Origin of the sequence: Streptomyces sp. C10-9-1, from assembly GCF_024497955.1 — a bacterium.
Taxonomy (GTDB): domain Bacteria; phylum Actinomycetota; class Actinomycetes; order Streptomycetales; family Streptomycetaceae; genus Streptomyces; species Streptomyces sanyensis.
Window position 1 is genome coordinate 113,980 of record NZ_JANHKP010000007.1, and the last position, 55,059, is coordinate 169,038.

Annotated in this window: 56 protein-coding genes (2 of these 56 cut by a window edge); 31 read left to right on the forward strand and 25 right to left on the reverse strand. The window is 74.6% G+C overall.

Annotation, left to right across the window (positions count from 1 at the left end; genetic code table 11):
- A protein-coding gene (locus NPS70_RS11735) for an esterase-like activity of phytase family protein (RefSeq protein ID WP_256524105.1) crosses the window boundary here: on the reverse strand, window positions 1-93 show its 5' end (the start). The gene continues 891 nt to the left of window position 1, outside the view; 93 of the gene's 984 nt are visible here — the first part of the coding sequence; its start codon is at window positions 91-93; the stop codon falls past the left edge of the window.
- A gap of 221 nt (window positions 94-314) precedes the next feature.
- Between NPS70_RS11735 and NPS70_RS11740 the strand changes: the two genes are divergently transcribed.
- The gene (locus NPS70_RS11740; protein ID WP_374211986.1) at window positions 315-998 is read left to right on the forward strand and encodes a GDSL-type esterase/lipase family protein; all 684 of its coding nucleotides are present in this window, start codon (window positions 315-317) and stop codon (window positions 996-998) included.
- A 61-nt stretch (window positions 999-1,059) separates the two neighbouring features.
- Here NPS70_RS11740 and NPS70_RS11745 read toward each other — a convergent pair whose 3' ends face one another.
- Window positions 1,060-1,476 carry a thioesterase family protein gene (locus tag NPS70_RS11745; protein ID WP_256524106.1) on the reverse strand — a complete coding sequence of 139 codons (417 nt, stop codon included), beginning with the start codon at window positions 1,474-1,476 and terminating at the stop codon, window positions 1,060-1,062.
- Between the two features lie 139 nt (window positions 1,477-1,615).
- Here NPS70_RS11745 and NPS70_RS11750 point away from each other — a divergent pair, with 139 nt between their 5' ends.
- From NPS70_RS11750 to NPS70_RS11760, 3 genes are all read left to right on the forward strand, one after another.
- The gene (locus tag NPS70_RS11750; RefSeq protein ID WP_256524107.1) at window positions 1,616-2,050 is read left to right on the forward strand and encodes a CBS domain-containing protein; all 435 of its coding nucleotides are present in this window, start codon (window positions 1,616-1,618) and stop codon (window positions 2,048-2,050) included.
- A gap of 121 nt (window positions 2,051-2,171) precedes the next feature.
- On the forward strand, window positions 2,172-3,170 hold the full coding sequence (locus NPS70_RS11755) for an aldo/keto reductase (RefSeq protein WP_256524108.1): 999 nt from the start codon (window positions 2,172-2,174) through the stop codon (window positions 3,168-3,170).
- Between the two features lie 452 nt (window positions 3,171-3,622).
- Window positions 3,623-3,931, forward strand: coding sequence for an alpha-amylase (locus tag NPS70_RS11760; RefSeq protein ID WP_256524109.1), 309 nt, complete (start codon window positions 3,623-3,625; stop codon window positions 3,929-3,931).
- Between the two features lie 89 nt (window positions 3,932-4,020).
- On the opposite strand, the gene NPS70_RS11765 is transcribed toward NPS70_RS11760, so the two are convergent.
- Complete coding sequence (locus NPS70_RS11765; RefSeq protein WP_256524110.1) at window positions 4,021-4,989, reverse strand: hypothetical protein; 969 nt, start codon at window positions 4,987-4,989, stop codon at window positions 4,021-4,023.
- Between the two features lie 592 nt (window positions 4,990-5,581).
- Here NPS70_RS11765 and NPS70_RS11770 point away from each other — a divergent pair.
- Together NPS70_RS11770 and NPS70_RS11775 are read left to right on the forward strand one after the other, a co-directional pair.
- A complete protein-coding gene (locus NPS70_RS11770; RefSeq protein WP_256524111.1) occupies window positions 5,582-6,436 on the forward strand; it encodes a hypothetical protein in 855 nt (284 codons plus the stop codon).
- Entirely contained in the window at window positions 6,415-6,624 is a 210-nt protein-coding gene (locus NPS70_RS11775; RefSeq protein WP_256524112.1) for a hypothetical protein, read from the forward strand. The genes NPS70_RS11770 and NPS70_RS11775 overlap by 22 nt, the downstream gene beginning before the upstream one ends.
- A 233-nt stretch (window positions 6,625-6,857) precedes the next feature.
- Here NPS70_RS11775 and thpR read toward each other — a convergent pair whose 3' ends face one another.
- Together thpR and NPS70_RS11785 are read right to left on the reverse strand one after the other, a co-directional pair.
- Window positions 6,858-7,427 carry an RNA 2',3'-cyclic phosphodiesterase gene (gene thpR, locus NPS70_RS11780; protein WP_256524113.1) on the reverse strand — a complete coding sequence of 190 codons (570 nt, stop codon included), beginning with the start codon at window positions 7,425-7,427 and terminating at the stop codon, window positions 6,858-6,860.
- Between the two features lie 175 nt (window positions 7,428-7,602).
- Window positions 7,603-8,271, reverse strand: a complete 669-nt coding sequence (locus NPS70_RS11785; protein ID WP_256524114.1) for a DUF4097 family beta strand repeat-containing protein — start codon at window positions 8,269-8,271, stop codon at window positions 7,603-7,605.
- Window positions 8,272-8,516: 245 nt separating this feature from the next.
- On the opposite strand from NPS70_RS11785, the gene NPS70_RS11790 reads away from it, so the two are divergent.
- Window positions 8,517-9,350 (forward strand): helix-turn-helix domain-containing protein, encoded by an 834-nt coding sequence (locus tag NPS70_RS11790; protein WP_256524115.1) that lies wholly within the window; start codon window positions 8,517-8,519, stop codon window positions 9,348-9,350.
- A gap of 75 nt (window positions 9,351-9,425) precedes the next feature.
- Here NPS70_RS11790 and NPS70_RS11795 read toward each other — a convergent pair whose 3' ends face one another.
- Together NPS70_RS11795 and NPS70_RS11800 are read right to left on the reverse strand one after the other, a co-directional pair.
- The gene (locus NPS70_RS11795) at window positions 9,426-10,769 is read right to left on the reverse strand and encodes an MFS transporter (protein ID WP_256524116.1); all 1,344 of its coding nucleotides are present in this window, start codon (window positions 10,767-10,769) and stop codon (window positions 9,426-9,428) included.
- A gap of 196 nt (window positions 10,770-10,965) precedes the next feature.
- On the reverse strand, window positions 10,966-11,409 hold the full coding sequence (locus NPS70_RS11800; RefSeq protein ID WP_256524117.1) for a MarR family winged helix-turn-helix transcriptional regulator: 444 nt from the start codon (window positions 11,407-11,409) through the stop codon (window positions 10,966-10,968).
- A gap of 131 nt (window positions 11,410-11,540) precedes the next feature.
- Between NPS70_RS11800 and NPS70_RS11805 the strand changes: the two genes are divergently transcribed.
- A complete protein-coding gene (locus NPS70_RS11805; RefSeq protein ID WP_256524118.1) occupies window positions 11,541-11,861 on the forward strand; it encodes a hypothetical protein in 321 nt (106 codons plus the stop codon).
- Here NPS70_RS11805 and NPS70_RS11810 read toward each other — a convergent pair.
- A complete protein-coding gene (locus tag NPS70_RS11810) occupies window positions 11,831-13,285 on the reverse strand; it encodes an NCS2 family permease (protein ID WP_256524119.1) in 1,455 nt (484 codons plus the stop codon). The two genes, NPS70_RS11805 and NPS70_RS11810, sit on opposite strands and share 31 nt — an antisense overlap.
- A gap of 238 nt (window positions 13,286-13,523) precedes the next feature.
- On the opposite strand from NPS70_RS11810, the gene NPS70_RS11815 reads away from it, so the two are divergent.
- Both NPS70_RS11815 and NPS70_RS11820 read left to right on the forward strand, forming a co-directional pair.
- Window positions 13,524-13,823 carry a DUF2530 domain-containing protein gene (locus NPS70_RS11815; protein WP_256524120.1) on the forward strand — a complete coding sequence of 100 codons (300 nt, stop codon included), beginning with the start codon at window positions 13,524-13,526 and terminating at the stop codon, window positions 13,821-13,823.
- A 159-nt stretch (window positions 13,824-13,982) separates the two neighbouring features.
- A complete protein-coding gene (locus NPS70_RS11820; RefSeq protein ID WP_256524121.1) occupies window positions 13,983-16,499 on the forward strand; it encodes a cation-translocating P-type ATPase in 2,517 nt (838 codons plus the stop codon).
- A gap of 139 nt (window positions 16,500-16,638) precedes the next feature.
- On the opposite strand, the gene NPS70_RS11825 is transcribed toward NPS70_RS11820, so the two are convergent.
- The 3 genes from NPS70_RS11825 to NPS70_RS11835 form a co-directional block, all read right to left on the reverse strand.
- Window positions 16,639-17,856, reverse strand: coding sequence for an FG-GAP-like repeat-containing protein (locus NPS70_RS11825; RefSeq protein WP_256524122.1), 1,218 nt, complete (start codon window positions 17,854-17,856; stop codon window positions 16,639-16,641).
- Between the two features lie 157 nt (window positions 17,857-18,013).
- A complete protein-coding gene (locus NPS70_RS11830; protein ID WP_256524123.1) occupies window positions 18,014-18,610 on the reverse strand; it encodes a dihydrofolate reductase family protein in 597 nt (198 codons plus the stop codon).
- A 163-nt stretch (window positions 18,611-18,773) separates the two neighbouring features.
- Window positions 18,774-19,226, reverse strand: a complete 453-nt coding sequence (locus tag NPS70_RS11835; RefSeq protein WP_256524124.1) for an ATP-binding protein — start codon at window positions 19,224-19,226, stop codon at window positions 18,774-18,776.
- On the opposite strand from NPS70_RS11835, the gene NPS70_RS11840 reads away from it, so the two are divergent.
- Complete coding sequence (locus NPS70_RS11840) at window positions 19,225-19,677, forward strand: hypothetical protein (protein ID WP_256524125.1); 453 nt, start codon at window positions 19,225-19,227, stop codon at window positions 19,675-19,677. The two genes, NPS70_RS11835 and NPS70_RS11840, sit on opposite strands and share 2 nt — an antisense overlap.
- A 374-nt stretch (window positions 19,678-20,051) precedes the next feature.
- Here NPS70_RS11840 and NPS70_RS11845 read toward each other — a convergent pair whose 3' ends face one another.
- On the reverse strand, window positions 20,052-20,660 hold the full coding sequence (locus NPS70_RS11845; protein ID WP_256524126.1) for a TetR/AcrR family transcriptional regulator: 609 nt from the start codon (window positions 20,658-20,660) through the stop codon (window positions 20,052-20,054).
- A 126-nt stretch (window positions 20,661-20,786) separates the two neighbouring features.
- Between NPS70_RS11845 and NPS70_RS11850 the strand changes: the two genes are divergently transcribed.
- Together NPS70_RS11850 and NPS70_RS11855 are read left to right on the forward strand one after the other, a co-directional pair.
- On the forward strand, window positions 20,787-21,893 hold the full coding sequence (locus NPS70_RS11850) for a hypothetical protein (RefSeq protein ID WP_256524127.1): 1,107 nt from the start codon (window positions 20,787-20,789) through the stop codon (window positions 21,891-21,893).
- Window positions 21,886-22,143: a hypothetical protein gene (locus NPS70_RS11855; protein WP_256524128.1), complete on the forward strand. Its 258-nt coding sequence runs from the start codon at window positions 21,886-21,888 to the stop codon at window positions 22,141-22,143. The genes NPS70_RS11850 and NPS70_RS11855 overlap by 8 nt, the downstream gene beginning before the upstream one ends.
- Window positions 22,144-22,373: 230 nt before the next feature.
- Here NPS70_RS11855 and NPS70_RS11860 read toward each other — a convergent pair whose 3' ends face one another.
- Entirely contained in the window at window positions 22,374-22,610 is a 237-nt protein-coding gene (locus tag NPS70_RS11860; RefSeq protein ID WP_256524129.1) for a transposase, read from the reverse strand.
- Between the two features lie 24 nt (window positions 22,611-22,634).
- Between NPS70_RS11860 and NPS70_RS11865 the strand changes: the two genes are divergently transcribed.
- The 4 genes from NPS70_RS11865 to NPS70_RS11880 all read left to right on the forward strand — a co-directional run bounded on the left by NPS70_RS11865 (window position 22,635) and on the right by NPS70_RS11880 (window position 24,698).
- Entirely contained in the window at window positions 22,635-22,787 is a 153-nt protein-coding gene (locus NPS70_RS11865; protein ID WP_256524130.1) for a hypothetical protein, read from the forward strand.
- Between the two features lie 286 nt (window positions 22,788-23,073).
- On the forward strand, window positions 23,074-23,976 hold the full coding sequence (locus tag NPS70_RS11870; RefSeq protein ID WP_256524131.1) for a hypothetical protein: 903 nt from the start codon (window positions 23,074-23,076) through the stop codon (window positions 23,974-23,976).
- A 51-nt stretch (window positions 23,977-24,027) separates the two neighbouring features.
- Entirely contained in the window at window positions 24,028-24,309 is a 282-nt protein-coding gene (locus NPS70_RS11875) for a hypothetical protein (RefSeq protein ID WP_256524132.1), read from the forward strand.
- Window positions 24,306-24,698 carry a DNA-binding protein gene (locus tag NPS70_RS11880; protein ID WP_256524133.1) on the forward strand — a complete coding sequence of 131 codons (393 nt, stop codon included), beginning with the start codon at window positions 24,306-24,308 and terminating at the stop codon, window positions 24,696-24,698. The genes NPS70_RS11875 and NPS70_RS11880 overlap by 4 nt, the downstream gene beginning before the upstream one ends.
- Before the next feature lie 70 nt (window positions 24,699-24,768).
- On the opposite strand, the gene NPS70_RS11885 is transcribed toward NPS70_RS11880, so the two are convergent.
- The 4 genes from NPS70_RS11885 to NPS70_RS11900 form a co-directional block, all read right to left on the reverse strand.
- Window positions 24,769-25,008: a hypothetical protein gene (locus NPS70_RS11885; RefSeq protein WP_256524134.1), complete on the reverse strand. Its 240-nt coding sequence runs from the start codon at window positions 25,006-25,008 to the stop codon at window positions 24,769-24,771.
- A gap of 1,066 nt (window positions 25,009-26,074) precedes the next feature.
- On the reverse strand, window positions 26,075-26,623 hold the full coding sequence (locus tag NPS70_RS11890; RefSeq protein WP_256524135.1) for a hypothetical protein: 549 nt from the start codon (window positions 26,621-26,623) through the stop codon (window positions 26,075-26,077).
- A 118-nt stretch (window positions 26,624-26,741) separates the two neighbouring features.
- Complete coding sequence (locus tag NPS70_RS11895) at window positions 26,742-29,918, reverse strand: sacsin N-terminal ATP-binding-like domain-containing protein (protein ID WP_256524136.1); 3,177 nt, start codon at window positions 29,916-29,918, stop codon at window positions 26,742-26,744.
- A gap of 331 nt (window positions 29,919-30,249) precedes the next feature.
- Window positions 30,250-31,194, reverse strand: coding sequence for a DUF3027 domain-containing protein (locus tag NPS70_RS11900; protein ID WP_256524137.1), 945 nt, complete (start codon window positions 31,192-31,194; stop codon window positions 30,250-30,252).
- A 381-nt stretch (window positions 31,195-31,575) separates the two neighbouring features.
- On the opposite strand from NPS70_RS11900, the gene NPS70_RS11905 reads away from it, so the two are divergent.
- From NPS70_RS11905 to NPS70_RS11920, 4 genes are all read left to right on the forward strand, one after another.
- A complete protein-coding gene (locus NPS70_RS11905; RefSeq protein WP_308315004.1) occupies window positions 31,576-32,928 on the forward strand; it encodes an MFS transporter in 1,353 nt (450 codons plus the stop codon).
- 163 nt (window positions 32,929-33,091) lie between these two features.
- Complete coding sequence (locus NPS70_RS11910) at window positions 33,092-33,568, forward strand: DUF2771 domain-containing protein (protein ID WP_256524139.1); 477 nt, start codon at window positions 33,092-33,094, stop codon at window positions 33,566-33,568.
- A gap of 15 nt (window positions 33,569-33,583) precedes the next feature.
- A complete protein-coding gene (locus NPS70_RS11915; protein ID WP_256524140.1) occupies window positions 33,584-34,261 on the forward strand; it encodes a futalosine hydrolase in 678 nt (225 codons plus the stop codon).
- Window positions 34,258-35,097 carry a 1,4-dihydroxy-6-naphthoate synthase gene (locus NPS70_RS11920; RefSeq protein ID WP_256524141.1) on the forward strand — a complete coding sequence of 280 codons (840 nt, stop codon included), beginning with the start codon at window positions 34,258-34,260 and terminating at the stop codon, window positions 35,095-35,097. Before NPS70_RS11915 ends, NPS70_RS11920 begins: the two co-directional genes overlap by 4 nt.
- Window positions 35,098-35,181: 84 nt before the next feature.
- Here NPS70_RS11920 and NPS70_RS28520 read toward each other — a convergent pair whose 3' ends face one another.
- Window positions 35,182-35,565 carry a cold-shock protein gene (locus tag NPS70_RS28520; protein ID WP_308315005.1) on the reverse strand — a complete coding sequence of 128 codons (384 nt, stop codon included), beginning with the start codon at window positions 35,563-35,565 and terminating at the stop codon, window positions 35,182-35,184.
- A 176-nt stretch (window positions 35,566-35,741) separates the two neighbouring features.
- On the opposite strand from NPS70_RS28520, the gene NPS70_RS11930 reads away from it, so the two are divergent.
- On the forward strand, window positions 35,742-35,993 hold the full coding sequence (locus tag NPS70_RS11930) for a hypothetical protein (RefSeq protein ID WP_256524142.1): 252 nt from the start codon (window positions 35,742-35,744) through the stop codon (window positions 35,991-35,993).
- Window positions 35,994-36,054: 61 nt separating this feature from the next.
- On the opposite strand, the gene NPS70_RS11935 is transcribed toward NPS70_RS11930, so the two are convergent.
- Both NPS70_RS11935 and NPS70_RS11940 read right to left on the reverse strand, forming a co-directional pair.
- On the reverse strand, window positions 36,055-36,690 hold the full coding sequence (locus NPS70_RS11935; protein ID WP_256524143.1) for an HAD family hydrolase: 636 nt from the start codon (window positions 36,688-36,690) through the stop codon (window positions 36,055-36,057).
- Window positions 36,691-36,768: 78 nt separating this feature from the next.
- A complete protein-coding gene (locus NPS70_RS11940; RefSeq protein WP_256524144.1) occupies window positions 36,769-37,890 on the reverse strand; it encodes a hypothetical protein in 1,122 nt (373 codons plus the stop codon).
- A gap of 136 nt (window positions 37,891-38,026) precedes the next feature.
- On the opposite strand from NPS70_RS11940, the gene NPS70_RS11945 reads away from it, so the two are divergent.
- Entirely contained in the window at window positions 38,027-40,534 is a 2,508-nt protein-coding gene (locus tag NPS70_RS11945; protein WP_374211987.1) for a helicase-associated domain-containing protein, read from the forward strand.
- A 93-nt stretch (window positions 40,535-40,627) separates the two neighbouring features.
- Here NPS70_RS11945 and NPS70_RS11950 read toward each other — a convergent pair whose 3' ends face one another.
- Window positions 40,628-41,815, reverse strand: coding sequence for a hypothetical protein (locus tag NPS70_RS11950; protein ID WP_256524145.1), 1,188 nt, complete (start codon window positions 41,813-41,815; stop codon window positions 40,628-40,630).
- 432 nt (window positions 41,816-42,247) lie between these two features.
- Between NPS70_RS11950 and NPS70_RS11955 the strand changes: the two genes are divergently transcribed.
- The gene (locus NPS70_RS11955) at window positions 42,248-42,796 is read left to right on the forward strand and encodes a hypothetical protein (protein WP_256524146.1); all 549 of its coding nucleotides are present in this window, start codon (window positions 42,248-42,250) and stop codon (window positions 42,794-42,796) included.
- Window positions 42,793-43,434, forward strand: coding sequence for a hypothetical protein (locus NPS70_RS11960; RefSeq protein ID WP_256524147.1), 642 nt, complete (start codon window positions 42,793-42,795; stop codon window positions 43,432-43,434). The genes NPS70_RS11955 and NPS70_RS11960 overlap by 4 nt, the downstream gene beginning before the upstream one ends.
- A gap of 104 nt (window positions 43,435-43,538) precedes the next feature.
- Here NPS70_RS11960 and NPS70_RS11965 read toward each other — a convergent pair whose 3' ends face one another.
- Complete coding sequence (locus NPS70_RS11965; protein WP_256524148.1) at window positions 43,539-44,264, reverse strand: hypothetical protein; 726 nt, start codon at window positions 44,262-44,264, stop codon at window positions 43,539-43,541.
- The gene (locus NPS70_RS11970; protein WP_256524149.1) at window positions 44,261-44,770 is read right to left on the reverse strand and encodes a sigma-70 family RNA polymerase sigma factor; all 510 of its coding nucleotides are present in this window, start codon (window positions 44,768-44,770) and stop codon (window positions 44,261-44,263) included. The genes NPS70_RS11965 and NPS70_RS11970 overlap by 4 nt, the downstream gene beginning before the upstream one ends.
- 203 nt (window positions 44,771-44,973) lie before the next feature.
- On the opposite strand from NPS70_RS11970, the gene NPS70_RS11975 reads away from it, so the two are divergent.
- Window positions 44,974-46,629, forward strand: coding sequence for a DNA repair helicase XPB (locus tag NPS70_RS11975; RefSeq protein WP_256524150.1), 1,656 nt, complete (start codon window positions 44,974-44,976; stop codon window positions 46,627-46,629).
- A 34-nt stretch (window positions 46,630-46,663) separates the two neighbouring features.
- On the opposite strand, the gene NPS70_RS11980 is transcribed toward NPS70_RS11975, so the two are convergent.
- Window positions 46,664-46,864, reverse strand: coding sequence for a hypothetical protein (locus NPS70_RS11980; RefSeq protein ID WP_256524151.1), 201 nt, complete (start codon window positions 46,862-46,864; stop codon window positions 46,664-46,666).
- Window positions 46,865-47,239: 375 nt separating this feature from the next.
- Here NPS70_RS11980 and NPS70_RS11985 point away from each other — a divergent pair, with 375 nt between their 5' ends.
- The 3 genes from NPS70_RS11985 (at window position 47,240) to NPS70_RS11995 (ending at window position 51,340) form a co-directional block, all read left to right on the forward strand.
- The gene (locus tag NPS70_RS11985; protein ID WP_256524152.1) at window positions 47,240-49,336 is read left to right on the forward strand and encodes a UvrD-helicase domain-containing protein; all 2,097 of its coding nucleotides are present in this window, start codon (window positions 47,240-47,242) and stop codon (window positions 49,334-49,336) included.
- Between the two features lie 289 nt (window positions 49,337-49,625).
- On the forward strand, window positions 49,626-50,735 hold the full coding sequence (locus NPS70_RS11990) for a saccharopine dehydrogenase (protein WP_256524153.1): 1,110 nt from the start codon (window positions 49,626-49,628) through the stop codon (window positions 50,733-50,735).
- Window positions 50,732-51,340, forward strand: coding sequence for a TetR/AcrR family transcriptional regulator (locus tag NPS70_RS11995; RefSeq protein ID WP_256524154.1), 609 nt, complete (start codon window positions 50,732-50,734; stop codon window positions 51,338-51,340). Before NPS70_RS11990 ends, NPS70_RS11995 begins: the two co-directional genes overlap by 4 nt.
- Window positions 51,341-51,533: 193 nt before the next feature.
- Here NPS70_RS11995 and NPS70_RS12000 read toward each other — a convergent pair whose 3' ends face one another.
- Entirely contained in the window at window positions 51,534-52,232 is a 699-nt protein-coding gene (locus NPS70_RS12000) for a copper homeostasis protein CutC (protein ID WP_256524155.1), read from the reverse strand.
- 231 nt (window positions 52,233-52,463) lie between these two features.
- On the opposite strand from NPS70_RS12000, the gene NPS70_RS12005 reads away from it, so the two are divergent.
- Together NPS70_RS12005 and NPS70_RS12010 are read left to right on the forward strand one after the other, a co-directional pair.
- The gene (locus tag NPS70_RS12005) at window positions 52,464-54,737 is read left to right on the forward strand and encodes a cation-translocating P-type ATPase (protein ID WP_256524156.1); all 2,274 of its coding nucleotides are present in this window, start codon (window positions 52,464-52,466) and stop codon (window positions 54,735-54,737) included.
- Between the two features lie 83 nt (window positions 54,738-54,820).
- On the forward strand, window positions 54,821-55,059 hold the beginning of the coding sequence (locus tag NPS70_RS12010; RefSeq protein ID WP_256524157.1) for a hypothetical protein. It continues 460 nt past the right edge of the window; the window shows 239 of its 699 coding nt (coding positions 1-239); the start codon lies at window positions 54,821-54,823; its stop codon lies off the right edge, out of view.

Here is a 55,059-nt window from a genome sequence, read left to right on the forward strand (position 1 = left end):
GAACCCCGGGTCCTCGGCGGCGGCCACGGGCACGGCGGCGGTCAGCACGAGCAGCGCGGCGGCGGCACCGGTGGCGAGCGGAAGCGAACGCATGACCCAAGACTGCCACCTCGGTGAGGGAGCGCGGCGCCCCCGGCCGGGGCACAGGGGTGCGCGGGGGCCCGCGCGCGGCGCGGAACCCCCGCGTGCCGCCCGGGCGCCGGGGGCGACCGGGCACGGGCCGGCGCTTCCGGGACGGGAGGCCGGGAGCCGTGGTCAGCCTCACACCGCTGGTCACTGCCGGGTTACCGGCGGGTTCGGCGATGATGTCGGCCATGCGCTTCCTGTTCGTCGGCGATTCCATGACCATCGGGAGCGCCGGCGACTACAGCTGGCGCTACCGGATGTGGCAGCACCTGGCCGCGCTCGACGAGCCGCACGAGATCGTCGGCCCGAGGGACACCCTCTTCGACACGGCCGAGAACGCCCCCGTCTCCACCCGCTACGCCGACCCCTCGTTCCCGGCCGAGGCCCGCCGGCACCTGGCGGGGTGGGGCGAGGGCTGGCTGCACATGGCCCCCGTCATCCAGGACGTGGTCGCCGCGCACCGCCCCGATGTGCTGCTGGTCTCGCTCGGCCTGATCGACCTCGGCTTCTACACCGACGCCGGGCAGACGGACGGCAACGTACGGGAGTTCGTGGCCCGGGCCCGGGCCGCCAACCCGGCGGTGCGCATGGTGCTCCTGCCAGTGATCCCCAACGTCCGCGCCGAGACCGACGCCCCGTTCGCGGCCGAGTGCGAGCGCTTCAACGCCCTGCTCGCGCGGGCCGTCGCCGACCTGGACTCCCCCGCCTCCCCGCTGCTGCTCGCCTCGCGCCCCGCCGGGTACGACCTGCGCACCGACACCTACGACGGCACCCACCCGGGCCCCAGCGGCGAGATCAAGCTCGCGGGCGCCTTCGCCGACGCCATGCACCGGGCGTGGGGGCTGGGCAGCGCCTACGAGGTGGCCGCCTGAGGCGGCCAGCCCCGCGGTGGCGCGAGGGGCCCCGGGAAGGGGACGCCCCGGGCCGTACGGGTCAGCCCGACAGCAGCTCCGGGTGGTCGGCGAGCCCCGCGAGGTGAGCCGCGGGGTCGGCGATCAGCCGGCGGCTCGCCAGATCGAGCATCCCCGCCACACCGGTGATCTCCGCGGCCACGGTGCCGTCCTCGGTGAGGACCTGCTGCTCGACCCGGAAGGTCTTGCCCTCGCCGTAGACGAAACGGCAGGTCACCCGGACCCGGTCGCCGCCGCGCAGCTCGCGGGCGTACTTCACGGTGACCTCCAGCGCCACCGGGCCGACGCCGCTGGCGAGCAGCTTCTCCTGCGGCAGTCCGGCGGCCCGCAGCAGCTCCCAGCGGGCGTGCTCCGCGTACTGGAGGTAGACGGCCTGGTTGAGGTGGCCCTGGGTGTCCAGCTCGTAGCCGCGCACCGTCACATCGACGAAGAAGGTCATGACCGGGCAACCGCACGCGCCCCTTCCCCATTCCCGTCCGCGGCTCCCCGGCCGCCGCGGACCGGAGGGTTCGAACCGCCGCTGCGGGGCACCCGGTACACCGTCCGGAACCGACCGCGATCCCGAGAGGGGCCGAACCATGGCACAGGAGCTGCGGGCCGAGGACATCATGACCCAGGCCGCCACCTGCGTGGGCGCGCACCAGTCACTGCACGAGGCCGCCCGGATGATGCGGGACCTCGGGGTGGGCGCGCTGCCGATCTGCGGCGACAACAACCGGCTGACCGGCATGGTGACCGACCGGGACATCGTCGTCACCTGCTGCGCCGAGGGCGTGGACCCGGCGACCGTCCAGGCCGGGACCCTGGCGGGCGAGCTGCACTGGACGGACACCGGGGCGAGCGCCTCCGAGGTCCTGCGGATCATGGAGGAGCACCACGTCAAGCGCCTGCCGGTGATCGACGTGAACGGCGGGCACCGGCTGGTCGGCATGATCACCGAGGCGAACCTGGCCAGGAACCTCAGCGACGCCCAGATCGCGGAGTTCGCGGCGGCCGTCTACGCGCAGGCGTAGGGGCCGCCGGGCGCGCGTCCGCCGGGGTCCGGGGCCGTCCGGCCCCCTGCGTCGCCCCGGCGGACGGGAACCCCGTGCCGCCCTTGCCCGGAGCGTGCTCGAAGGCGTTGGCTTGGGACCCATGGAGTACACACAGCTAGGACGCACCGGACTCAAGGTCAGCCGCCTCGTCCTCGGCACGATGAACTTCGGGCCCCAGACCGACGAGGCCGACAGCCACGCGATCATGGACGCGGCGCTGGACGCGGGCGTGAACTTCGTGGACACCGCCAACGTGTACGGATGGGGCGAGAGCAAGGGCCGCACGGAGGAGATCATCGGCTCCTGGTTCGCGGGCGACACCCGGCGGCGGGACAAGGTGGTCCTCGCCACCAAGGTCTACGGCTCGATGGACCGCTCCGGCGGGACCTGGCCCAACCACGACAAGCTCTCCGCGGTCAACATCCGCCGCGCGGTCGGGGCCAGCCTCCGGCGGCTGAACACGGACTACATCGACCTCTACCAGTTCCACCACGTCGACCGGGACACCCCGTTCGAGGAGATCTGGCAGGCGGTGGACGTGCTGATCCGCCAGGGCAAGGTCCTCTACGCGGGCTCCAGCAACTTCCCCGGCTACAAGATCGCCCAGGCGAACGAGGCCGCCGCCCGGCGCGGGATGGTCGGGCTGGTCAGCGAGCAGTGCCTGTACAACCTGGTCGAGCGGCGGGCGGAGATGGAGGTGGTTCCCGCCGCCCGCGACTACGGCCTGGGCGTGATCCCCTGGTCGCCGCTGCACGGCGGGCTGCTCGGCGGGGTGATCCGCAGGGAGCGCGAGGGCGGTGCCGGGCCCCGCTCCGGTGGCGGGCGGGCGGCGGAGGCGCTGGCCGACACCGCCCTGCGCGGACGGATCGAGGCCTACGAGGACCTCCTCGGCAAGCACGGCCTGGAGCCGGGCCAGGTGGCCCTCGCGTGGCTGCTGACCCGTCCGGGCGTCACGGGCCCGATCATCGGCCCGCGGACCGGGGAGCAGCTGGACTCGGCCCTGCGCGCGGTCGAACTCGACCTGGGCGAGGAGCTGCTGGCGTCCCTGGACGAGATCTTCCCCGGCCCGGGCCCCTCGCCGGAGGCCTTCGCCTGGTAGGCGCCGGACCCTCGCCGGAGGCCGGCGCCCGGTAGGCGCCGGGCCCCGCACCGGCCGCCTCCCCCGTCCCGGTGCCGGGCGGCGGCCGCCGCCGTCCGGTCGCCGGGTCGGCCGCAAGAGCCCCGCTTCCCCTGCAAGTCCCTTGCAGGGGGGCGCTTTCCGGACCGATCCGGAAGCTCCGCGAGGACGCGTCCGGGCCGGTCGGCGCGGCCCTTCGTATACGGCCTCCGCGCCCGGCGCGGGCCCTGCCGCCTCCCTCTTCCGCCTCCGGCCCGCTCCGGCGCGCCCGCGGCACACGCACGCCGGGCGGACTCCCGAAACACCCCGGCAATTGCGCAAGTTGCCGCAAAATCTTTCAGCGCGGCGCCGGGCATCCCTAGGCTTCCGGTCACGGAGCGACGCCGGAAACCCCGCGTCCCCGCCGCCCCGGCCACCGACCCAAGGGAACCCCGATGAGACTCTCCGCACGCTCCGCGGTCCGCTTCGCCCTCCCCGCCCTCCTCGCCGGCACGGCGGCGCTCACGGGCGCCCCGGGGGCCGCCGCCGACCCCGCCCCCGGATGCGTCACCCACTCCTCGGGCTGGCGGTACACCTTCGTCACCAACAGCTGCGCCGACCCCCAGCGGGTCACCGTCGCCTATCTCGACGGCACGGCGGTGCCCTGCCGTACGGCCGCCCCGGGCGGCGTCGTCACCTTCCCCGGGTACGGGACGCGGGGGAACCGGGTGCTCTCGGTCGACCTCTGCCCCGCGGGCGACTGAGCCGGGAGCGGCCCGGCACCACCGGGGCGGGGGCACGGGGCGCCCACGGGCGGCGGTGCCGCAGGGCCAGGCGGTCGCGAACAGGCGCCTCAGTAGCGGCAGTCGTCGCAGGAGCAGGGCGGCTCGTACAGTTCCCGTCGGCGGCGCTCGTCGCCGAGGCGGGCGAGCCGGTGCTCCGGGAGGTGGTCCTGCACCTGCCACCACTCCAGGGTGAATGCGCAGTCCTCCTCCCCCTGGACGAGGAACGGCCCGTTCTCGCGCAGCGGTTCGCAGAAGTACCAGCGCTCCGCGCGGGCGAGCACCGCCTCCGGGGCGGGCTCGGCGGGGCCGCCGTCCTCCCCGAGGGCGCGGACGCGGTGGACGTCCGCCGCGGTGATGTCGCGCACCGGGGCCAGGACGAGCGGCCAGCACGCGGGATCGTCCGAGTCGTCGACGCCCTCCGGCACTCGGGCGGGCTCCCCTGTGAGCACGCGCACCGCCCACTCGCGCAGCCCCGTCGCCGCGGAGACCTCCCCCACGGGCAGACCGCTGCGGACCGCGTGCACGGCCAGGCCCTCCGTCTCCGTGAGGGCACCACGGCCGTTCTCGACCGACCTCGCGGCCGCGCCCGCCCGGCGCAGCCAGTACCCCGGGGCGCAGCCGTCCGGCACCGGGTCGCCGAGGTGGTCGGCGCACCGGCTCCCGGGGCCGAGGGGCGCCTTGTTGGTGCAGAGGGAGTGCCCGCACAGTTCGGCCACCCGCTGGGTGCCCAGTTCGGCGTCGAAGAGGGTGCACGCGCGGAACACCCGCCGGGGGTCGCCGCCCTGCGCGGTGAAGAACCGTATGCGCTCGCCGGGTCGGGCGCGCTCGACCCGGAAGGTCCTGACCTCCCAGGCGGAGAGGACGTGCCCGGCCATGGCCACGGCCAGGGCGGGGAAGGGGCGGAAGGGCTGCGCGGCGGAGTCGTCGACGGTCGGTATCCGGGTGAACGGGCGGCGGGTGTCGTGGTCGTCGAGGTGCCGGAGTGCGAGCGCCAGGAGTGCGGCGGCGTCGACGTCCGTGCCGTCTGCTTCGGGCATGGGGCGCTCCGTTCGGGGGTCGGTGGCCGGGCGGGGCCGCTGGCTCCGGGCGCGGGGCGGGACGGCCTGGCGGGACGGTCCGGGCGAGCGGGACACTACCGGCGGACCGGCGGTGACGGGAACGTCTTTTCACCGCCGGAGGGGCCGCACGGTGTTCCGGATCACACCGCGGGCGAATCCCCTCGGCCGGAGCGGGCGCATGACGGGCAATCAAGAATGCCGGACCCAAGGGATCACACGCGAAATCCGCCGGAATTTCCCCGGGAAAGGACTCCCGGTGACGGGGAACGGGTCTTCTTGAGCCCTGCGACCCCGCGTGGTACTTCTTTCCTCGCGCCGCATCGGCGCCTCAAGGCCATTGACCACGGCCTTGACGCAGGGGGCGGGAAGAGCAGACTCGGAACGCGACGCCGACCCCTGCCATCGCACCATGAGGGGAATGACGTTGTCGTCTGTTTTCTTGCGGCGATCGGGGGGCTCCGGAATCCTTGCGGGGATATCCGCGCTCAGCGCAGCCGCGGTTCTGGCCACTGCCGTCCCGGCCCACGCCGGCACCGGGAGCGGTGGAGCCCCGGCGGAGCGCGCGGCCGCGGTGGTGGAGCACGCGACCGGTGTCGCCGACCTCGTGCCCGGTACGGCGCCCGCGCCGGACGCGGCCGCGAAGGCCGTCACCGGCACCGCCGCCGGGCAGGTCACCGTCACGGCCCCCGCGGAGGCGGGGGGACTGGTGGAGCTGAGCGCGGCGGACGGCAGCCGTGTGCGTCTGGGCCTGCCCGAGGCCGAGGGCGTGGCAGGGGTCGCGACCGGCTCCGGCACCGTCGTCTATCCGGGCGCGGGCGGCGAGGACGTGGATCTGGCCGTGCAGCCGACGGCCGACGGCGGAGCCCGCGCCCTGGTCACGCTGAAGGACCGCTCGGCGGCCCGCGTCCACCGATTCGACCTCGATCTGCCGGAGGGCGCACGGCTCGCCCCGGACGGGACCGGCGGGTACCTGATCGTCCGGGAGGAGGGGCCCGGCGCCACGGCGGTGCTCGGTGCGATCGACGCCCCCTGGGCGAAGGACGCCCGCGGCAGGGCCGTTCGGACCGCCTACCGGCTGGAGGGCGACCGCCTCGTCCAGACCGTGTCCCCCGACGCGGGGACCGTGTTCCCGGTCGTCGCCGACCCGAAGGTCTCGCTCGGCTGGAGCATCTATCTGCGGTTCGGCAAGACGGAGGTGAAGAAGCTCGCCGGCACGTCGGTCTACCATTTCGCCGCCGTGGCAACGGTGATGGCGTGCGCCAAGATTCCGAATGCCGTCGCCGCTGCCGGTTGCGGGGCGGCACTCACCGCGCAGATGGCGTCGCTGCGGTCCCAGATGCAGGATGCGGCCAAGGCGAATCAGTGCGTGGAATGGAAGGTCAGCTACGTGGGCGTGATCACGGGATGGAAGCGGTACAAGTGCTGAACGTGGCGAAGGACCTGGGAATTCTGAGCGGTGTCTATCTCTCCGCAACCCTGCTGGTGTGGATCGTGGCGGGTGCGCCCGCGGCCCTGTGGATGCTGATGCTTCTGCCCGCCCTCGTCGCGGGGCGGCTGCTGCTGCACCACCGCGGGGCGCTGGCCGCGGCGGCGCGGGAGCGGCGGGGGCGCTGAGGCCGACGGGCCGGAGGGGTGCGGGTCGCGCAGGCGCGGCCCGCACTCCGTGCGTCGGGACCGCGTGTACGCGGGACTGGGGTGCGCCGCACCGCGGGGGCTGCGGGGCGGCGACGGTGCGGCGGGGCCGGCCGGGCTCAGCCCAGGGCGCCGGCCACGGCGACGATCGCGAACAGCAGCACCAGCGCGGCGGCCATGATCCGGTTGCGGGTCTTCGGGTTCACGCTTCGAGGTTAACCCGGGTCCGGCAGGGTCCAGGACCCGACCGTCTCGTAGCGCGGCTGCTCGCCCCGCACCCCCCGCACCGGAAGGTTGCTGCGGACCAGGCACAGCCGGTCGACCTGCCAGGACAGGCTCTCGAAGCTGCGGAGGGCCTCCGCGTAGGGGCGCAGGTCGGTGTCCTCGCGCGCCCGGGCGACGGTCAGGTGGGGCGTGTAGGGGCGGTGGGCGTCGACGGTGATCCCGGTGCGGCGGGCCGCCGCCAGGGAGCGCTCTGCGAGCAGCCGCATCGTCCCGGCGTCCCCGTCCGTGCCGACCCAGAGCGCCCGGCGCCCGAAGTGCCCGCCACCGCGCAGCCGCAGCGGGAACGCGGGGGTGCGGTGGGCCGCCCTGCCGAGGCGTTCGCGGAGTTCGGGCAGGAGGCCGTCGTCGACCTCGCCCATGAAGGCGAGGGTGAAGTGCCATCCGGCGCGCCCGGTCCAGCGCAGCCCCGTCGCACCGGGCAGGTCCCGCAGGCCGCCGAGCGCCTCGGCGAGTTCTTCTGCGGCCCGCGGCGGCGGCAGCACGGCGGCGAAGAGTCTCATGCGCACATGATGCCGGTGCCCACCCTCCTGGGGGCCCGGCGCGCGCCGGGCCGCGACCGGACACGGCGGGGCCGCCGGGCGGCCGGGGCGGTGACGGGGGCCCGTTCGGCGCGGGTGGGGCGTGGGGGGTGCGCGGGGAGCGAGGGGAGGCGCGGGAGGGGGCGGTGTCCCGGGGTCAGAGGCTGCGGGCGGTGATGTCGCCCTGCTGGGTGGTCGCGTGGATCGTCAGGTCGGGCGTTCCCTGCGCGTTCCCGAGGGCGTTGCGGATCCGGCCGGAGGAGGTGCCGGCGTCGAGGGCGGCCGAGGTCCCCCGGGCGGCGCCGACGCTGATGTCGCCCTGGGCGGTGCGGAGGGTGACCGTGCCCCGCTCGGCCTCGTCGACCGTCAGGTTCCCCCGGGACGCGCTGATCTCGGCGGGTCCGGTGAGGCGGCCGACCACGATGTCGCCGTCCTGGACCGTGAGGCGGGCGCCGCCGGCCTCGTCGAGCCGCACCTCCCCCTGCGCGCCGTGGAAGGCGACGGTGCCCAGCCGCCCGGTGCCGTGCAGCACGGTGGCGGCCGTGGTGGCCTCGACGTGGGAGCCGGCGGGCAGCCGGACGGCCACCTCGACCGCGCCGGAGTGCCCGAGGGGCCGCTTGCGCGCCTCCGGGGCCGTGATGCGCAGGACGCCGTCGCGGTAGGCGACCCGGACCTCCCGGGCGGCACGGACGTCGCGGCTCCTGGCGGCGTCGGCGGGCAGGACCTCGACGGTGGTGTCGGTGCGGTCGCCGGCGACGAGCCGGATGGTCCCGGCGGGGATGTCGAGGACGGCGGAGATGGGGGCGGGGGTGTCGAACGTCTGCATCGAGCTCTCCTCCACAAGGTTTCCAATGAAAGAAACGCTACGTTGCGTTCACAGATGCATCAACACTCTCATTGCGATGCAGCAAGATAACAGCAGCTCAAGGCCGTCTAATCATTGCAATGAATCTGCCCGATAACGCAACGACCGTCCGATCAATCATTGCAATGGACTGGAGGTGAACGCTAGGCTGGGCGACGGCGGGCCGCACGGTCCCGCCGGGGGACGAGGGCCGTGAGGAGGCCGCGGTGCCGGGAGGCAGGCTCACCCAGCAGGAGCGTCAGCAGATCGCGTCGGGGCTGGCCGACGGCCTCGCCTACGCGGAGATCGCCCGGCGCCTCGGGCGCCCGACCTCGACCGTCACGCGCGAGGTCATGCGCAACGGCGGCCCCACCGCCTACCGCGCCGACCTCGCCCAGCGGGCCACGGGGCAGCGCGCCCGGCGCCGCCGGGCCGCTCCCCGGGGGCCGAGGGCGCCGGTGCGCGCCCACGGGCGCGACGACGGGGCGGTCCGCGCGTTCGAGGAGAGCTTCACCACGGCGATGATGCAGTCCGGGATGCCCGCGATGATGGCCCGGGTCATGGCCGCCCTGGGTCTCACCGACAGCGGCAGCCTCACGGCCGCCGAACTCGTCCGGCACCTCGACGTCAGCCCGGCGTCCGTGTCCAAGGCGATCGCGTTCCTGGAGGGCCAGGGGATGGTCCGGCGGCAGCGCGACGAGCGCCGCCGCGAGCGCTACGCGATCGACGACGACATCATGTACGAGTCGATGATGGCCAGCGCCCGGGCCGTCACCCGGATCGCCCGGACGGCGGAGGAGGGCGTCGGCGTCCTCGGCTCCGGCACCCCGGCCGGTGTCCGGTTCGGGAACATCGCCCGCTTCCTGGACTTCGTCGCCGAGAGCACCGCTCGCGCCGCGGAGCAGGGGCGCGAGATCCTGCACAGCGGCCTCCCGGCCGCCGCGCACGGCACGCCCGCCCCCGAGGGCTCCGCGGCCCCACGGCCCGCGGAGCGCCCCGAGAGCCGACAGCCGGACTCCGCGGGGCGAACGGACGCGCCCGGCGCCGGACCGGGCCGCTGACCTCCCCCCCGACCGGGCCGCTGGCCTCCCCCGGGACCTCCCCGGGCTCGCGGCCGGGCACCTCCCGGCCGCCGCCTACGCCGCCGCGGCCAGCCGCTCCCGCGGCACGAAGCGCACCCGCGGGTGGCCGTGGTGCCACCCCACCGACAGGCGCAGGCCGCCGGCCCGCGCGAGCATCACACCGACGCCCGCCGCGGCCAGCATGGCGACCGCTCCGCCCGCGGCGAAGCCGACCCGGGGGCCGTAGGTGTCGGTCACCCAGCCGACGACCGGGGCGCCGACGGGCGTGCCGCCGGTGAAGACCATCATGAACAGGCTCATCACGCGCCCCCGCATCAGCGGGTCGGTGGCCATCTGGACGCTGGAGTTCGCGGTGACGTTCACGGTCAGGCCGAACATGCCGATCGGGACCATCAGCGCCGCGAAGATCCAGAACGTGGGCGCGAAGGCCGTGACGACCTCCAGCAGCCCGAAGAGCACGGCCGCGCCGACCAGCACCCGCAGCCGGGAGGTGCCGCGCCGTGCGGCGAGCAGCGCGCCGATCAGCGAGCCGACGGCCATCAGCGTGTTGAGCAGCCCGTAGGTGCTCGCGCCGGACTCGAAGACCTCGTCGACGAAGGCGGCGAGCCAGATCGGGAAGTTGAAGCCGAAGGTCCCGATGAAGCCGACGAGCACGATCGGCCAGACCAGCTCGGGACGCCCGGCCACGTAGCGCAGGCCCTCGCGCAGCTGGCCCTTGCCGCGCGGGGCGCGTTCGACCTTGTGGAGTTCGGCGGGGCGCATCATGAGCAGGCCCGCGATCGGCGCCAGGAAGGACAGCCCGTTGAAGAGGAAGGCGTAGCCGCTGCCGACGGCAGTGATCATCACGCCCGCGACGGCCGGGCCCACCAGCCGGGCGGACTGGAAGTTCGCGGAGTTCAGGGAGACGGCGTTGCGCAGCTGCCCGGGGCCGACCATCTCGGCGACGAAGGACTGCCGGGCGGGGTTGTCGACCACGGTCACCAGCCCCAGCAGGAAGGCGGTGAGGTAGACGTGCCAGACCTGCACCTGGCCGCTGAGCGTCAGCAGGGCGAGGGCGAGGCCGGTCAGGCCCATGGCGCCCTGGGTGCCGAGCAGCAGCCTCCGCTTGGGCAGGCGGTCCGCGAGGACGCCGCCGTAGAGGCCGAAGAGCAGCATCGGCAGGAACTGGAGGGCGATGGTGATGCCGACCGCGGAGGCGGATCCGGTCAGGGTGAGCACCAGCCAGTCCTGGGCGATGCGCTGCATCCAGGTGCCGGTGTTGGAGACGACCTGCCCGATCGCGAAGAGCCGGTAGTTCCGGATCCTCAGCGAGCTGAACATCGTCTGCTTCTGCGGGGGTGCGGTGGTGTCGTGGGTGTGCGGTGCGGGGGCGGAGTCTGCTCCGGGTCCCGTACTCAAAGGGGCTCGCCTCCTCTGTATCGGTGTACGCGCGCTCCGGACGCCTTCGCTGTTCGCTCGCTCCGGGCCTCGCTTGTGCAGTCGTGCGGTCGTGCGGTCGTGCCGGGCGTGCCGCCCGGTTTCGGATGATGGGCGCCGCGGCGGAGGTTGGCCGCTACAGCCGTCCGGCGTACCGGCCGGCCCGCCGCGGCGGGCGCTACATCCGCGCGAGCTTGTCCAGGACGGGGGCGGCCGCGCGCAGCCTGGCCCACTCGTCCTCGTCCAGGCCCTCGGCGAGGGCGGTCAGCCAGGCGTTCCGCTTGCGGCGGCTCTCGTCGAGCATGGCCTCGGCCTGCTCGGTCTGGCTGACGACCTTCTGCCGTCGGTCGTCGGGGTGCGGCGCCAGCCTGACCAGCCCCTTGGCCTCCAGCAGGGCGACGATGCGGGTCATCGACGGCGGCTGGACGTGCTCCTTGCGGGCCAGTTCGCCGGGGGTCGCGGAGCCGCAGCGCGCGAGGGTGCCGAGCACGGACATCTCCGTCGGGCTGAGCGACTCGTCGACGCGCTGGTGCTTCAGGCGTCGGCCCAGCCGCATCACGGCCGAGCGCAGGGCGTTCACGGCGTCGACGTCCTCGTCATGGCCGTGGGACAGATCAGGCATGTTTTTTAGCGTAACTCATTACCCATGCTAAAGACCAGGGGTATACCCACCGGGGGAGGCATCACCCGAAGGAGTGAGTTCAGGCCGGAAACCGACCCAGCGGCGACCGCTTCCCGGTGACCCTGGCACGCATGGGATCGACAGTGCTCAGCCTGCGGATAGACGGTGAGCTGCTCGACCGGCTCCGGCAGCATGCCGCACGACGGCAGATGACCGTCCAGGACTACGTGGTGCGCACGCTCGTCCGCGACGACTTCGACGAACGGTTCAAGACCTCGGTCGACGAGACGGAGAGGTTCTACGGCCCGCCCACCGCCTCCCAGGGGCACCGGCCCGCCGCTCCCCTTCCCGACGAGGAGGGCACGGGCGCGGCCGGGGCGGGCCCGGCGGCCCGCCCCGACCGGCCGCGGGGGGAGCCGGGTCAGGTCAGGCCGAGCGCGGGCATCGCGTAGTAGAAGACGAACACCGCCGACACCGCGTACATCGCGACCGGGACCTCGCGGCCGCGCCCCGCGACCAGGCGCAGCACGGTGAAGGCGATGAAGCCGATGCCGATGCCGTTGGTGATCGAGTACGTGAACGGCATCATCACCATGGCCAGGAAGGCGGGGACGGCGATGGTGTAGTCGCTCCAGTCGATGTCCCGCACGGAGCCGGCCAGGATCAGGAAGCCCACCGCCAGCAGGGCCGGCGTGGCCGCCTGCGAGGGGACCATGGTGGCCAGCGGTGTCAGGAAGAGCGCCACCGAGAACAGCAGGCCCGTCACCACGGACGCGAGGCCCGTACGGGCGCCCTCGCCGACGCCGGCCGTGGACTCCACGAAGCAGGTGTTGGCGGAGGCGGAGCCCGCACCGCCCGCGGCGACCGCGATGCCGTCCACGACCAGGACCCGGTTGATGCCGGGGAGGTTGCCGTCGCGGTCCATCAGCCCGGCCTCGTCGCCCACGCCGAGGATGGTGCCCATCGCGTCGAAGAAGCAGGACAGCAGCACGGTGAAGACGAAGAGGCAGCCGGTCAGCAGGCCGACCTTCCCGAAGCCCCCGAACAGGCTGAACTCCCAGAAGAGGCCGAAGTCGGGCACCGCCACCGGGTTGCCGGGCCACTCGGGCGTGGTCAGGCCCCAGCTCGGGACGTCGGCGACCGCGTGGACGGCCATCGCGAGGGCCGTCATCACCACGATGGAGATCAGGATCGCCCCGGGGACCTTGCGCACGAGCAGCGCCAGCGTCAGCAGGGTGCCGAGCACGAACACCAGGACCGGCCAGCCGGTGAGGTGCCCGCCGGTGCCCAGCCCGAGGGGCACGGTGGTCCCGGCGGCGTCCGGGACGCGCGAGACGAAGCCCGAGTCGACCAGGCCGATCAGCATGATGAACAGGCCGATGCCGATCGCGATGCCCTTGCGCAGCCCGAGGGGGACGGCGTTCATCACGCGCTCGCGCAGCCCGGTGGCCACCAGCAGGATGACCACGAAGCCCGCCAGGACCACCATGCCCATGGCGTCGGCCCAGGACATCCGGGGGGCGAGCTGGAGCGCGACGACGGTGTTCACGCCGAGGCCCGCGGCGAGGGCGATCGGGACGTTGCCGATCACACCCATCAGAAGCGTGGAGAAGGCGGCGGTGACCACCGTGGCGGTGACCAGCTGGCCTCCGTCGAGCTGGTGCCCGTACATGTCCTCGGCGCTGCCGAGGATGATCGGGTTGAGCACCAGGATGTAGGCCATCGCGAAGAAGGTGGCGAACCCTCCGCGGACCTCCCGGGCGACCGTGGAGCCGCGCTCCGAGATCGCGAAGTAGCGGTCCAGCCCGTTCGCGGGCCGGGGAGCCGGCGGCGGCAGGTCGGGGGTGTCGACCGTGGCGGTGGCCGAGGAGGGCATGCGGAACCTCAGTCGGGCGAGGGGACGGGGGAGGCACAAAAAACCGGCTGGGTCTGGAGCTTCCTCCGACGGGAACCAGTCAGCCGTAATCGGTTTCAGTATGAATATATGAGGGGAAGATCGCTATCTCCGCGCGTAGAGCCTTGGGGCGCAAGGGGTCCGACGGCCGGGCGCGGAAGCAGGTCCCCCCGCCCGGACCCCCGTCGGCCCCGGCCCCCGGCCGACCTACACTGGCCCCATGGCGAAGTGGACCCCGAGGCACGAGGCACCCGAACCCCTTGAGGGTCCGATCGTCGCCACCATCACGGGCGGCACGATCCTGTGGTTCGCGCTGTTCCTCGTGCAGGTCCCGTTCTACGGCTGGTTCGACGACCGCGACCTGACCTGGTGGGTGTGGACCTGCCTGGCCGGCGGCGGCCTCGGCCTCATCGGCATCTGGTACGTCCGCGGACGGGACGCCGCCATCAAGCGCGCGCGGGCGGCCGAGGACGGCGGCCCTCCGGCCCGGGAGCCGGACCCCTCCTCCCCCGCCTCCTGACCCCTCCGGAACCACCGCCCCGCGCCCCCGAGGCCCGGCACCCGGCACCCGGCACCCGGCACCCGCCCGTGGTCCCCGCGGACGATTCGCCTACGCCCCCGGTCGGATCTTCGGCACCCTCGGGGGGTGAGGCGGCTGCCCGCCCCGTACCGTCGGAACATGACCCAGCGGGCGGACATCGACTCCGACGGCCCCGAGCCGAACGGCCACATCCCCGGCGGCAGCCCCGCCGTCGGCGCAGGCGCCGAACTCGACCCCGTACACCCCCCGCAGCCCCCTCCCGCCCCCGGAACGGGCACGGCACCGGCCGCGGCACCGGCCGCCGCGGCGAAGGCGCCCGCGCGCGGGCTCACCGCCGCCGAAGTGGCCGAGCGCGTCGCCCGGGGCGAGGTCAACGACGTCCCCCTGCGCAGCTCCCGGTCCACCGCGGACATCGTCCGCGGCAACGTCTTCACCCGCTTCAACGCCATCATCGGCGTGCTGTGGGGGATCATGCTGTTCGTCGCGCCGATCCAGGACAGCCTCTTCGGCTTCGTGATCGTCGCCAACACCGGCATCGGCATCGTCCAGGAGCTGCGCGCCAAGCGCACCCTCGACTCCCTCGCGGTGATCGGCGAGGCGAAGCCGCACGTCCGGCGCGACGGCGTCAGCGCCCCCGTGTCCACCTCCGAGATCGTCCTCGGCGACCTGGTCGAACTGGCCCCGGGCGACAAGGTGGTGGTCGACGGCCTGGTCGCGGAGGCCGACAGCCTGGAGGTCGACGAGTCGCTGCTGACCGGCGAGGCCGATCCCGTCGTCAAGCACCCCGGGGACACCGTCATGTCCGGGTCCTTCGTCGTCGCGGGCGGCGGCGCCTTCACCGCGACCAAGGTGGGCCGAGAGGCCTACGCCGCCCAACTCGCCGAGGAGGCGTCCCGCTTCACCCTGGTCCACTCCGAACTGCGCTCCGGCATCTCCACCATCCTCAAGTACGTGACCTGGATGATGGTCCCGACCGCACTCGGGCTGATCATCAGCCAGCTGGTCGTCAAGGACAACGACCTGCGGAACTCCATCGCCCGGACCGTCGGCGGCATCGTGCCGATGATCCCCGAGGGCCTGGTGCTGCTCACCTCCGTCGCCTTCGCCATCGGCGTGATCCGGCTCGGCCGCAAGCAGTGCCTGGTGCAGGAACTGCCCGCGATCGAGGGGCTGGCACGCGTCGACGTCGTCTGCCTCGACAAGACCGGCACCCTCACCGAAGGGGGCATGGACGTCACCGGGCTGCGCCCGCTCGGCGGCGCCGACGAGGCGTACGTCCGGAAGGTGCTGGGGGCACTCGGGGCGAGCGACCCCCACCCCAACGCCTCCCTCCAGGCGATCATCGAGGCGTATCCGGACGACGAGGAGTGGCGCTGCACCCAGTCGCTGCCGTTCTCCTCCGCGCGCAAGTACAGCGGAGCCGCCCTCAGCGAGGGCGACGGGACGGACTCGACCTGGCTGCTCGGCGCCCCCGACGTGCTGCTCGACGCCCACGACCCCGCCCTCGCGGAGGTCGACGCCCTCAACCGCGAGGGCCTGCGGGTCCTGCTGCTGGCACAGGCCTCCGGCGACCTCGACGGTCCGTCCCCGGCCCGGGGGGCGAAGCCCGCCGCCCTGATCGTGCTGGAGCAGCGGCTGCGGCCCGACGCCGCGGACACCCTGCGCTACTTCGCCGACCAGAACGTCTCGGCCAAGGTGATCTCGGGCGACAACGCGGTCGCCGTCGGCGCGGTCGCCGCCAAGCTGGGCCTGCCCGGGGCCTCGGCCACGGTAGACGCCCGGGAGCTGCCGAAGGACCCCGAGGCGATGGGCGAGCGCCTGGACGAGGGCGCGGTCTTCGGACGGGTCACCCCGCAGCAGAAGCGGGACATGGTCGGCGCGCTCCAGTCGCGCGGCCACACCGTCGCGATGACCGGCGACGGCGTCAACGACGTGCTGGCGCTCAAGGACGCGGACATCGGCGTCTCCATGGGCTCCGGCTCCGAGGCGACCCGTGCGGTGGCGCAGATCGTCCTGCTCAACAACAGCTTCGCCACCCTGCCGTCGGTGGTGGCCGAGGGCCGCCGGGTGATCGGCAACATCACCCGGGTGGCGACGCTCTTCCTGACGAAGACCGTCTACTCGGTGCTGCTGGCGATCCTCGTCGTCTGCTGGCAGGTGGAGTACCCCTTCCTGCCGCGGCACCTGACGCTGCTGTCCACGCTCACCATCGGCGTACCGGCCTTCTTCCTGGCCCTCGCACCCAACAAGGAGCGCGCCCGGCCCCACTTCGTGCGCCGGGTGATGCGCTATGCGATCCCCTCCGGGCTGATCGCGGCCACGGCCACCTTTTCCACCTACCTGCTGGCCCGCTCCCACTACAGCGGCACGGGGGCGCTGGACGCGGAGACCAGCGCGGCCACGCTGTGCCTCTTCCTGGTCTCGCTGTGGGTGCTGGCGATCATCGCCCGCCCCTACACCTGGTGGCGGATCGCCCTGGTGGCGACGATGGGCGGGGGCTTCCTGCTGGTCCTCGTCGTCCCCTGGCTCCAGCACTTCTTCGCGCTGAAGCTGGTCGGCACCGTGATGCCCTGGGCCGCCGTCGGCATCGCCGCGGCCTCCGGCCTGCTGCTGGAGTTCGTCTGGCGCTGGGTGGGCCGCCGCTTCCCCGCGTGAGCCCGGGTGGGGCCGGGTGGGGCGCGTGAGCCGTGAGCCGCGTCAGCCGCGTGAGCGGGCGGCCGCGAGGGCGACCCGACGGAAAGGGGCCTCCGCCGACGGCGGAGGCCCCTTCACCCGGTCCCACGACCCGAGCGGGTCAGAAGGCGCCGTTCAGCTGGTTCCAGTAGTCGCCGACGACCACACCGGCGGCCACACCACCCGTCCCGCGGCCCGTGTAGACCAGCTGGCAGCCGACGCCGCGGCACTCCTGGGAGACCCAGTTGGACCTGGTGGTGGCCATCAGGTCGGGGACGCCGTCGGCGTTCTCGTCGACGGCGACCAGGTCCTTCATGCTGTTCCAGCCGCCGGAGCCGATGAGCTTGCGGGCGCTGACCCCGCCGGTACGGCCGGGGTAGAGCCAGAGCCTGCCGGTGGCGGCCTCCCGGGCGTAGAGGTCGGGGTGGCCGTCGCCGTTGGTGTCGCCCATGGCGAGCAGGGCGTTCATGCTGTTCCAGCCACCGGCGCCGATCAGCTTCCGGCTCCCCAGACCACCGGACGCGGTGCCCGGGTACAGGTACAGCTTGCCCGTCGACTTCTGCACCGCGATCAGGTCGGAGCGCCCGTCGCCGGTCAGGTCTCCGAAAGCGGTGATGTGGGTCATGCTGTTCCAGCCGCTGACCCCGATCAGCTTCCGGGAGGTGAAGCCGCCGTTGCCCGAACCCGGGTACATCCACAGCCTGCCCGTCGACGCCTCCCGCGCGAGGACGTCCTCCCGCCCGTCCCGGCTGAAGTCACCGTGGCGCGTCAGGGCGCTCATCCCGTTCCAGCCGCCGCTGCCCACCAGCCGACCCGACTGGTCACCGGGCAGGAACCACAGACGGCCCGCGGTGTCCCGGACGAGGACGTCGGACCGGCGGTCGCCGTTCATGTCCGAGAAGCCGATGCCCTTGCTCGCGGGATACGACGTCCACTGGGGGTAGGCGTTGCCCGTGCACTCGCGCGCGGTGGAGACGAACCTGATCGAGCTGATGGTGCCCCTGCTCTGGTTCCAATGCTCACCCGTCGGGGCCGGGTATTGAGTATCGACGAACTCGGTCGTCCCGAAGTGTGGGTCATTGTGCAGGCAGGCGAACTTGGATGTGTGGTTCAGAAATGCCCAGAAGCGGTTGTCCCACGCCCCGAGGGTCGCCATGTCGGTCTTGGTCTTGAACATGGCGCCTCTGCCGAACCAGTCCTCCCAGCCGCAGAAGTAGCCCTTGGGGCAGTCGCTGATATCCGCCTGCGCGGGCGCGGCCCCCGCGCCGAGCACGGCGAGGGACGCGAGCCCCAGGGTGGTGGCGAATGCCGCCACCCGCCGGAGCAGAGTCGAACGCATAGCTGTCTTTCCCCTCCCTGAAGCGGCACGGAGAAGGCTCGACGCACCGCACGACGAAGATATCTCGCCATCATGATCATGCCACCGACGGCCCCGCCGTCCGCACCGGGCCCGCCGACCCGCCCACGGGGGGGTGCCTCCGCCCGGCCCGGGGCGCTCAGCCGTCGGCGCGCGTGTAGGTGAGGAACACCGCGCCGCTCCCGAGAACCGTGTGGTCCGCGAGGGTCCAGGTACGCGGGTCGAAGGCCGCCTTGCGGGAGAACAGCGGGATCCCGTCGCCGATGGTCAGCGGGCCGACCTTGAGGATCAACGTGTCGATCTCGGCGTACAGGGAGCCCGCGAGTTCACCGCCGCCGAGAAGCCAGATGTCCTTGCCCTCCTGCCGCTTGAGTGCGCGCACGGTCTCCACCGGGTCGCCGGCGACCAGCTCGACGGCCGGATCGGGGCACTCGGTCAGGGTCCGCGAGAACACCAGATGACGCAGATGGGGGTAGGCGTTGGCGATCCCGGCCGCCAGGCCGATCTCGTAGGTGCGCCGCCCTTCGAGCACGGTGTCGAAGTGCGTGCCCTCCGCCGTGACGGACAGCGCCTGCCGCGCCTGGACCGGCAGCGTCTCCGGGTACTCGGCCACGAGGTGGCGCAGGTAGTCCTCGGGCACGGGCCAGAAGCCGTCCGGGCCGGTGGGGTCCGCACCGTCCGGGCCCGCGATGAACCCGTCGAGAGTGGTGGCGATGTAGTGGACAAGCCTGCGCATGCCGGGCACCTTCCGTCGTCGGCTGTCGTGGCGCCCGGTCCGGGGCCGCAGAGCGGCGTGCCGGGTCGCGGACCACCGGGCGATCATGGCACCCGATCGCCGGCACGCCCACCGGGTTTCCGTCCCGGAGCCCGCCGCCCGGAGGGAACGTCCCCGGCACCCTCTACCCCCGTGCCCCGTACTCCAGTTCCGCCCAGACGGTCTTGCCCACCGGCACCCGGCGCTCCACCCCCCAGCGCTCCGCCAGGGCGTCCACGAGGACCAGCCCGCGCCCCGACTCCTCGTCTGTGCAGGGCACGCGGACCGAGGTCGGGGGCCGGGCCTCGGCGGCGTCCGCCACCTCGACGCGCAGCACACCGCGGCCGCCCCCGTCCGCCTCCCTCAGCTCCAGCCGCAGCCCGAAGTCCCGCCCGCGCACCCGCCCGTGGCGGACGGCGTTCCCCGCGAGTTCCGCCACCACCAGGGCCGCCGCGCACGCCAGCTCCGAGGCGGGCGGATGCCCCCACTCGCCCAGGTGCCGCACCGCGACCCGCCGGGCCAGGCGCGCCCCTCGCGGCGTCGCCCCGAACTGCGCCCGGAAACAGACGTACGGGGACCGCGCCGTTCTCTGGAGCATGGGCGAGATCCGCGCAACCGACGTCGTCACCGCTGCCTGTGATGCGCTCGTTTCCGGCCTCGACAGTCCTGCCCTACGGATCCTGGCCGCGTGCACGCGCACGGAGGCGGACCACGACGTCCCCGACCTCCTTCCCCCGGCACTCGACGAACTGGGCCTCACCTTCCACCCAGCGGGCAGCGTTGCCGGACACGAAGCCGCGGCGCGAGCACTTGCCGCCCGGATGCTGGCCGGCGAACTGACGCCACGCGAGCTGGCCTTCAGAATCCATCAGCGCTTCGGGCGCGAGCTGCCTCTGGCCGAGCAACTCGCCAACCTGGACGACGACTACGACGTCCTCGAATACGGCGACAGAACACAGGCGCAGTTCGACGCTGATGTCACGACCGAAGCTCTTCGACTCACGCAGCACCCTCGTGTTCCAACCGAACCCACGGGTCTACCGACCTGAAGCAGACCGGTGCACCCGTGGGTTCAGGCTGAAGGACCTTCGGTTTCCGTGAACCCACGGGGATCTGGGCCCTGTCCTCCCGAAGCTACGGCGACATGACAAGTAGCTCTCTGTAATCACAGTGACGCCCGGTCGGGGATGGCAGGGCGGGGTCCGGGGACGTCGCCGACCTGGACCGCAGGTCCGCGACATGCCCCATGAACCCCATGCACGGTGGCCACCCGATTCAAGGACGACGTCACGGTGAGGAGCGGGGTCTGGGACGTGGGCCGGTTCCTCGCGGCGGTCGCCTTGGCCATCCTCACCGGCCCCCTACTCCCGGATCACTCAAACCGCTTCGCCCTTCGGGAGGAGCACGGCTACCGGGGCTGTCGCTAGGAGCTGTGCGGCTTCGCCTGGAGGTAGCGGGTCAGGATGAGGCGGAGGGTGGGCAGCTGGTCGGCCGGATCGAAGCCGGGGCTGGTGGCCGCGCTGGTGTAGACCGAGGCGATCAGGGCCGTGATCCATGTTGCGGTGCTGTCCGGGTCCAGCTCGGGGTCGATCAGGCCGTCGTCGGCGGCTCGTGTCAGCAGCGCGGCGATCGCCGCGTGTTCGTCGGCGTTGCCGCGGCTCAGCAGCGCTTCGAGTTCGGGGTCGCGGTAGGCCTGGACCATCGCTTCCATCACCAGTGCGGGCACCACCGGCTCGGTTGCCGGGGCGGCGAGGTGGTCCACGAGATCCATCAGCGCCTGCCACGGGTCGTCGGCACCCCGGGCCTTGACCAGGCGTTCGGCCTTGTCGTCGCCCTCCTCGTCGAACACTGCGAGGAAGATCGCCCGCTTGTTGGGGAAGTAGTGGAACAGGTTGCCCGCACTGATCCCGGCGGCCTTGCAGATCTCGGCGGTGGTGGTGCGCTCGTAGCCCTTGGCCGCGAACAGGCCGGTCGCGGCGTCCAGGATGTGCCGTCGGCGCGCCTGGTGCTTGGCCGGGTCGACCGTTCTCATCGCACCCTTCCTGGCTGAGTCCTCGTGGAGCGCTTCCACTTTAGCGGTCCCGTGGAGCAATAATAAACCGAGCGCTCGGTCTAGTATTGGCGAGCCAGCCGCTGCCCCGACAACGAAGGACCGCCCATGGCCTCAGCCCGCACCGCCCGTTGTCCGATACCTCCGCTGCGGCGCAGGTTCGGACCGATCCTCGGACTGCTGCTGCTTTCCCCTATATGCGCCGAATACCTCATCGGCTACCTGGAAGTCATGGGGCGCCCGTTGGACTTGCTCACCGGGCTGCTGATCCTGGCTCCGCTCTATGGAACTGCTGCCGTGGTGATCCGCGAGGTGACTCGTCGGACCGGGCGCGGATGGCCGTCGATCCTGTTGCTGAGCGGTGCGTTCGGCGTGATCCAGGCCGGGCTGGTCGATCAGAGTCTGTTCAACCCCGACTTCGTCGACGAACCATCCTGGGACCTGGAGCGGCTGCCCACGGTGATCCCCGTCTTGGGGATCAGCCTCAACCACGTACTGGACTTCGTTGCGGGTCACGTGATCTGGAGCTTCGCCGCGCCGATCGCGGTGATCGAGTCCTGCGCGCCACGCGTGGCCGGCCGGCCGTGGCTGGGCAGGGCCGGAATGGTGGTGATGGCGGTGCTCTACGGGCTGGCGGTGCTGGTGATCTTCCGAGAGCACACCAAGGACTTCATGGCCTCGCCCGCACAACTCGCCGTCGCCGCGGCAGCAGCCATCGCCTTGGCGGCGGCGGCCTTCCTGGTGCCGCGTCGTCCCTCCCTGCGGCGTTCCGGATGGGTGCCAGCCCCGTGGCTGGCCGGGAGCATCGCCGTGGCGCTGATGACGGTGCACCACGTGCTGCCCGGGAGCCGGCCGGGGACCGCTCTCGATCTGCTGACACTCGTTCTGCTCGGCGGGCTGGTGGCATGGTGGTCCGGGCGGGCGCGGTGGGGGCGCGGGCACGCACTGGCGGTCGGCGGCGCCGCACTGGTGGCCAACGCGGGGCTGTCCTTCATGGTCGAGCCGCTCGGAGGGGTCTCCCTCACCTCCAAGTACGCAGCCAACGCGGTTCTTGTGGTGGGTGTGCTGGCGCTGCTGTTCTGGGCGCGACGGCGACTGCTGGACGTCGCCCCCGCGCAGGTCGGTCCCGAGCTGGGGGAAGGCGCGGCGGAAGGCGGACCCGAATCTGGCGGTGCCCGACACCCAGAGCGTGCACGCGGCGACTGGGGTGCCTGAACAGTCGACGGGGTGTGATGCGGCAGAAGAAGTACCGGGCCGCAAGCGCGGCCTGGCCGTTGACGTGCTGCGCCTGGCGATCGCGGTGGTGGCGCTCGCCGCCGGCATCGCGCTGCTGGACAAGGTCGCCGCCGACACCGACACCCGTTCGGAGTCGCAGGCGTACCGGGCGATGACCGCGGTGATACTGCGCCGGCTGACCGGAGCCACCGCAGCGACCTGGCGCAGCACATGGCCGGCGGGGAGCTGACTCCCGGGGCAGTAATGGCGCGGCTGGAGGAGCCGGAACACACGAGCGGCGCGAGGCCGCAACCCGCCATCCCGGGCACCTTTACGGCCGCCCGCCTCCGTCGAGGGCCGCAGCGTCCGGCGCCGAGAGGGGCGCCAGCGAGCCGGGCGTGGTTCGGGGGCCGGGCACCACGCCTTTCCGCATGAGCGTGAGCTGGGATCTCGTGTCCGGCTCGAACCTTCCGTAAGGGTTCACGTGCGTCCAGAACAGCGGGGACAGCCCCGCCGGTCCGCGTCAGTGAGGCGGGCCTGCCACTTCTCCTCAAACAGAATGTCCTGGAGCAGAAGCGTGTTGACGTGCACCGACGCCGACTGGAGCAAGTGCAGTGCCAGCATGGAGACTTCCTGGCTCTCCTTGTCCGAGCCGGTCAGGTCGCCGTCCTTGCCGTAGAACACGTCGTGGTTGGCGCTATTCCAGTTCTCCACCACCTGCAAGCCATCGTTGATCTCCCCTTGAGGATGTCGATCAGGTCGATGGTGCCCCAGCGGCGTTCGATCTCCGCCTTCATGGACCCCGACCGCCCCAACCTCACCTTCCACACCGCACCCTGGACCACCTTCCTCACCCACCTCAAGCGCGGCCGGGGCGCGGTCGACCGGGGCTGAGCGGACCGCGGTCCGGTGGGGCGGGGAGCCGGGGGACGAGGAGTCGCCGGGGGCGGCCGGGGGGCGGTCCGCCGGGGTCCGGTCGGGCGCGAACTCCCTTCAAGAACCGGGGAAAAGAACCCTCCCGCCCTCCCTCCCCTCCCGGCCTCACCCGGACGGGTGAACGGCTTGCGGGGCCGGTGAGCGGGCGGCTACGTTCGCGGCAAAGACCCAGACACAGGACGGCCCCCGCCGGGACTGGCATCCCGAACGAGGGCCTGACCTCTCAGGAAGAAGACGCTTCCCGATGGCTGAACCGAAGTCTAACGCGCCCCTGCGCGCCCGCACCGGAACACCCGCCTCCGGCGTGATCCACGTCCGGACCCGGCTCACGTCCGACTTCGCCGTGATCGCCAACTCGCTTGCCCAGCGCCGGGGAAGCGCCGTCACGGTCGGCGTCGCGGCGTACATCCTCTCCCTCCCCGACGGCGCCCCCGTCCGCATCGACGCCCTCTGCGCGCACTTCACCGAGGGCGAGATCCTGATCTCGCGCGCCCTGCGCGAGCTGGAGGCGGACGGCTACCTGGAGCGCCGCCGCGAGCGCGGGCCGGGCGGCGTGATCCGCACCCGGACCTTCTTCCACGACGTGCCGGCCGGCAGGGCGGCGGCCGAGGCGGGGGCCGAGGCCCCGCGGCCGGTGGGCGCGCCCGCTCCCGTGCCGGAGGCGCCCGCCGCGCGGCCGGACGCCCCGTCCCCGTCCGCCGCCCGCCCGGAGGCGGGCCGCCCCGCCCCTCCGCCCCCGGCACCGGACCCGGCACCGGATCCGAGAGCCGCCGCGCTGCTCGCCTCGCTGCGCCTGGCGGACCGGCGGCTGGTGCTCTCGCGCCACGAGGTCGACCGGCTGGCGCCGGAGGTCGGCCGGTGGCTCGCGCTCGGCTTCGGCCCCGAGGAGATCACCGGGCACCTGACCGCCCGGCTGCCCGATCCGCTGCGGGCCCGCCCGGCCCGGATCCTCGCCTACCGCCTGCGGGAGCTGCCCCCGGCCCTGCCGGAGCAGCCCCTCGCCACGCCCCCGGCACGACCTGCCGTCCTGCCCTGGCAGACCTGCGACGGCTGCGAACGCGCCTTCCGCGCCCCGCTGCCCGGCCGCTGCCGCGACTGCCCTCCCCCCGGGGCGGCACGGGGCGCGGCACTGGCGGCGGCGTGCTGAGCGGTCCACCACGCCTCGCTGATTAACAAAAGGATTGTTAAATTGATGCTCATGGTGGCAGACGACCCCGCTCCCGGCGAGGGAGCCGTTCGACCGATCTCGGTGTCCCTCCACGAGGGGACCATCGCCGCCCTCAAGGCGCGCACGGGGAAACGCGGCATGTCCGCCTACATCGAGGCACTCGTCCAGCGGCAGTTGGAGCGGGACAGGCTGCGGGAACTCATCGACACCGCGGAGCGCGAGCACGGAGAGGTCGACCCGGCCGCCGTGGAGGCACGCAGAGCGCTGCTGCGCGGCGAGGCCGGCCCCACGGGCGCGGCGGGCGCCGCGTGAGCGGGACCCTGCTGCTGGACTGCGAGGGACTGTCCAGGGTGGTCGTCCGTGATCGCGGACTGACGGAATGGCTCGCCGCCGCGGAGGCCGAGGACCTCCGCGTGGTCGTCAGCGCCGTCACGCTGGTCGAGGCACGCGACCCCGAGGTCCCCCAGGCGCGACTCGACTTCGCGGTCTCCCGTGTGAACGTGGTCCCGGCAAGCGAGGTGATCGCGCGGGAGGCGAGCAGACTGCTGGCAGCGGCCGGTCTGCACGGCCACCGGTACGCGCTCGACGCCGTGGTCGCCGCCACCGCACTCGCTTCGCCCCGCCCCGTCACCGTCCTCACCTCGGACCCGGACGATCTCGGACGGCTGTGCGGCGGAGCGGCCCGGGTCGTCGGCCTCTGACCCGGGCGCCAGCCCTCCCGCCGCGTGGGACCGGCCCGTGCGGCGGGAGGGGTGGCCGGGGGCGGTTTCGCTAGCTGCCCGAGGGGTCGATGACGTTGCCGTTGGAGCAGTTGTTGACGTGGTCGGAGACGTAGTCGCCCAGGACGGGGACGACGGCGACCTCCTGGAGGCAGACGGCGGCGGCGGTGAAGTCCCAGTTGTTCGCCCCGTTGACGCCTCCGCCGAAGCTGCTGTCGTCGTCGGCGTGGGCGGGGGTGGTGAGGGCCGCGGCGGCCAGGGCGAGGGTCACGGTCGAGATGATCTTTCGCATGGTCGGGAGAACGACCTCCCGCTCCCCGGGTCACGCCCCCTCGCCCACCCGTGCGAGGGACACCCGGCCGCCCTGCTGCCGCGCCGCGGTCTGTACCGATGCCGACGGCCCGGCCGCCCGGCCTGCCCGCTCACCAGGCTTGCGGCAGGTCATGCCCCCTCTACACTCCTCACCCAACTGCGGCCGCGCACCCGAGCGACAGGAGTGCGACGCTCGTGATGTTCATGCCGTTCGCGGCGCGGAAGAGTGCGCTTCTCCCGTCGCCGCGTGTCCGGACCCACGCGGATCCGCCGTCCTTGGGTTGAGCCCCACCGGTGGACGAGTGGTGCAACATCCCTCGATCAGCTTGACGGGGAGAGTCGGGGAGGAACTGTCCCTGGGGGCCTGGAGGCCCGGCACTCATCCAACCCACGCAGCGGATAGGACGAGCAGGTACGGCTGATCAGTTGACACCACATCACTCTTTGCCGGTGCCGGTGCGGGAGTCGTGCAGGGCCCGACGAGCGGGAAATCAGAGGTTCGGAAAATCCTCACGTGCTACGATGCGCCCCCCTTGAACGAGTGAGTCCTCTGAACGACCATCCAACGGATGGTCGACCAGCACGGATTCCGGAACGCCGCTCTCGCATATTCGATCCGCGACTGCTTTCTTGTGAGGATGAGTCACGATTGACGCTGGATCTCTTGTTCTCGGGTTCTGCGGCCTGCTGCTGGCACTGGACCTCAAGGGAAGTGGCGCCAGCCTCTTCTCGAAACTCGTCACGAGAACTCTCTACGGGCATGCAGACGATTCGATGCGACGGCTCTTCAGATGTGTGGGGTTCGGCCTCACGACGCTCTCCGTAGCGGGAGCAACAGCCATGCTTGTCGTGTCGTGATCAGCCAAGACGAGTGGCATCGACGAGCTTCTGTCATCCCGAATTGCGAGTTCGCACCCGGGATCTGTAACACTGCACGCCTGTCGAGAATGCCGCAGTTGCATGGAGGTTTCCGGCACAGGATCAAGGGCTGCCCCGCAGGAACCCTGGCGCCGAGTACGGAACAGCCTGGGGAACTGGTGAGGCGCTCAGCCGGTGCTTCGTGAGGGGTGCAGGGACCGGGCGAAGTCGGCGAGTGCACGGAAGTCGTCCTCCCGGAGGCCGATCCGCGGGTTGACGTGGTGGAGGAGCCCGGGGGCTTGGTGGTGGGCGCTCACGTAAGCCTGATCCGGCTCGCTCTGCTCGTCGTCCACCCAGGCGAAAGGACGGCCGCCCGCGTAGTCCACCAGCGGCCCGGTCTTCCAGTGGACTCCATCAGGGCGTTCCTGGAACAGAACGTCGCCGAAGTCCACGAAGGGGAGTTCCGGAAGGCCCAGGACCGGTGCGATCCACCGGTTGGCCTCGTCCATCCATGTGGTGGCCCAGCACAGCTCGAAGCCGAGCCGGAGCAGGATTGGTCCGTGCTCCGGGTTGAGCCAGACACGTAGTGGTCGTCGGGACGAGAGGCTCCTGTCGTCCTCGTGGGCGCCGTTCCGGGGGACCCTGAGCGTGGTGTAACCCTCGGGACGCCTCTGCGGCTTGGCCGCGTACGGGTTGAGCGGTCCGTCCACGTCGAGGAACAGCAGCGGTCGGTTCACGGTTCTCCCGGGCCTTGCTCACGGTGGACTGCCCCCGATCAGCGGAACTGCGGCGTCGCCTCGGCGGGTGGCCGCCGCGCGGAGCGGCCGCGTGCGGACGGCCGCCCCGCCGCGGGCCCTACGCGTCGAACCAGCGGTCGCGCTCCAGCTCCGCCGTGCGGGAGGGGTCCTCCAGCAGGGCGGCGACCTCGAAGCGGCGCGGCCACTGGCCGGTCGCCCAGGCCAGGCCCGCCGCCACGCCCTCGAAGGTGGCCGCGTGGAGCACGCCGTCGGGGGCCCGGTACCAGTCCAGTTCCACGCCCGCGACCAGCAGCTCCTCGTGCTCCACATAGGTCTCGGGGGTGTCCGGGCCGAGCAGGGTGCGGACCGGGTCCGGGACCTCGTGCACCTCGCCGTCGCCCGCCACCCCGGCGGTGACCGTCTCGCTCAGCCGGCGGACCTGGAAGAGTTCCGCCAGGTCGGCCGCGCGCGAGGGGGCCACCGGCAGCAGGGGCAGGCCCGAGGCGAACGGGAGCAGGTCGGGGCTGTCGGCGACGACCGCGTCGACGGCGTCCACGACGGCGGACTCACCGTCCAGGACCGCGCGGAGTTCGTCCGGAAGGGTGACCTGCTCCGGGTCGAGGTCGGCCATCGCCGTGTAGAGGCCGTGGAGCTGGGCGGGGCGGACGGGGCGGTCCGGGTCGGCCAGCCGGGACAGCAGTTCGGCGGCCCCGCCCGGCTCCTGGAGCAGGGCGGCGACGGAGGTCCGCACGCCGAGGGCGTGGAGCACCTGGGCGTCCTCGAAGCCGGTGGTGTCCGCCGGGGCGTAGAGCCCGTCCAGCAGCGGATCCGCGCCCGAGGCCCGCAGCCCCGCCGGGCGGCGGCCGTCGAGCACCGGGTGGTCACGCAGCCACCAGGCCGTGTAGGGGCGGACGGTCTCGGTGGTGCCGTCGGGCATCAGGACGCGGACCGGCTGGGTGAGCGCGTCCCGCAGCGGGGGCCGGGCCAGCAGGGCGAGCGCCTGCGGCCATCGGTCGTCGTCCACGAGGTCGAGGTCGCGCACGGCGACCAGTTCGGTGGCCACCGGGGGGACCGGGCTGTCGGGGAGCCGGTCGAGCACGTCCTCGCACCACACGTCGACGGCGTCCAGCAGGCCGACGTCGTCCGGTTCGGCGAAGTCGCCCTCCCGGGGCTCCAGTTCGTCGGGGTCGAGGACGACGTCGGTGGCGCGGACGAGGGCGAAGTCGGCCAGCACCCCGCAGGCGGCCAGCGGCGCCTCGCCCCAGCGGTCCGCCAGTTCCCGGTCGCACAGGGCGAGTTCGCCCTGGCGCATCACCGAGGCGAACGCGCTTGAGGGCAGCACCAGTTCACCGGCCGGGGCGGGTTCGCCGTCCTCGTCCGGCAGGGCCAGCGCCCCGAGCCAGGGCTCGTCGCCCGGCTCCAGCTCGGCGTCCCGCACCAGGGCGAGCACGGTCTCCGCCAGTTCCTCGGCGTCGAGGGTGTCGGCGTCCTCGTCCCAGATCTCGCCCTCGTCGAGGGAGGCCGCGACCGCGGCCCGGACCTGGGGGGTCGTCAGCACCGCGCGGGGGGTGGCGGGCAGTGCGCCGAGCTTCTCCAGCAGCGGGTGCGCCGCGTCCGGGTGGACCACCTTCAGGCCGAGGCGGGCCAGGTGGGGCGGGGTGTCGGCGAGCGGCAGCAGGGTCTGGCGGGGTCCGATGGTGGTGCGGCCGTCGGCGAGCGGGACCGGCAGGCCGGTGAGCCGGTCGGGGTCCACGCCCGCGAGGCTGTCGTAGAGCCTGCGCCACCACTCGGGGGCGCGTTCCAGCCCGGCGAGCCGGTCGATCGCCTCGGTCAGGGGGACCCGCGCCACGCCCAGGGTGCGCAGCTCCACCCGGCGCTCCAGGCCCGCGGGCAGCAGGCTCGGCAGCACCTCGGCGAGGACCCGCACGGTCTCGCCGCCCGCCCCTTCCAGCACCTCGGCCTCGATGGGCCGCAGCGCGGGGGGCGCCTCGCGGTCCGGGAGGCCGGACGCGTCGCCGGTGAGCGCGGCGTCCTCACGGGGCTCCGCCGCGGCGTCCTCACGGGGCAGGGCGGGCTCCAGGAAGGCGGTGCGCGGGAGCCGGTCCAGGATCGCGGCGCGCAGGGCGCCGTCCAGGGTGCCCTTGCCGAGCGGGCCGGGCACCAGGTCGATGGTGGCGGTGGTCACGGGCTGCCAGGCGCCCAGGAGTTCGGCGTACGCCTCGGCCGCGCGCTCGACCAGGAAGTCGGTCAGCGGGCCGGGGGCGGGGTGCCGCCGGGTCGGGTCCAGCGGCAGGGAGGCGATCAGCAGCGCGGGCACGCCCAGGGGCTCGTCGGTGGGGGTCGGCGCGTGGACCACGGGCGCGGTCTCCGGGCGGGCGGGGGCGCCCTCGGCGCCGGCCGGGACGGCCCAGGTGACGGACCAGTGCGGGCGCAGCCGCTCCTCGGTGGGGCGGTCCGCCAGCAGGGCGGGGTCGGTCGCTCCGGAGCGGCTCACCACCCGCCAGCGGCGCTCGCCGCGGGTGCTGTCGTCGAGGCGGACGTAGGGGCCGTCGGTGGAGCGGGACACCCGGCGGACGCCCTCCGGTGTCTCCACGAGGAGCTCGGCGAGTCCGGGGAGGGTCAGCAGCAGGGCGTCGTCGATGCCGGCGAGCAGCCGTTCGACCAGGTCCACGGCGGCGCCGTCGCGCAGCGGCAGCACCACGACGGTGTCGTAGCCCTCGGGGGCGGTGCCCTCGGCGGGCAGCGGCAGACGCAGCAGCGGCACATGGCCGTCGCGGCGCCGCAGCTCGTCGCCGAGCCCGGGGCTGGCCTGCGCCGCCCGGGAGACCATCTCGCGCGCCTCGGGCAGGGACCAGCGGACGCCGCCGTGGCGCCCGAGGACGGCGGGCTCGTCGCTGACGGCGAGGACGGCGGCGAAGCCGACGCCGAAGCGGCCGACGGACGCCTCCTGGCCCTCGCGTTTGGCGGAGGCGCGCAGGGTGCTCAGCGACTCCACCCCGGCGGCGTCGAGCGGGGCGCCGGTGTTGGCGGCGGCCAGCACGGTGGGCTCGCCGTCGGTGCCGGGGCGCAGGGTCAGCCGCAGTCGGCCGGGGACTCCCGCGCGGGCGGCGGCGTCGGCGGCGTTCTGGGCGAGTTCGACGACGAGGCGGTCGCGGTAGCCGCCGAGCGCGAGGTCCTCCTCGGCGTTGGCGTCCTCCCGGAAGCGTGCGGGGCCCGCGCCCCAGGCGTCGAGCACCCCGCGCCGCAGGCGCGCCGTGGCGAACGGGTCGGCCCCCTCGGTGGTGTGGACGCTCACGCTGCGACTCCGCTCTGTGGGGTGGGGCGCTGCCCCGGGGCTGTGCCTGTGGCGAAGGTACCGCGTCCGGCGGCCGCCCCGCCCGGCCGCCCACCCGTTCCGGTCCCCGTCGGCGCGGTCGGTGTCGGGACGGTCACCGAGGGGGTGGGCGGGCGCGGAGGGGCGGCCGGCGGCGGGGCGGCCGCCGCGGGGGACGCGGGCAGGGGCCCGGGCCGGGCCGCCGGGGCGTCGCCACACGTGGCCGCCCGCCATGTGTGGCTGCCCGCCACACGTGGTCGCCCGCTACACGTGGCCGTCACGACGCGAGGCCGCCGCCACGCGTGGGCCGCCGCTACGAGTGGCCGAGGTCCTCCGACTCGGCGTCGGTCTCGGTGGAGACCGACCCGCTGTCGCGGTCCGGGCGCAGCGGGAAGGCGTCCGCGGTCACCGAGTCGAGCACCGGCGGCGCCGGGACCGGCGGCTTCGGCATGACCGCCGCCTCCGAGTGGCCGCCGCAGCCGTAGGAGAAGGACACCACGCGTCCGTCCGCCGGGGAGAACTCGTTGGCGCAGATGCCGAAGGCCTGACCCAGCGACCCGGCGACCGGGACCAGGAAGCCGCAGGTCTGGCAGGAGGCCGGGGCCGCCTGCGCCATGGGCGTCTTCGGGCCGAAGGACTCGTCCCAGCGGTCGGCCGCGGTGTGCAGCCCGTAGCGGGACAGCACGCGGGCCCGGCGCATCCCGAGCTCCTCGGCGAGGGACGCGACCTGGCCGCGCCCGTTCTTGTCCTCCGCAGCGGCCTGCGGGGCGCGGTCGGTGAGCTCGGCGTCCTCGGCGTCGACGCGCTCGGCGAGGTCGTGCGAGGGCGCCGGCGCGGCGAGCGCGGAGTTCGGCGGCGGCTCGTCCTCGGCGGTGTAGCCGGGCTCCAGGCGCAGGTCCTCGGCGTCCGTGGGGAGCAGGTCGCCGGGGCCCATGTCACCGGGGCGCAGGCGTTCGCTCCAGGGGACCCACTCGGGGGCGAGGAGGGCGTCCGGTCCGGGCAGCAGGACGGTTTCGTCGAGCGTCACGAAGCGGGCGCGGGAGGCGCGGGCCACCGTGACGGCCCAGCGCCAGCCCCGGTAGCCGGGCTCCTTGCACTCGAAGAAGTGGGTGACGACCCGGTCCCCTTCGGAGACGAGGCCCACGTGCTCGCCGACCACTCCCGGGGCCGCGGCCTCCTCGGCCGCCTCCCGGGCGAGGTCTACCGCCTCGGCGCACAGGCGGTCGGGGGTACGGCTTCGCGTCGTCGCAGCACTCACAGGTCTCGCTTCTCTCCTACGCCGTCTCACGGGTGCGCGTGCCGGGCGGGAGGTACGGGGCATGGGCGGAGCGGACCTTCGGGCCGCATCGACGTCCACGCCCGGACCGCTCAGTTTCCGGGCACACCTGACGTCATCCATTCTGCGGGATGCCGAAGAGGCGCGCGGCCGAGAACAACCGCCGGTGGCGCGCTACGCACGCTACCCCCTTCACCGCTCCCCGCCCACATGCGCGTCCCGAGAAGGCACGGATCGACTTCCGCGGCGGGCGGTTCCGCGGGGCGCCGGAGAGCCCGCCGGAACGCCCTCCGCGGCCAACACGCCGCATGCGAGAGCGGTGATCGCGGTTCGCGAGGAGGGAGGTTGGGGCACTATGACGAGGTGGCAGCCGAAGGGTCGTCCGACACTGCCGGGCCGCTCGGGCGAGCGGGCCGGGCGGTGGGCCGCGCCCTGCACCGGCCCTTCACCGGCGCGGGGCGGCGGATCCGCAGGATCACCCACGCCCACGGCGCCGGGGAGTCGGGCCTCGGCAAACTGATCGAGCTGCACGCCGTGAACGGCGCGGGCGACGTCATGATCACCGTGGCGCTCGCCTCGACGGTCTTCTTCTCGGTCCCCACGGACGAGGCGCGCGGGCGCGTCGCCCTGTACCTGGCCATCACCATGGCGCCCTTCACCCTGCTCGCCCCGGTGATCGGCCCCCTGCTGGACCACATCCCGCACGGCCGCAGGGCGGCGATGGCGGGGGCGATGCTCGCCCGGGCGCTGCTGGCGCTGCTGATGTCCGGCGCGGTCGCCTCCGGGGGGCTGGAGCTGTACCCGGCGGCGCTGGGCGTGCTGGTGTCGTCGAAGGCGTACGGCGTGGTGCGCAGCGCGGTCGTGCCACGTCTGCTGCCACCGAAGTTCTCCCTGGTCAAGGCCAACTCGCGGGTCACTCTGTCGGGGCTGCTGGCGACCGGGATCGCCGCGCCGGTCGGGGTGGGGCTCCAGCGGATCGGGCCGGAGTGGCCGCTGTACGGGGCGTGCGCCCTGTTCGTCCTCGGCACCTTCTGGGCCTTCACCATGCCGCCGAAGGTCGACTCGGCGAAGGGCGAGCGCAAGGCCCACATGCTGACCCACGGGGAGAAGAAGCCGAGCCTGCGGACGGTGGGGCCCTCGGTGCTGCACGGCCTCCAGGCGAACGCGGCGCACCGCGGGCTGTCCGGCTTCCTGATCTTCTTCCTGGCCTTCCTGCTGCGCGACCATCCGCTGCCGGGCCAGTCGGCCGCGGTGTCCCTCGGGATCGTCGGCGTCGCGGCGGGCGTGGGCAACGCCCTGGGAACGGCCGTGGGCTCGTGGCTCAGGGCCCGCGGGCCGGAGGTGATCATCGTCACCATGCTGCTGCTGGTCCTCACGGCGGCGGTGCTGGCCTCGGTGTTCTTCGGGGCGGGCATGGTCGCGGTGCTCGGCGCGACGGCCGGGTTCTCGCAGGCGCTCTCGAAGCTCTCCCTGGACGCGCTGATCCAGCGGGACGTCCCCGAGCAGGTGCGCACCTCCGCGTTCGCGCGCTCCGAGACGCTGCTCCAGATGGCGTGGGTCGTCGGCGGGGCGATCGGCATCTCGCTCCCGCTGAACGGGACGGTGGGGATGGCGGTGGCCGCCTGCATCATCGGCACGGGGCTGCTGCTGGCGGGCCGGGGGCTGCTGAGCGCCTCCCGCCGCGGCAGTCCGCCGCGGTCGGCCCGGGTCGCCTGAGGCCGCCGGGAGCGGGGACGCGCGCGGCGGGGTCGCGGCGGACGCGGGGGACCCGCCGGGCGGGGCGCCGGCCTCACCCGGATGCGTCCCCCGCGGGGGACGACCGCGCGCCGCGCCGTACCCCCGCGACGCAGGGCCGACCGCGCCCGATAGCCTTCGGCCCATGACCGTTGCGTTCTTCTCCGGCAAGCGCCGCCGGGCCGCTGCCGCCCTCGGCGCCGTGTCCGCCGGCCTCCTCGTCCTCTCCGCCTGCGACAAGCCGACGCCGCTCGTGACGGTGACGGTCGGCACGGAGTCCGTGCACGCCGAGGCCACCTGCTACAACGACGGCAAGGCCATCAAGGAGTCCGAGGTGCAGAAGTGCCTCACCGAGGGCACCCCCACGAAGATCTCCTTCGGGCTCGACGACAAGGTCCGCATCGGCGTCGACCCCGAGATCGCGGACAACGGCTGGACGCTGCTCTTCGGTGCGCAGCCGGTCGAGCAGGAGCCGTACAAGAAGACCTACCGGACCATCCCCGGCAACGCGTTCTTCTCCTCCGCGACCGGTGAGCCGACCTCCTCGGTCGACGTGAACGTCATGGAGACCGAGGGCAGCAAGGTCATCGGGATCTACCGCTTCCAGTTCGAGAAGGACTGAGCCGGAAGGCCTGAGGTGCGCGTACTGGTCGTGACCGCCGTGGCGGCGGAGGCCGGGGCCGCCGCCGCGGGGGAGTCCGCCGCGCTGCCGGGCGGGTACGACCTGACCCGCGGCCCCGTCGTCGACGCGGTCGTCGCCGGGGTCGGCCCCGCCGCCGCTGCCGCCGCCACCGCCACCGCCCTCACCGCCGCCGGACCGGGGGCCTACGGCCTCGTCGTCTCGGCGGGCATCGGCGGCGGTTTCGTCCCGCACGCCCCGGTCGGCTCGCTCGTCGTCGCGGACGCGATCGTCGCGGCCGACCTCGGCGCCGACACCCCGGAGGGCTTCCTCCCGGTGGACGAGCTGGGCTTCGGCCGCAGCGTCCACCACCCCCCGGCGGCCCTGTCCGCGCGGATCGCCCGGGTGCTGGGCGCGGCCCACGCCCCCGTGCTGACGGTCTCCACCGTGACCGGCACCGCCGAGCGCGCCGCCGCGCTGGCCCGGCGCCACCCGCGGGCCGCGGCGGAGGCCATGGAGGGCTTCGGCGTCGCGGAGGCGGCCGCCGCGCACGGGCTGCCCGTGGTCGAGATCCGGGCGGTCTCGAATGCCGTGGGGCCGCGCGACCGGTCCGCCTGGCGCATCGGCGAGGCCCTGGACGCACTCCGCGGCGCCTTCCGCCGGCTCACCCCCGTCCTCGCCAAGGAGCAGCCGTGACCCTGTCGATCGCCTACTCCCCCTGCCCGAACGACACCTTCGTCTTCGACGCGTGGGCGCACGGACGGGTGCCGGGCGCGCCGGAGCTGGACGTCACCTTCGCCGACATCGACGTCACCAACGGGATGGCCGAGCGCGGGGAGCTGGACGTGCTGAAGGTGTCCTACGCGGTGCTGCCCTGGGTACTCGACGAGTACGCGCTGCTGCCGTGCGGCGGGGCGCTGGGGCGCGGCTGCGGGCCGCTGGTGCTGACCCGGGAGCCGGGCACCGGGCTGACGGGCAGGCGGGTCGCGGTGCCGAGCGAGCGCTCGACGGCGTACCTGCTGTTCCGGCTCTGGGCGGCGGAGGCCGTGCCGGGCGGCGTCGGCGAGGTGGTGGTGATGCCCTTCCACGAGATCATGCCCGCGGTGCGGGACGGTGCGGTGGACGCGGGGCTGGTCATCCACGAGGCGCGCTTCACCTACCGGCGCTTCGGCCTGCACGCGCTGGCGGACATGGGCGAGCACTGGGAGTCCACGACGGGGCTGCCGATCCCGCTCGGCGCGATCATCGCCCGGCGCTCGCTGGGCGCGCCGGCCCTTCGCCTGCTGGCCGACTCGGCGCGCGCCTCGGTGCGGATGGCCTGGGACGACCCGGCGGCCTCCCGCCCGTACGTCCTCGCCCATGCGCAGGAGATGGACCCGGCGGTCGCCGACCAGCACATCGGGCTCTACGTCAACGAGTTCACCCACGACCTGGGCGAGGCGGGCTACGCCGCCGTCCGCGGGCTGCTGACCCGGGCCGCGGCCGAGGGTCTGGTGCCCGCCCTCGGGCCGGACGCGCTGGACTTCGCCTGAGGGCCCGGCGGGCCGGTCGGACGCCCGGGCACCGACCGGCTCCGGGGGCCGGTCGGACGCCCGGCCGGGCGGAGCCGGTCGCGGTCAGACGTCGAGCTGGTCGGCGACCGCCCGGAGCAGTCCGGCGATCTTCTTCCCCTGCGTCTTGTCGGGGTAGCGCCCCCGCTCCAGCATGGGCGTGATGTTCTCCAGCAGTGTCGTCAGGTCCTGCACGATCGACGCCAGTTCGTCCGGCTTGCGGCGCTGGGCGGCCGCCACCGAGGGCGCGGGGTCGAGCAGGGTGACGGAGAGGGCCTGGTCGCCGCGCTGGCCCGCGACCACGCCGAACTCCACCCGCTGGCCCGGCTTCAGCGCGTCGACTCCGGACGGGAGCACGGACGAGTGCACGAAGACGTCGCCGCCGTCGTCGCGGGAGAGAAAGCCGAAGCCCTTCTCGCTGTTGAACCACTTGACTTTGCCGGTGGGCACGTCTGTCCTCGTCCTCGTACTCGTGGGGCGCCGGGCGCCGGCCGGGCGCCGGAAAACGGCTCTGGATAGCACTACAGCGGGCCGTCCGACCCGCCAGTCTCAAGGCTAATGGTCCACAGGCCGCTGACAAGACGTCCCCGATCGGTTCGTCCGCGGAGGGGAACTACCCTGGCCGAATGACTGCTACTCCTGCTGGCGACTCCGCGGCACCGGGTGACGGGCTGGTCCGCGTCGGCGCCGTCGTCTTCATCATCGGCGCGGTGGCCACTCTGGTCACGGTGGCCCCACTGTTCCTGGGGACCGACCCCTTCCCGACCCTCGCATATGCCGTGTCCATGCTGATGGGCGTCGGTTTCCTGATCGCCGGGGCCGGGGTGATGCGCTCGATCGCCGCGCAGCGGCGTCAGGCCGGATCTACTCGCTCCTGACCGCCGCCGGAGCGGGCCCTCCGCGCTCCGGCGTCCGCGGGCCGCACCGCGCGGGGCCCGTTCAGGACACGGAGCGGTGCTCCTTCAGCCACGCGGGGAACGCGGTCAGGTCGTCGAGCACCACGTCCGCCCCGGCCCCGCGCAGCGCGGCGGCGTCGCAGGGCCCCGTCGGCACGGCCACCGACAGCGCCCCCGCCGCCCGCGCCCCGCGCACGTCGCCGAGGTGGTCTCCCACGTACACGGCCGCGTCGTGCTCCCGCAGCGCCTCGGCCTTGGCCTCGGCCCACAGCCAGCCGATCGTGGCGTCCGGGGCGATGCCCAGGTGCGTCAGGTGCAGCACCGCGTTCGGCTGGTGCTTGGCGGTGACCACGATCGCCCGGCCGCCGAGCTCCCGTACCGCCTCGACCGCCTCCCGGGCACCCGGCATCGCCGTCGTCGGCCCGATCGCGTGGCGGGGGTACAGCTCCCGGTAGCGGTCGCCCATCTCCCGGATCCGCTCCTCGGGGAACCACTCGGCCAGCTCCTGCTCCAGCGGCGGGCCGAGGCGGGTGACCGCGAGGTCGGCGTCGATCCACACCCCGGTCTCCGCGGAGAGCGCCCGGTAGGCGGCGTGGATGCCGGGCCGGGAGTCGATCAGCGTCATGTCGAGGTCGAACCCGACCGTGAACGGCGTCCGGGGGGAGGCGTGCGAGGTCATGGCCCCCATTGTGCCGGTGCGCCCGGCGGCGCCGGACAGGCGTTCCCCGGGGCGCGGGACCGGCCCGGAGCGCCCGGGTCAGCGCGCCGCGCGGGCCCGCCAGAGGAGGAAGAGCGCCGAGGCGAGGGCCGCCCCCTTGAGCACCCAGGGCCACGTGCCGGACAGCGCCTCCCCCATGCCGCCCTCGGGGACGGCTGCCCCCCAGCGGCCGTCGAGGCGCCCCCAGAGCCAGACGAGCCCCGCGGCGACGGCCGCGCCCGGCAGGTACAGGACGGCCGCCTTGGACTGCCCCGGCGTCAGCCGCCGCGAGCCGTAGGCGATGAGCCACCCCGCCCCGAGCGCGATCAGGGAGCCGGCGACGGCACCGGCGACGAGCAGCACGGCGGCCAGCAGGAGCAGCGGACTGCCGAGGGCCCGCCCGCCCGCCGGGGCCTCCTCCGCCGCAGGGGCCGCTGCTGCGCCGCGGCGCAGCAGCCGCGGCAGCAGGCGGCGCCCGGCCCGCGGGGCGTCCGGTGCGCCGTCCCCGTCACCGGCGCCGTCGTCCTGGTCCTCGTCCTGCTCATCGCGCGGCGGCCGGAGTATCTCCGGCACCTCCACCCCGCCGACGAATCCCGGGACCCGGGCTCCCGCGCCGAACGGCCCCGCGTCGAAGGGGTCCGCGGCGGACGGGGCGGCGCCCATCCGCCACCAGTCCGGTTCGGAGCCGGCGGTGCCGAGTTCGTCCGTGCCCGCCAGGTGCGGCGGGGAGGCGGCGGGCGGGCCCGGCGCCTCACGCGTCCGGGGGCGGGGCAGCCGCAGCCGCGCCCGGGGCCCGGTCCGCTCCGGGGACGGCTCCGGCGCCCCGGAGGGCTCCGTCCCGGGAGCCGCGGCGGCCTCGGGCACGGGGGCCGCCTCGGGCACGGGGGCCGCCTCGGGCACGGCGGGCGAGGGGCCGCCCCGCGGCGCCTCCGGGGGCGCCGCGGCACCGGGGCCGCCGGAGGCCGCCGCGGCGACCACCTCGTGCGGGGTGCCCAGACGGCCGAGGATGCGGCGCACTCCCGCCGGGCTGCTTCCGCCCACCCGGCCGCGCTGCTTCTCGATCTCGCCCCGCAACTCGGTGACCAGCCGCATCCGCTGCCCGGACGGCAGCTGGGCCTGCTGGGCCAGGTCCCCGACCCGGCTCAGGTAGTCGTAGACCAGCTGGTCGCTCTCGATCCCCACGGACGTCCCCTGCGCCGACTGCGTGTCCCCGGCGGACCGCGCCACCGCCCCGGACCGGAAGGCTCTCCGGCCGAGGCGCTCCGGCCCGGCCCGCCCTGCCCCCGACCGTAGCGGTCCAGCGGCTACCGTGGGGCGGATGGGGACGATGCCCGAGGGAAGCGGCGGCGGCACGGCCGCCGGACCGCGTACGCTCGCCGAGGCGCTGCGCGCCCGCGGCGACGACGAGCTGGCCGCGCTGCTGCGCGCCCGGCCCGATCTGCTGAGCCCGGTGCCGAACGACGTCACCCAGCTCGCCACCCGCGCCGCGACCCGTGCCTCCGTGGTGCGCGCCCTGGAGCACCTGGACCGCTTCACGCTGCAGACCGCCGAGGCGCTGGCCGTCGCGCCGGATCCGGCCGGCCTGGGCGAGCTGCGGGCCCTGCTCACCGGCGACGAGCCCGGCCCGGAGATCGCCGCGGCCCTTCCGCACGCGGTCGGCGAACTGCGGCGGCAGGCCCTGGTCTGGGGGGACGACGAGCGGCTGCGGCTGGTGCGCGTCGCCCGCGAGCTGCTCGCACCGTCCCCGAACCGCCCCTCGCCGACCGGCCTGGGGCCCACCGTGGCCGAGGCGACCGCGGGCATGTCCCCGGGGCGGCTCCAGGAGCTGATCGCGGCGGCCGGACTGCCCCCGACCCACGATCCGGTGTCCGCGGTCGCGGCGCTCACCGCCCTGTTCCGCGACCGCGAGCGGATGGGCCTGCTGCTGGACTCCGCCCCGCCCGAGGCGCTGGCCGTGCTCGACCGGCTGGTCTGGGGCCCTCCGTACGGGGAGGTGACCGCCGCCCCCGCGCCTCCGGTGCAGTGGCTGCGCGACCGGGGCCTGCTGCTGCCCGCCTCGCCGAGGACCGTCGTCCTGCCCCGGGAGGCGGCGCTGCACCTGCGCGGCGGGCGGGCGCACCGGTTGCCTGAGCCCGTGCCGCCGACGGTGGCGGCGAGCGCCGAGCGCCGCCCACAGGTTGTGGACGGCACCGCGGCCGGACAGGCGTACACGGCGCTCACCACCGTCGAGGACCTGCTCAAGGACTGGCACGAGGGCGGCCCGCCCGTGCTGCGGGCCGGGGGGCTGTCGGTGCGCGACCTCAAGCGCACCGCGGTCGCGCTCGACACCACGGAGCCGCTCGCCGCCTTCTGGCTCGAACTGGCCTACGCCGCGGGCCTGCTGGCCTCCGACGGCGAGGCCGACGAGCGGTACGCGCCCACCCCGGCCTACGACGAGTGGCTGGAGCTGCCCCCGGCGGAGCGCTGGGCCGCCCTGGCACTCGCCTGGCTGCCGGGCACCCGCGCCCCCGGCCTGGCCGGCGGACAGGACTCCAAGGGCCGCGCGCTGTCGGCGCTCGGCCCGGGGCTGGACCGCCCTGCCGTCGCGGAGGTCCGCCGCAGGGTCCTCGGCCTGCTGGCCGGGCTGCCCGAGGGCGCGGTCCCCGACGCGGCTGCGCTGCGCGACCGGCTGCGCTGGGAGCGGCCGCTGCGCGGTGAGGGGGCGGGCGCGGGGCGCGACCTGCGCGACCGGGCCGCGGACTGGGCGCTCGCCGAGGCCGAACTGCTGGGCGTGACGGGGCGCGGGGCGCTCTCCGCACACGCCCGCGCACTGCTGCCGCCCCCCGACGCCGACGGCGGGGCCGCCGGTCCCGGCCCGGACGCGGCCGCCGCGGACCGGCGCGCCCGGGCCGTGGACCTCCTGGCCGCCCTGCTGCCCGAACCGCTCGACCACGTGCTGCTCCAGGCCGACCTGACGGCCGTGGCCCCCGGCCCCCTCCAGCGCCCCCTCGCCGAGGCGCTGTCCGTCCTCGCGGACGTCGAGTCCAAGGGCGGGGCGACCGTCTACCGCTTCACGCCCGGCTCGGTGCGCCGGGCCCTGGACGCCGGGCGTACCGCCTCCGAGCTGCACGCCTTCCTCGCCGCCCATGCCCGCACCCCGGTACCGCAGCCGCTCAGCTACCTCATCGACGACGTGGCCCGCCGCCACGGCCATCTGCGGATCGGCGCGGCCTCGGCGTACGTACGCTGCGACGACGACGCCCTGCTCGGCGAGATCCTGGCCGACCGGCGCGCCCAGGGGCTCGGCCTGCGCCGCCTCGCACCCACGGTGCTCGCCGCCCAGTCGGACCCGGGCACCCTGCTGGAGGGGCTGCGGGCGATGGGCTTCGCCCCGGCGGCGGAGTCGGCGGAGGGCGACGTGCTGATCACCCGCGCACACGCCCGGCGCACCCCGCCCCGCACGCCTCCGTCCCCCGTGCCGGACGGCCCGCCGGTACCCGACCGGACGCTGCTCGGCGCGGCGGTGAAGGCGATCCGGGCAGGCGACCGGGCCGCCACCGTGGAGCGCAAACCGGCACCGGCCGCCGCCGCCCGGCCCGTCGCCGACGGCGGCGCACTGCCGCGCACCAGCCCGGCGGACACCCTGGCCACGGTCCAGGCCGCGGCCATGACCGGCTCGGCGCTGTGGATCGGCTACGTGAACGCCGACGGTGCCGCCAGCCAGCGGGTCATCGCACCGGTCCGCGTCGAGGGCGGCTTCGTCACGGGCTACGACCACACGGCGGACGAGGTGCGCACCTACCCCCTGCACCGCATCACGGGCGTCGCCGAACTCGCCGAGGACTGACGGGCCGCGCGGGCCCCGGGCCCGCCCCGGCCGGGGGCGGCTCCGTCCCTCCCCGGGGCGCCCCGTCCCGGAGACGCCCCCGCCGGGGGCGCGTCACCCCGGGGGGCCGCCGTCCGCGGGGCGGCGCCCCGAGGCGAGCCGGATGCCGAGCACCCCCGCCCCGGCCAGCAGCGCGGCCAGGACGGCCGCGCCCGCCAGCACCCCGGCGGGGTAGCCGATCGCCGGGTCCATGGCGCTCCAGGCGGCCGAGGCGACCGCCCCGCACGCCAGACCGGTGCCGACCACGGCGGTGTAGCCGAGGAGGAACTCCTCGCTGCCGATCGCGCGGACCCGGCCGCGGGTCAGGCCCAGGGCGCCGAGCAGGCGGTCGCCGCCGCGCCCGGCGGCCGTGCGGTCGATCGTGCCGAGCGCCAGCACCAGGAAGGTCAGCGAGCCGAGCACGGCGACTCCCCCGAGGATCCAGGAGACGAGCTCCGACTCCTGGAGGACGAGGTCCGCCGCGGACACCACGTTCAGCGCAGCGGGGTGGGCGAGGGCCGCCGCGCGGATCGCGTTCTCGAAGCGCGGCTCGCGCGGGGCGATCACCGCCAGCTCGCCCTCGGGCGTGGGGCTCAGGGTGCCCGGCGGCACGAGGCGCAGCCGCGCCGGGGTGCCGAGCAGCACCGCCAGGCGCCGGGAGCCCTCGGCCGTCAGGCTCCCGGTCGCCCCGCAAGCCGCCGTTCCGAGCAGCCGCGCGGCGTCGGCGCAGCCGAGGCCCACGCGCAGCACCGGCGGGCCCGAAGAGCCGGACGGGCCGGAGTCCTGCGGTGCGAGCGGGACCGCGACGGCACCGGGCAGCCCGCGCAGCAGCACCCCGGTGTCCACCCGGTCGAGCGCCCCGCGCAGCACGACGGCCTCCGCGGCCGGGTCCCTCGGCGGCGGGGCGTCGAGGTGGCGGACGGCGCCCATCCAGGCGGCGACCACCGGGGCGAGGACCAGCAGCGCGGCGACGCCGTACAGGGGGCGGACCGCCGACCGCGGGTCGTACTGGAGCCGCCGGCCCGCGAGCACGCCCCGCGGCCCGGACGCCCGGTCCGCCATCCGCCCGCCGACGGCCCGGGCCACCACCGGCAGTGCCGGGGGGACGCCCACCGCGAGCAGGACCACCCCGGCGAGGGTCGTCGTCGAGGCCGCCTGGCCGTCCCTCAGCTGCGCCAGCGCCAGCAGCACCAGCCCGGCGGCGGCCGGCGCCGTGCGCGCCACCGGCAGGCGGGGGCGCCCGGCCCGGGGACGGGGCGCCACCCGGTGCCGGCTCCCCCGGCCACGGCGCTCCGTCACCAGGGCCAGGGCCGCGAAGAGGCAGGGACCTGCGGAGCGGGCACTACGGCCGGTTCCCACCGGACGGGGCGTGGTGAACGTCCGAAAGGCGGCAGCCGTCGGCGACTTCGCTCACCACAGCTGTAACTGACAGAACGTCAACAGTTGTGCGGCGACAAGCCGTTGGGCTGGAAACCCGTTGCTGTCGAACATCCGTCTGACTAACTTTGGCTTTGACCGAAGGTCGGTTCACGGGGGAACGACGCACGACGGTCCGCTGCCGCGACACGGGCGAGTGCGCTCTCACGCGCCGCCTTCGGCCTCGCGGTCCGGACATCCGCTCCCCATGCGTGCACACGGCCGACACCGCCTGCTGCGGATCGACCGGCCGCCGCGGGCACGACACGGGGATCCTCATTGAGAACTTCTCATCTGCGCACCGGAGCACGGATAGCGACTGCCGTCACCGCGGCGACGGCCATCGGACTGGGCGGGGCGGCCACTGCCCATGCGGACTACTACGACGGGGGCATGCCCGGCCGCTCGTTCAACGTGAAGGCCGTGGGCATCAACGACACGTGGGTCGGGTTCCTGGACACCGGCCGCAAGAACTGGAACAACGCCAAGGCCGGCGTCTCGATCGGCCGCAAGTCCAGCGCCAAGGCCACGTTCACGGCCGCGCGGTACAAGGAGAGCTGGTACGGCCTCTACGCGCCGTCCGGCTGGCGACCCGTCAACCGCGTGTTCAAGATCAAGGTGAACGCGCGAACCCTCAGCCGGGACGCGGGATCCAAGATGACGGAGTGGTCCCGGAGCACCGTGACACACGAGCTGGGACACGCCCTGAGCCTCGACGACAACCCGGGGACCAAGAAGGCGTCGCTGATGAAGCACGGCCGCAACCGGGCGAAGGTGCAGAAGCCGCTGGCGTACGACGTCTCCGAGGTGAAGAGGATCTACCGATGATCAAGCTGCGCCGTCTCACCGCGGGCGGATGCGCGGTTCTCGTCGCACTCGCCGCCTCCGGCTGCTCCGCCGGCGATCCCGCCGAGACCGAGACCGGCTCCGGAAAGCCCGGCGTCGTCGCCTACGAGGCGGACTACCCGGCCTTCGACTCACTCGACGCGGTCGTGAAGGAGGCGGACACCATCGTGAAGGGCACCGTCGTCGGCTCGAAGGTCGAGGAGCTGATGCCGGAGGTCTCCACCGGGGGCGACCCGCTGACCAACCCGCAGGCCGGCCTCTCCGAGGAGGAGGCGCGGGAGGTCGAACCGGTGGTGATCACCGTCTCCACGGTGAAGGTCTCCGAGGTGCTGGCCGGTGACGTGAAGGCCGGCGACACGGTCGAGGTCAGCCAGCTCGGAGGCACGCTCGACGGGACGACGTACCGGGAGGAGCACACCACGACGCTGGCCGAGGACGGCACCCAGTACCTGCTGATGCTGGCCGACCACGGCGACTCGTCGCCGTACGACCTGCTCAACCCCGAGCAGGCCCTGTACACGGTCGGCACCGACGGGACAGTGCAGCCCGCCGCCGACGGCGGGTTCGGGGAGGCGGGGACGATCGCGGGGCTCAAGGACCGCGCGGCGCGCGTCAGGTGAGCGAGGCCGGTGCCGCGGTCGCGGCACCGGCCGACACGGCTCACGGGCAGTGACCCAGGGGGTGCCGTCCGCGGGCGGCACCCCCCTTCCGCCCGGTGCGGTGCTCAGCCCCCCAGCCCCAGGGCCTTCAGCACCGCCGGGCTCAGCTCCACCTCGTTGCCCTCGGCGGGCACGGCCCCGGCACCGGCGACTCCGTAGGCGCCCTGGACGGTGTTCACCAGGGTGAAGCGGCCGTCGTCCTGACGCTCCAGCAGCAGCACGTACTCCCTGCCGGCCACCAGATCGGCCGTCTCCGGCCCTCCGCCGCCGGGCGGTGTGTAGCGCACGGTGAGGGACCTGCCGGGTGCGGAGCCCTTCGCCGTCGCGAGCACGTCGGCCGGGGCCTCGGTCGAGGTCACGTCGTCCACCGTCCGCTCCGTGCCGCCGCCGAGCTTCGCCCGCACGATGAGGTCGGCGGCGTCCTCCAGTTCCGCGGCCGAGGCGTAGTGCGGTTCGTCGGCGACGAGGCCGCCCCCCGTCGCTCCCCGACCGGCCAGGACGAGCACCGCCGCGACCGCCACCGCGGCCGCGCCCGCGAGGGAGGCGACCAGCGGTCCGAGCCGCCGCGGGCGCGCTGCCGCCCGAGGAAGGCTGCCCACCGCGGCCGGGGGCGCGGGTGGGACGGCCGCCCCCACCGGGGGTTCCCCGTCCACCAGTGCACTCAACTCCCGCAGGGCACGAGCCGACAGCCCCGGCCCCGCCGCGGCGGAACCCAGTGGGTCGGCCTGGCGGATCAGCTCGGCGGCGCGCTGCGCGGACACCGGGGACCCCTTGGACTGCATACGCTTCATACCGACTCCCGGGACGAGGTGTGGATCTCACGGAATGCCTTGCGCGCGCGGTGCAGGCGCACCCACACGGCTGATGTGCCGCAGTCGAGGAGGCCCCCGATCTCCGCTGCCGCGAGACCGTCCCAGTAGCTGAGCAGCAGAATCTCGCGGTGCCGCTCGGGCAGCCGGTCGAGTGACTCCAGCACTGCCGAGGTCTCTGCCGACGCCGGTGCGCGGCCCAGTTCCTCACCGATCCGCCCGTACAGCTCCGCCAGCCGGGCACTCGACCGGTAGTGGTTGCCGAGGAGGTTCCTGGCGGTGACGAAAAGCCACCCGGGGGTCGTCTCCGCCCCACCGAGTTCGCGCTCCCAGGCGATCCGGAAGACTTCCGCGGTGATGTCCTCGGCCACCCCGGAGTCACCCGTCCTGCGCCGTGCGAAGGCGTGCACACGCGGGTACTCCCGGGTGTACAGGCCGGTGAATCGCGCGCTGCGGCTCCGCTCGCTCACGGTCTGCTTGTTCTCCACACCCGTATATGTCCTGAGCGGGCCCCGTCCTTACCGGCAGCCGCGGAATCGTCCGCCGTTTCCGTCCGGGCCCGGGAACGCCCCGGCCCGCCCTGCCACGGGGCGGCGGGCCGGGGCCCGGCCGCCCCGCCGTCCGGCCGTCATGCGGCACACTGGAGGTTTGGCCTCCCCGAGGCATCGGCCTGAACCGGAAAGGCGCGGGAGTGAACGGTCCTCTTATCGTCCAAAGTGACAAGACGCTTCTCCTGGAAGTCGACCACGAGCTGGCGGACGCCTGCCGCCGGGCGATCGCGCCCTTCGCGGAGCTGGAGCGCGCGCCGGAGCACATCCACACCTACCGGGTCACCCCGCTCGGGCTGTGGAACGCCCGGGCCGCCGGGCACGACGCCGAGCAGGTGGTGGACGCGCTGGTGGAGTACTCGCGCTACCCCGTGCCGCACGCGCTGCTCGTGGACGTCGCCGAGACGATGGCGCGCTACGGGCGCCTCACGCTGAGCAAGCACCCGGTGCACGGCCTGGTGCTGACCACCACCGACCGCCCGGTGCTGGAGGAGATCCTGCGCTCCAGGAAGATCCAGCCGCTGGTCGGGGAGCGGATCGACCCGGACACCGTCGCCGTGCACCCCTCCGAGCGGGGGCAGATCAAGCAGACCCTGCTGAAGCTCGGCTGGCCGGCCGAGGACCTGGCCGGGTACGTGGACGGCGAGGCGCACCGGATCGAGCTGGCCGAGGACGGCTGGGCGCTGCGCCCGTACCAGAGGCAGGCAGTCGAGGGCTTCTGGCACGGCGGCTCGGGCGTGGTGGTGCTGCCCTGCGGCGCGGGCAAGACGCTGGTGGGCGCCGGGGCGATGGCGCAGGCCAAGGCGACCACGCTGATCCTGGTGACCAACACGGTCTCGGCCCGCCAGTGGAAGCACGAGCTGGTGCGGCGCACCTCGCTCACCGAGGACGAGATCGGCGAGTACAGCGGGACGAAGAAGGAGATCCGGCCGGTCACGATCGCCACCTACCAGGTGCTGACCACCCGGCGGAAGGGCGTCTACCCGCACCTGGAGCTGTTCGACTCCCGCGACTGGGGCCTGGTCGTCTACGACGAGGTGCACCTGCTGCCCGCGCCGGTCTTCAAGTTCACCGCCGACCTCCAGGCCCGGCGCCGGCTCGGGCTGACCGCCACGCTGGTGCGCGAGGACGGGCGCGAGTCCGACGTGTTCTCGCTGATCGGACCGAAGCGCTTCGACGCGCCCTGGAAGGAGATCGAGGCGCAGGGCTACATCGCCCCGGCGGACTGCGTGGAGGTACGGGTCAACCTGACGGAGTCCGAGCGGCTGGCCTACGCCACCGCCGAGACCGAGGAGAAGTACCGGTTCTGCGCCACGACGGCGACGAAGCGGCGGGTGACCGAGCAGCTGGTCGCCAAGCACCGGGGGCAGCAGATCCTGGTGATCGGCCAGTACATCGACCAGCTGGACGAGCTGGGCGAGCACCTCGGCGCCCCGGTCATCAAGGGCGAGACCCCGAACGCCCAGCGGGAGAAGCTCTTCGACGCCTTCCGCAACGGCGAGCTGAGCGTGCTGGTCGTCTCCAAGGTGGCGAACTTCTCGATCGACCTGCCGGAGGCGACCATCGCGATCCAGGTCTCGGGCACCTTCGGTTCACGCCAGGAGGAGGCGCAGCGGCTCGGCCGGGTGCTGCGTCCGAAGGCGGACGGGCACAAGGCCCACTTCTACTCGGTGGTCGCCCGGGACACCATCGACCAGGACTTCGCGGCGCACCGCCAGCGCTTCCTGGCCGAGCAGGGGTACGCCTACCGGATCGTGGACGCCGACGACCTGCTGGCGGAGCGGGACGGGCCGGCCTGAGGCCGGTCCCGCGGCGCGCCGCGCCGCGGTGGGGTCAGCGGCGGCGGACGCCCGCCTCCTCGCCGTACTCGCCCAGCACGACGACGGAGAAGAAGGTCTCCGCGAACACCCTGGCCGCCCGGACGGCGTCGCCGAGGCGGTGGCGGGGGTGGGGCGCGGTTCCGATGGCGGTGGCACCGCGGCGCGGGGCGCCCGGGCCCGCCGGGTTGCCGGGGGTGAAGGTCGCTGTGCTCATGTATCCAGGGTGCGCCTTCTCACCCGCTCGGAGCATCCCTCCCGGGGCCTGGTGCGGAGCCCCGGCGGCTACGACCCGGGGCGGTCTCCTCTCCGCTTCCGGGAGGACCCGCCCCTGAGGCGGCCTGAGGGTCGCCGCGCCCCGGCCCCGCGCGCACGAGGGCGGGGCGCCGGCTTCCCGTCCCGGGGCGTCGCGCCCGGCCCGGGACGGGGAAATCCGTTCGCTCCCGGGCGGCGCTCTGACTAGAATCGCCGGCTTGCCCCGGGCCGCGCCCGGGTCCTCCCGCCTCCCTTCGCCGGAGTGCCGCCGCCCGGACGGAAACCGGCCGGTCCGCCATGTCGTGATCACGCAGCACCATCGAGCCGGAGGCAAGCCGTGCCCGCGCACGTTCCCGTACCCGCGACCGAGTCCGCCGACGACGCACCCGCAGCGCCGCCCCCCGACCCCGCCGCGCCCGGCCCCGGCCCGCTCGGCAGGGAGCGGGCGCACCTCTCCGCCTCCCGGGCCGCGCTGCGCGCGATGCGGGAGGACGTGCAGTCGCTGGACATCCGGGACGTGACGGCGAACTGGGTCAACGCGGCGGTCCTGGAGGCGCAGATCGAGGACCGGATCAAGGCGCTGGCCGACCTCGCGCACACGCCGCTGTTCTTCGGGCGGCTCGACTACCTGCTCAGCGCGCAGGAGGGCCAGAGCTTCTACATCGGCCGCCGCCATGTGCACGACGCCGGGGGCGACCCGATGGTCGTCGACTGGCGCGCCCCGGTGTCGCAGCCCTTCTACCGGGCCTCGCGCCGCGACCCGCAGGACGTCGCCCTGCGGCGCCGGTTCGGCTACACGGGCGGGGAGCTCACGGCGTACGAGGACGAGCACCTGACCGACCCGGAGGAGGTGGAGCGCACCTCGCGGCTGCTCCAGGCGGAGATCGAGCGGCCGCGCGTCGGCCCGATGCGGGACATCGTGGCGACGATCCAGCCCGAGCAGGACGAGATCGTCCGCAGCGGGCTGTCCGGGACGGTGTGCGTGCAGGGCGGCCCGGGCACCGGGAAGACGGCCGTGGGCCTGCACCGGGTGGCCTACCTGCTGTACGCGCACCGGGAGCGGCTGGCCAGGACCGGCACGCTGGTGATCGGGCCGAACCGCTCCTTCCTGCACTACATCGAGCAGGTGCTGCCCGCCCTCGGCGAGTTGGAGGTGCGGCAGTCGACGGTGGACGAGCTGGTCGCCCATGTCGAGGTGCGGGGTGCGGACGAGGCGCGGGCGGCGGTGGTGAAGGGCGACGCGCGCATGGCGGAGGTGCTGCGGCGGGCGGTCCGCTCGCATGTGTCGATGCCGTCCGAGGCGGTCGTGGTGGTGCGCGGGTCGCGGCGCTGGCGGATCCCGGCGTACGAGCTCCAGGAGATGGTCCGCGAGCTGCTGGAGCGCGACATGCGCTACGGGGCGGCCCGCGAGGCGCTGCCGCAGCGGATCGCGCACGCGGTGCTGGTGCGGATGGAGCAGGCGGGCGAGGCGCCGGACGACCGGGTCCAGGACGCGGTGGCCCGCAACGCGGCCGTGAAGGCCGCGGTGAAGGCGCTCTGGCCCCCGGTCGACCCGGCGAAGGTGGTGCTGCGGCTGCTGTCCGACGCCGCGTTCCTGGCGGAGCACGCCGAGGGGGTGCTCACCGCGGAGGAGCAGGCGGCGGTGGTGTGGGCGAGGCCGCCGCGCAGTGTGCGCGCGGCGCGGTGGTCCCCGGCGGATGCGGTGCTGGTCGACGAGGCGTACGACCTGGTGCGGCGCACGCAGTCGCTGGGCCATGTGGTCCTGGACGAGGCGCAGGACCTGTCGCCCATGCAGTACCGGGCGGTGGGCCGCCGCTGCTCGACGGGGTCGGCGACGGTGCTGGGCGACCTGGCGCAGGGGACGACGCCGTGGGCGACCGGCTCGTGGGCGGACGCGCTCGGGCATCTGGGCAAGCCGGACGCGGCGGTGGAGGAGCTGACGGCGGGCTTCCGTGTGCCGCGCGAGGTGATCGCCTACGCCTCGCGGCTGCTGCCGCACATGTCCCCGGGCCTGGCTCCGGTGTCCTCGGTGCGGGAGAACCCGGGGTCGCTCGTGGTCCGCGAGGTGGCGCAGGAGGAGCGGGACGCGGCGGTGGTGGCGGCCTGCACCGGGTCGCTGGCCCGTGAGGGCTCGATCGGGCTGATCGCCGCGGACGACCGGGTCCCGGCGCTGGCGCGGGCCCTGGCGGCGGCGGGCATGGCGCACCTGGAGCCGGGGACCGAGACGACGGCCGCCTCCCGGCTGACGCTGGTCCCGGCCTCGCTGGCCAAGGGCCTGGAGTACGACTACGTGGTGCTGGACGAGCCGGCGGCCGTGGTGGCGGGCGAGCCGGACCCGCGGACGGGGCTGCGGAGGCTGTACGTCGCGCTCACCCGGGCGGTGTCGGGTCTGACGGTGGTCCACGCCCGGCCGCTGCCGCCCGAGCTGCGCTGACGGCAGGGGGCTGACGTCAGCCGGCAGGCGGCGGGCGGCGGACGGCGGACGGCGGGCGGCGGACGGCGGGACGGGGGCCGGGACCACGTCCGGAACGGACGGCGGGACGGGGGCCGGGACCACGCCGCCTGCCGCCCGCCCACCGGCCGGTTCCCCGTCCGCGACCCGGCCCCGGCTGCGCCGATCCGCCCCCCGGGGATCGGTGCCCGGCCCCGCGGGCCGCCGGTCGCACGGGCCTCCCGGCAGGCGCGCGCCCAACAAATAGGTCGCTTGACCTATAGTTGTCCGCATGAACGACGAACTCCTCGACGAACTGCAGTGGGACCCCGCGGGCCCCGTGCTCGTCACGGGCGGCTACGGCACCGTGGGCGCGGAACTCTCCCGGCTGGTCGGCGCCGGGGGCCTGCCGGTACTGATGACCGGCCGCACCCCGGAGCGCGGCCGGGAGCTGGCCGCGGACCTCGGCGCCGAGGTCCGCGCCTGGGACCTCGCCTCCCCCGCCCCCTTCCGGGCCGCCGTGCGGGCGGTGGTGAGCGCCGTCAACGACCCGGAGGACCGCGTGCTGCGCGCCGCCGCGGCCGCCGGGGTGCCCCAGGTGGACGTCACCCGGTGGACCGCCCGGCTCCAGCGGGCGGTCACCGTGGCCGCCCTGGCCCGCACCTCCGCGCCGGTGCTGCTCTCCTCGGCCTGGATGGGCGGCGTCACCAGCCTCGTCGCCGCGGCCCTGGCCCGGGAGCTGGGCGGCGCCGAGCGCGTCGAGACGGCCGTGCGCTGGGACATGGCGGACCGGGCCGGTGCGGACTCGGTGGAGTTCATGGACCGGCTCGGCATCGGCTTCGAGGTGGTGGAGGACGGCAGGCGCAGGCACGCCGCCCCGCTGAGCGGGGCGCGCACCGTCCGGATCGGCACGGAGCAGGTGCGGGTCGCGCGCATCGACACCCCCGAGCAGTACACCCTCCCGCTCACCCTGGGCACCGCCACCGCCGCCACCCGGATCGGCTTCAGCTCCCCCGCCGCCACCCGGATGCTCCTCGCCCTGCGCGGCACGGGCTTCTTCCGCTGGGCCGGCGGCGACCGCTGGACCCCGGCCCGCCGCGCCCTGCTCCACTCCCCCGGCGGCGGCGGCACCGCACGCCTCCGCGTCGACGTGGCGCACGCGGGTGCCGTCCGCACCGCCACCGTCTCGGACCCGGCGGGGCAGAGCCATCTGACGGCCGTCGGCGGCTACCTGGGCCTGCTCCGGGTGCTCGGTGCCGACGGGGCGCCCGCGCCCGAGGGCGTGGTCTTCCCGGAGCAGCACCCCGACCCCGCCGCCGCCCTGGAGCGACTGGCCGCGCACGGCGTCCTGGTCGACGTCGAGCGGGCCGGGGCCGCGGAGCGGCGGGGAGCGGCCGCGTGACCCCCGAGCCCTCCGGCCGCCCGGCCACCGCCAAGGGCCTCCGGCGCCGCGCCGAACTCCTGGACGCCGCCGAGCGCCTGCTGTCCGCGTCCGGCGGGGCACAGCTCACCCTGCGCGCGGTCGCCGACGAGGCGGGGGTGCGCCTCGGGCACCTCCAGCACTACTTCCCCTCCCGTGCCGAGCTGGTGGCCGCACTGCTGGACCGGGTGCTGGAGACCTCGCTCGCCCGGATCGCCGAGCGCACCGGCCCGTCCGCGGGCGCCGAGCCCGCGTCGGTGCTGGAGGCGGTCCTCGGCGACCACGACGACGCCGCCCTGGTGCGGCTGTTCACGGAGGTGTGGTCGATGGCGGCGCACGACCCCGCGGCGGCCGCCGCCGTGCGCTCCTTCTACGCCGGGTACGTCGCCCACCTCACCGGGATCGTCCGGCACCGGGTGCCGGGGGTGGGCGAGGCCGCGGCGCACGCCCGGGCGGAGGTGTTCGTGATGACGGCGGAGGGGTCGGCGCTGTTCCGTTCCGGCATCGCCGGAGCGCGCGGCCCGGAGGCGGACGCCGTCCTGCGCCGCACGCTCATCGGGCTCCTGACCGGCCCCGCCTCCCCCTGACGGCGCCGCCGGCCCGGCGCGGGCGGGGTGTGTGGCCTCGGTCCCGGCACGGCTCTCCTCGCAGGCCGGCGCGGCCGCGCCGGCCTGCGAGGGGTGCGCAGCTTCCGCGTGCGGGCCACCCGGCCCTCGGGGACCGGCACGGGGCGGGCGGGGCCCGGCGCCCCGGCCGTCCGCGGTCCGAGAGCGGGCGCCCCTACGCGTCGAGCGCCTCGCGCCAGACGCGGACGGCGTCCGCGGAGACGGGGGCCGACCAGCCCTCCGGGCGGGCGGCGCCGCCGATGTGGAAGGCGGCGACTCCGGCGCGGCGCAGCGCGGGCACGTGCTCCAGGCGGAGCCCGCCGCCGACGAGGAGCGTCGGCCCGTAGCCGGGCTCGCCGCGGCGGGCGGCCTCGGCGGTGAGGGTGGCGAGGCCGTCGTCCACCCCGGCGGCCGACCCGGCGGTGAGGTAGGTGTCCAGGCCGGGAAGCTCCGCGAGCTGCTTGCGCAGGGCCCCGCGGTCGGCGCAGTGGTCGATCGCACGGTGGAAGGTCCAGCGGCAGCCCTCGATCTCGGCGGCGAGGCGTTCGACGGCCGCGGTGTCCGGCAGTCCCTGGTCGTCGAGGAAGCCGAGGACGAACTCCTCGGCGCCCTCCTCCCGCAGCGCCCGCGCCGTCCCGGCCAGGGTGTCGAGCTCCCGCGGGCCGCCCGCGGAGAATCCGTCGGCGCGGCGGAGCATCACCCGCAGCGGGATGTCCACCGCGTCCCGGATGCGCGCGAAGGTGTCGCGGGAGGGCGTGAGGCCGTCGGCCGCCATGTCGGTGACCAGCTCCAGCCGGTCCGCTCCTGCCGCCTGCGCGGCGACCGCGTCCTGCGGGTCGAGGGCGATCACCTCAAGGAGTGCACGGTTGCTCATGGGGCCCATTCCTCCAGGAAGGTACAAGGTGCCGCCTCCGCGGCCCCCGAACGGCCGAAGAGGTCTAGTCCAATGTCCAGCGTAATACCCCGCACCTCCCGTGACAGCCCGCCGGGGCGGCATCCGGCCATGCGCGCACCCCGTCGGCACTTGCCTCCCCATACAGGGAGGGGGTATACAGGAAGGAGCAATAGATACCCCCTAGGGGTATAGACCCGAAGGAGGCCGGAGATGCCGACCGCAGCCGCCCGCCCAGCGGACAGCGCAGCCCACGAGGTGGAACTCACCATCGGCGGGATGACCTGCGCCTCCTGCGCGGCGCGCGTCGAGAGGAAGCTGAACCGGATGGAGGGCGTCGAGGCGACGGTCAACTACGCCACCGAGAAGGCGAGGATCGCCTTCGCCCCGGACGTGGTGGTGGCCGACCTCATCGCGACGGTGGAGGCGACCGGCTACACCGCCGAGGAGCCCGCCCCGGCGGCACCCGGGTCTCCCGGAGCGGACGGCGGGGGGCGGCCCGAGGAGGGGGACGGGCTCACCCCGCTGCGCCAGCGGCTGGTGACCGCCGTGGTGCTGTCCGTACCGGTGATCGCGATGGCCATGGTGCCCGCGCTGCAGATCGAGTACTGGCAGTGGCTCAGCCTGACGCTCGCCGCGCCCGTCGTCACCTACGCGGCCTGGCCCTTCCACCGGGCCGCGTGGACCAACGCCCGCCACGGCGCCGCCACGATGGACACCCTGGTCTCGGTGGGCACCTCCGCCGCGTTCCTGTGGTCGCTGTGGGCGCTGTTCTTCGGCACCGCGGGCGTCCCCGGGATGACCCACCCCTTCGAGTTCACCATCGCCCGCAGCGACGGTGCCGGGAACATCTACCTGGAGGCCGCCGCCGGTGTCACGGCCTTCATCCTGGCCGGGCGCTACTTCGAGGCCCGCTCCAAGCGCAGGGCCGGGGCCGCGCTGAAGGCCCTGATGGAGCTGGGCGCCAAGGAGGTCACCGTGCTGCGCGGCGACCGCCAGGAGACCATCCCCGTCGACGGGCTCCGCACCGGGGACCGCTTCCTCGTACGCCCCGGGGAGAAGATCGCCACCGACGGCACGGTGGTCGAGGGCTCCTCCGCCGTCGACGCCTCCATGCTCACCGGCGAGTCCGTCCCGGTGGAGGTGGCCGCGGGGGACCGCGTCACCGGCGGCACCCTGAACGCGGGCGGCCGCCTGGTCGTCGAGGCCACCGAGGTCGGCGGGGACACCCGGCTCGCGCGGATGGCCCGGCTCGTCGAGGACGCCCAGAACGGCAAGGCCGCGGCCCAGCGGCTCGCCGACCGGATCTCCGCCGTCTTCGTCCCCGTGGTCATCGCGCTCTCCGTGGCGACCCTCGGCTTCTGGCTCGGCAACGGCGCCGGGCTCACCGCCGCCTTCACCGCGGCCGTGGCGGTCCTGATCATCGCCTGCCCGTGCGCCCTGGGCCTGGCCACGCCCACCGCCCTGATGGTCGGCACCGGACGCGGCGCCCAGCTCGGCATCCTGATCAAGGGGCCCGAGGTCCTGGAGACCACGCGCGCGGTCGACACCGTCGTCCTGGACAAGACGGGCACGGTGACCACCGGCCGGATGGAGCTCCTGGCGGTGCGCACCGCCGGTGCCGTCGACGCCGACCGGGCCCTGCGGCTCGCCGGTGCCCTGGAGCACGCCTCCGAGCACCCCGTCGCCCGGGCCGTCGCGAGCGCGGCCGCCGAGCGCACCGGGCCGCTGCCCGCCCCGGAGGACTTCGCCAACGTGCCCGGTCTCGGCGTGCGCGGCACGGTCGACGGGCACGCCCTGCTCGTCGGGCGCCCGCGCCTGCTGGAGCAGCAGGGCATCGACCTGCCCGCCGACCTGGCCGAGGCCCGCGCCACGGCCGAGGCCGGCGGCCGCACGGCGATCGCCGTCGCCTGGGACGGCGAGGCCCGCGCCCTCCTCGAAGTCGCCGACGCGGTCAAGGACACCAGCGCCGAGGCCGTCCGCCGCCTGCGCGCACTGGGGCTCACCCCCCTGCTGCTCACCGGCGACAACCGGGCCGTGGCCGAGGCGGTCGCCGCCGAGGTCGGGATCGAGGAGGTCGTCGCCGAGGTCATGCCCGAGGACAAGGTGGACGTCGTCAGGCGGCTCCAGAAGGAGGGCAGGACCGTCGCCATGGTCGGCGACGGGGTCAACGACGCCGCCGCCCTCGCCCAGGCGGACCTCGGGCTCGCCATGGGCACCGGCACCGACGCGGCCATCGAGGCGGGCGACCTCACCCTGGTCCGCGGCGACCTCACCGCGGCGGCCGACGCCATCCGGCTGGCCCGCCGCACCCTGGCGACCATCCGGACCAACCTCTTCTGGGCGTTCGCCTACAACGTCGCCGCCCTGCCGCTGGCCGCGGCCGGCCTGCTGAACCCGATGATCGCGGGAGCGGCCATGGCCTTCTCCTCCGTCTTCGTCGTCGGCAACAGCCTGCGCCTGCGCCGCTTCGGCGCGGGGGGCTGACGGCCCGGAGCGGAGGGCGGGAGGCGCCGCGGGGCCTGCCCCGGGGCGCCTCCCGCACCCGCGCCCGGCGGCAGAATGAGGCCATGGCCCCGCTCCCCGCGCACCCCGCCCACGACGACCTCCGCGCCCGCTGGCGCGCCACCCTGCCGGCCGCGCTCGGCGACGGCCCCGGGGCCCCGGCCCTCCTGGCGACCGGGCCCGGCACGGCGGCGCTCGACCGCTACGCCGACGACCTGCTCGGCCGCTGGGCCGAGCCCCAGCGGCGCTACCACACCACCGGCCACCTCGCGGCGGTGCTCGACCGGATCGACGAACTCCGGGA

Coding starts and splice junctions, on each gene's coding strand:
- NPS70_RS11980 (WP_256524151.1), bottom strand. CDS start 46,864: ATGAGCACAGCGACCTTCACCCCCGGCAACCCGGCGGGCCCGGGCGCC.
- NPS70_RS11760 (WP_256524109.1), top strand. CDS start 3,623: ATGAGACTCTCCGCACGCTCCGCGGTCCGCTTCGCCCTCCCCGCCCTC.
- NPS70_RS12000 (WP_256524155.1), bottom strand. CDS start 52,232: ATGAGCAACCGTGCACTCCTTGAGGTGATCGCCCTCGACCCGCAGGAC.
- NPS70_RS11835 (WP_256524124.1), bottom strand. CDS start 19,226: ATGCTCCAGAGAACGGCGCGGTCCCCGTACGTCTGTTTCCGGGCGCAG.
- NPS70_RS11785 (WP_256524114.1), bottom strand. CDS start 8,271: ATGCAGACGTTCGACACCCCCGCCCCCATCTCCGCCGTCCTCGACATC.
- NPS70_RS11830 (WP_256524123.1), bottom strand. CDS start 18,610: ATGCGCAGGCTTGTCCACTACATCGCCACCACTCTCGACGGGTTCATC.
- NPS70_RS11875 (WP_256524132.1), top strand. CDS start 24,028: ATGGTGGCAGACGACCCCGCTCCCGGCGAGGGAGCCGTTCGACCGATC.
- NPS70_RS11765 (WP_256524110.1), bottom strand. CDS start 4,989: ATGCCCGAAGCAGACGGCACGGACGTCGACGCCGCCGCACTCCTGGCG.
- NPS70_RS12005 (WP_256524156.1), top strand. CDS start 52,464: ATGCCGACCGCAGCCGCCCGCCCAGCGGACAGCGCAGCCCACGAGGTG.
- NPS70_RS11755 (WP_256524108.1), top strand. CDS start 2,172: ATGGAGTACACACAGCTAGGACGCACCGGACTCAAGGTCAGCCGCCTC.
- NPS70_RS11775 (WP_256524112.1), top strand. CDS start 6,415: ATGGAAGCGGTACAAGTGCTGAACGTGGCGAAGGACCTGGGAATTCTG.
- NPS70_RS11800 (WP_256524117.1), bottom strand. CDS start 11,409: ATGCCTGATCTGTCCCACGGCCATGACGAGGACGTCGACGCCGTGAAC.
- NPS70_RS11840 (WP_256524125.1), top strand. CDS start 19,225: ATGGGCGAGATCCGCGCAACCGACGTCGTCACCGCTGCCTGTGATGCG.
- NPS70_RS11810 (WP_256524119.1), bottom strand. CDS start 13,285: ATGCCCTCCTCGGCCACCGCCACGGTCGACACCCCCGACCTGCCGCCG.
- NPS70_RS11885 (WP_256524134.1), bottom strand. CDS start 25,008: ATGCGAAAGATCATCTCGACCGTGACCCTCGCCCTGGCCGCCGCGGCC.
- NPS70_RS11750 (WP_256524107.1), top strand. CDS start 1,616: ATGGCACAGGAGCTGCGGGCCGAGGACATCATGACCCAGGCCGCCACC.
- NPS70_RS11930 (WP_256524142.1), top strand. CDS start 35,742: ATGACTGCTACTCCTGCTGGCGACTCCGCGGCACCGGGTGACGGGCTG.
- NPS70_RS11850 (WP_256524127.1), top strand. CDS start 20,787: ATGGCCTCAGCCCGCACCGCCCGTTGTCCGATACCTCCGCTGCGGCGC.
- NPS70_RS11740 (WP_374211986.1), top strand. CDS start 315: ATGCGCTTCCTGTTCGTCGGCGATTCCATGACCATCGGGAGCGCCGGC.
- NPS70_RS11815 (WP_256524120.1), top strand. CDS start 13,524: ATGGCGAAGTGGACCCCGAGGCACGAGGCACCCGAACCCCTTGAGGGT.
- NPS70_RS11960 (WP_256524147.1), top strand. CDS start 42,793: ATGATCAAGCTGCGCCGTCTCACCGCGGGCGGATGCGCGGTTCTCGTC.
- NPS70_RS11935 (WP_256524143.1), bottom strand. CDS start 36,690: ATGACCTCGCACGCCTCCCCCCGGACGCCGTTCACGGTCGGGTTCGAC.
- NPS70_RS11805 (WP_256524118.1), top strand. CDS start 11,541: ATGGGATCGACAGTGCTCAGCCTGCGGATAGACGGTGAGCTGCTCGAC.
- thpR (WP_256524113.1), bottom strand. CDS start 7,427: ATGAGACTCTTCGCCGCCGTGCTGCCGCCGCCGCGGGCCGCAGAAGAA.
- NPS70_RS11990 (WP_256524153.1), top strand. CDS start 49,626: ATGAACGACGAACTCCTCGACGAACTGCAGTGGGACCCCGCGGGCCCC.
- NPS70_RS11820 (WP_256524121.1), top strand. CDS start 13,983: ATGACCCAGCGGGCGGACATCGACTCCGACGGCCCCGAGCCGAACGGC.
- NPS70_RS11870 (WP_256524131.1), top strand. CDS start 23,074: ATGGCTGAACCGAAGTCTAACGCGCCCCTGCGCGCCCGCACCGGAACA.
- NPS70_RS11910 (WP_256524139.1), top strand. CDS start 33,092: ATGACCGTTGCGTTCTTCTCCGGCAAGCGCCGCCGGGCCGCTGCCGCC.
- NPS70_RS11845 (WP_256524126.1), bottom strand. CDS start 20,660: ATGAGAACGGTCGACCCGGCCAAGCACCAGGCGCGCCGACGGCACATC.
- NPS70_RS11945 (WP_374211987.1), top strand. CDS start 38,027: ATGGGGACGATGCCCGAGGGAAGCGGCGGCGGCACGGCCGCCGGACCG.
- NPS70_RS11745 (WP_256524106.1), bottom strand. CDS start 1,476: ATGACCTTCTTCGTCGATGTGACGGTGCGCGGCTACGAGCTGGACACC.
- NPS70_RS11825 (WP_256524122.1), bottom strand. CDS start 17,856: ATGCGTTCGACTCTGCTCCGGCGGGTGGCGGCATTCGCCACCACCCTG.
- NPS70_RS11965 (WP_256524148.1), bottom strand. CDS start 44,264: ATGAAGCGTATGCAGTCCAAGGGGTCCCCGGTGTCCGCGCAGCGCGCC.